We start from the raw sequence: 57,671 nt of genomic DNA, 5'->3' as shown, positions 1-57,671 counted from the left end.
TATTTCGCCGCAATCTCGGGTGCTCTCACCTTTGTCGTGTGGACGTTGCTCGGCAATCTCGACGAAGCCGTGGTGCGTACCGTGACCGTCCTGGTCATCGCCTGTCCCCATGCGCTGGGTCTGGCGATTCCGCTGGTGATCGCGATCTCGACCGAACGCGCGGCTCGCGCGGGTGTGCTCGTCAAGGATCGGCTGGCACTCGAACGCATGCGCACCGTCGACGCAGTGCTGTTCGACAAGACCGGCACCCTCACGCAGGGCAAGCATCAGGTCACCGGTGTCGTCGCGACGGCGGGAACCGACGAGGAACATCTGCTCGCCCTGGCAGCTGCGGTCGAAGCCGACAGTGAGCACCCGGTCGCGCGAGCCATCGTCGCCGCCGCCGATGCCCGCGTCCCGTCGGCCGAGCGGATGGCGGTGACGGACTTCCGCTCGTTGCCCGGCCGCGGCGTGCGCGGACTGGTCGACGGTGTGGAGGTGACGATCGGCGGACCGTCCATGCTGTCGTCCCTGCAACTATCGGTGCCCGACGACGTCGCCGCGGTCACTGACGGATGGGTGCGCCGTGGTGCATCGGTGCTGCACGTTGCCTCCGACGGTCGGGTGCTCGGCGCGGTGGCGCTCGAGGACACCGTGCGCGACGAATCGCGGCAGGCCGTCGACGCCCTGCATGCGCGGGGCGTGAAGGTCGCGATGATCACCGGTGATGCCCAGCAGGTGGCCGACGCCGTGGCCGCCGATCTCGGCATCGACGAAGTGTTCGCGGAAGTGCTCCCGGAACACAAGGACGCGAAGGTCGCCGAATTGCAGAAGCGCGGGCACACCGTCGCAATGGTCGGCGACGGGGTCAACGACGCGCCTGCCCTCGCGCGAGCCGACGTCGGTATCGCGATCGGAGCGGGCACGGACGTCGCGATCGAGTCGGCCGGTGTCGTCCTCGCCGCGAACGATCCGCGAGCAGTGCTGTCGATCATCAAGCTCTCGCACGCGAGTTACCGCAAGATGTGGCAGAACCTGCTGTGGGCAACCGGATACAACGTCGTCGCCGTTCCGTTGGCGGCCGGTGTGCTGGCCTTCGCCGGTATCGCGATCTCGCCGGCCGTGGCCGCGGTGCTCATGTCGGCGTCGACGATCGTCGTCGCGCTCAACGCGCAGACGCTCAGGCGCCTCGATCTCGACCCCGGGCACGCTACCGACGGACGAGTTTCCCGATAACTTCTCTTTTGTTGACGCGCGCGAGCGACACTTCTGTGAGACGATCTCAATCGCATAACGTATCGGAGTCGCTACGGAGGACGCGGCATCGATATACGGGGTTGTCGACGTCCGAGTGCAGGGAGGTGCTCGAGCGTCGAAGCGTCTCGGGGAGGAGACACACTATGAGGGTTCTTCCGTCATGACCACAGTTCGTCACACGAACGACGATGCTGCACATGACCTTTCGCTTATCGACACCAGTACCGGCGCTCCGGCCGGTACTCGGATGTCCACCAGATGGGGATGGCAGAAGTCCTACGTCAACACTTTGTTCGTCACCGACGCTCTGGTCGTCGTGCTGGCCATTGCGCTCGCGCATGTGATGCGGTTCGGGCAGGATTCGCTCGTCACCATGGACGGCGTCGGAACGCTGAGTTACACGCTGATCTCCGTTGCGTTCGGCGCGGCGTGGATCGCATTTCTTTCCCTGTTCCGTACCCGCTCCAGGCGGGTCATCGGCGCCGGCTTCGAGGAGTATCAGCGCGTCGTTTCGGCGACGCTCAATCTTTTCGGTCTCGTTGCCATCGTGGCGCTCATCTTCCGGATGGAGCTTGCGCGCGGCTATCTCGCCATCGCTCTGCCCGTGGGTCTCGCGGGACTGCTCTTCTTCCGGTGGGTCTGGCGACGAGCTGTCGCACGTCGGCGCCGGAAGGGTGAGTTCACGACGTCGGTGCTGGTGGTGGGTGGCGCCCGCGCAGTTCGCCACATGGCCGGCACGTTCCAGCGCCGCAGTGGTGAGGGTTATCGCGTGGTGGGCGTGTGCGTGCCGCGGTATTCCGGTGTGCCGGGCGAGAGTATCGATGTGGACGGACGGAAGATCCCGATCCACGGCGACGAGAGCACCGTCGTCGAAGCGTTGCGTGCTTCGGGTGCCGACACCGTCGCGGTGACCGCCACCGAGACCCTCGGCCACGAAGGCATCCGCGACCTGCTGTGGCAGCTCGAACCCGAGCGCGCCGATCTGGTGGTGGCGACGGGCGTCGTCGATGTCGCCGGCCCGCGCATCGAGATGCGCCCGGTTGCCGGGTTGCCGCTGATCCATGTGGAGAAGCCGAGCTATCACGGTGCGAAGCGCAGCGGGAAACGTCTGTTCGACCTCGCTTTCTCGCTCGCCGCGCTGCTGTGTCTGGCTCCGGTCTTCGCTATCGTTGCGCTGCTGATCAAGCTCGAGGACGGCGGTCCGATCTTCTACAAGTCCGAGCGCATCGGTATCGACGGCACCCCGTTCGGAATGATCAAGTTCCGCTCGATGGTGCAGAACGCCGACAAGTTGGTCGACAAGCTGCTCGATCAGAACGAGGGCGCCGGCCTGCTCTTCAAGATGAGAGAGGATCCGCGCGTCACTCGTGTCGGCCGGGTCCTGCGCCGGTTCAGCATCGACGAGCTGCCGCAGTTCATCAACGTCGTGCGCGGCGAGATGAGCGTGGTGGGTCCGCGCCCGCCGTTGCGTCGCGAGGTGGAGAGCTATGACGGCCGGGTCAAGCGTCGCCTGCTGGTGCGTCCCGGTGTCACGGGCCTGTGGCAGGTCAGCGGCCGCTCGGACCTGTCGTGGGACGAGTCGGTGCGTCTGGACCTGTCGTATGTGGAGAACTGGTCCATGGTCTCCGACGTCCTGATCATCATGAAGACCGTGAAGGCGGTCGTCGCCAGCGAAGGCGCGTACTGATCTTCGATCGAGCGATTCTCGCCCCAAGATCAACTTCACGGTAGTGTCTCAGGCTGTCGCCGTCCCCTGCACGGTGACGTCGAGCCCCGCCGGAAGGTTACTGGCATGCCCTTCCGGCGGGGGCTCTGCGTCTCCGGACTTTCCAGTGGGCGGGGCGCATCTGATTGCCGAGGCGGGGTGAATTCACGGGTGAGTTCTTACTCACGGGTAACATTCTGGTCCGGCGAACCGTTGTTCGACATGTGAACTGGGTTTTTGTGCTGCTCGTCTCGTGGCTGGTGCTATCCGTCGCCGTCGCTGTGGTCTTCGGTCTGGTCGTTCGTGCCCGCGACGAACGTGAGCTCCCGCCGCCGCTCGACGAGGACGGTGAGGACGATATCCGTGACGTCGGATAGCCGCTCACCTCGCAGATGACCGAGTTTGCGACGGGTCCGTGACGGGAAGCCGATTTGCGACGAGCTTTCACGCAACTCGGAAACCATCGATTCGCAGGACGGTACTCATGGCTGAGCAAGACGTGCACACCAATAAGACCGATCAACTGAAGTTCCAGGATCCGACTACTCGCTATCCGTCCATCTCGCCGCCGAAGCAGGACCAGCCCGAGCCTGGTCTCGACGCCGACATGGTGCCCAAGGCCGACATCGGCGAGTTCTCGTATCGAGGCACTGGCCGGCTCGAAGGACGTAAGGCACTGATCACCGGTGGGGACTCGGGCATCGGCGCTGCTACTGCCATCGCCTTCGCGCGGGAGGGTGCCGACGTCGCGATCTCGTACCTGCCGGATGAGGAACCTGACGCAAAGAACGTCGCTCGCATCATCAGCGAGAGTGGTCGTAAGGCGATCACGCTTCCCGGTGATCTGACGGACGCCTCGTTCTGCTCCGACGTCGTGAATCAGGCGGTCGAGCAACTCGGCGGCCTCGACATCCTGGTCAACAATGCCGGAAAGCAGATTGCGGTCGAAGGGCTGGATGATCTGCCCGACGATCAGCTCGAGCAGACTTTCCAGGTGAACATCCTCGCGATGTTCCGCACCACGCGCGCGGCGTTGAAGCACCTGCAGCCGGGTTCGACAATCATCAACACCACGTCGATTGTGGCGTACCAGCCGTCGCCGGCGTTGATCGACTACTCGTCGACGAAGGCTGCGATCAACAACTTCACGAAGAACATGGCGACCCAGCTGGCGGAGAAGGGCATCCGCGTGAATGCGGTTGCGCCCGGACCGATCTGGACGCCCCTCCAACCGTCGGACGGTCAGCCGAATGAAGAGTTGCCCGAGTTCGGGCAGAACACCCCGCTCGGACGTGCGGGGCAGCCGACCGAGTTGGCGCCGGCCTACGTGTTCTTGGCGTCGCCTGAGTCCAGTTATGTAGTGGGCGCGACGATCCACGTCAACGGCGGGATGCCGTCGCCGTAGAACGAGCCGTAATCAACGAGTCGTGCGCGCCAGTGAATCTCCACTGGCGCGCACGACTCGTTCTGGAGTTTCAGACTGCGCTGGATGCAGCGTGCCGGTAAGTGCTTCCCCGGGCTGTCGAGATCGGCACGACAGAAGCAACGTCGGCCGACGTTTCCGCCAGCGCTGCGAGGATCTGCTCGGGGCCGGCGCATGTGCTTGCGCATGTGATCCCACGAGCACGGAGCTTCTGAAGAATGAGAGCTTCGACGGCGGTGCAGTAGCCGTCGAGGATGTCCTCGGTGAGGATCGCGTAGTCCACTTCGCCTTCGAAAGCGGTGGTGGTCTCGATGCCTGCGAGGTCGAGGCGCTCCTGCAACTCTGTCCACCGGTCGAGTGCGACAGCGTTTGAGGGAGTGCCGAGGAAAAGTACCCGTGCCGGTCGGTCCGAAAGCGATGATGTCGTCACAGGCTGCTCCAGGGTGCGAGTAGGTCAGGTGAAACCGAATTGCCACTCCCGGTAGGGAGTTACACCTTCACCTGCGAAATGTGGTGTTTCACACTGTGTACAGCACCCGTTCACGCGCCGCTACCCAGGCAACCATCAGGAAACCCGAATGTGACAGAAGTGGTTAAGATTCCGCCCGGGCGCTTGGGACTTTCGTCCCGAAATTCTGCTCCAAACACGCGAAAGCGACAATCGCCCTCGTTGGGTGTTCGGATCCTCTTGGGTCGGCTACGACCTACGGGAAGGCCCGATCACGACCGCGCCCGGACCGATCCCGAGCGGTAGCGCAGCGAGAACCTCGATCACCGACCAAGCAGTGATCGCAGACGTGCGTCCACTCGACGCCGGGTCGATCGCGTTCTCGAACGTCAGCTCGTACCGGCCGAGCGGCGACTCCCACTCGACGACGTGGCGCGTGTTTGCAGCGGCGGGGTCGGCAACGACCACCACCTCTACCCGATCGAGCCCGAGCGTCGCGAGGGCGAGAGCCACCGACGAGTTCGAGGTTCGCGGAAAGGCCAGGGCGGCTTCTCGCGCCGATCCTCGGAAAACGGTGCGTTCTGCGTCCAGACGTTCTTCGATGCCGAGCGCACTCGGTCGTTTGATCGTGGTGTGGGTGAGGCGTGCATCGCGGCTTCCTGCACGTGTCGCTGCGGCCAGAACATCGAAGCCGCCGATAGCGCCCGTCGGGAGCAATACACGTCCTGGTCCGGAGCCGAACGGTTCCACATCGAAACCGCGCTCGGCGAAGACGCCGCATGAGCAGACGATGATGTCCTTACCGCGTTTCACCACCTCGGGTATCAGGGCCCGAGCGGCGTCGACCGTGGCAGCTTCCACCACGATGTCGGCGACGTCGAATGCGGCGGAAGTCTTCTCCGGGCTGCTTCGCGAGTTCAACACAGCCGCGAGGCTCACATGCGGCACCACGTCGTCGCGCAGAGCGTCGATCACCGTCTGCCCGATCGCGCCGGTCCCGACAACGCACACTGCTATCGGACGATGTTCGACTTCTTCGGGTGCCAGTTGCCTCACATCCTCCGCGGCATGCCGCCGCTCGTTTCCACGAAATACGGGCTCATGGTACCGAGAGAAGGAATCGGCGATGTCTGATTCGCGACGTCGTCGTATCGCTCGTATTACCTTTCACGGATCGGAATGTGTTGCTATGAGGGCAACTACGGCGTCAGCGCACTACCGACAGCGGCAAGTCTGCTCATGCTGCCAAGAGCATCGTCTCCCGGGGCGGAGTGGCAATCCTGTGCGACGTCACTTGGCGGCATGGGCATCGCACTGCACGTCCGAATTCGTCGTCGGGCAACCAGCCGTACTCGTCGCACCGACCGCATCGTGGCGGGAGTTTCGGGCGGGACGGTTGCAGCGACTGCCAGATCGGGATCCATGCAGCTGCGGAGCGAGCCGGGTCCCACGGTCGATGACGTTCGAGCGCGGCGCGGACAAGAGCATCTACGCCGTGAGTGTCGATCGATTGCTCGACGAGGGTGCACTTCGCCGGCGTCAGGGTGTCGAACTGTGCAGACAGGCCGGCCCGGCGGCACGCTGTGGCCAATCGGTCGATGGGAGAGGGCTGCTGCTCGCGTGTTGCATCGCGGGTCCGATTTGTCGGATGGGGGAGTGCAGCAGGTTCATTTGTTGGTTCAAGGACGGTTCGGGTGACCGGGGTGTCACCCCGCTCGGTCGTGCCTGTCACCCCGTGGCGCTTCGTCTTGTCACCTCGTTCAGAGCTGCGGAGTGACGACGTGTCACCCCGCTTCATGGACAGGTTGTACAGGACGGGACGGCGGTCTTCGCGAGGGATCGTCGCCGCGATCCGCTCTTGATCGCCTTTGGAAATGAGGCCGAGAGCGGCGAGCGCTTTCAGGCAACGCTGCACCTGGCGTTCGCTGATGCGGGCGTACCCGGCGAGCTTCCGCACGGATGGATACGCATCCGCACCATGTCGGGACGCATGATTGGACAGGCCGAGTAGCACCACTGTCAGCGCTGGCGCTGAGGGCATCCCGGGTGGCGTGGGGGACGGAATCTCGGCGCGTTCGAGTGCCCAGGTGATCGCTTCGATGCTCACGACGTCACCTGCCCGTGGGTATGCTGACGCATGTTCGACTCCTTATCAGTCGGACATCCGGCCCGTCGCGATGCCAGTCGCGGCGGGCCATCTGTTTTGAATTGTTCGCACGCGCGTTCGAGCGCGTGGTTGATCATCTTGGCATCGAGTCCGGGAGGCGTCAACGCTTGCGAACTGGATCGTGCGGTCTCGGACCGCTCTTGATAGCTCGCGGGTGAGCTGTCCCGAAGTCGAGCGAGCCCCGCTGGCAGGGGGAGGAGCCAGCGGGGCCCGGTGCCACCAACTCCCGGGGAGGGGAAGGGGCATGTTGCGGGGAGGCAACACACTTGAGGATTAAACCAGAAGCAGGGCCATGCGGCACATCGAGAAAGGGACCTAAGTCCCATCGAGGTAGTTCGAGCGCACCCTGATCAGTCGACGTCCAACTCCAGCCGGCGGTGGAGCCACTTAAGGAGCCCGTCCCCGTATTCCTCGCTATCGAGAGCGGCGTCGATTGCTGCCCGAAGATATCCACCCGGGTTGCCCAAGTCGTGGCGGGGCCCGCGATGCACGACGACATGCACTGGGTGACCTTCCTCGATCAATAGCGCGATCGCGTCGGTCAGTTGGAGTTCCCCGCCCGCGCCCGGTTTGATCCGACGGAGGGCGTCGAAGATCTCGCGGTCGAGCAGATAGCGGCCGGCGGCGGCAAGTGTGGACGGAGCGTCTGCAAGAGTGGGCTTCTCCACCATGCCGCGAACTCGCAGAACATCCGGATTCGCAACGTTGGGTACTTCCTCGACCTCGAATACGCCGTATGAGCTCACCTGGCTCTTCGGAACGTCGATGGCGCACAGCACACTTCCTCCGCGCTTGGCGCGGACACGAGCCATCGTTTCCAGGATGCCGCTCGGTTGCACGAGATCGTCCGGGAGAAGAACAGCGATCGCGTCCTCATCCGGCTCCAGAGCGGCTTCCGCGCAACCGACAGCATGACCCAGGCCGAGTGGCTTCTCCTGGACAACGGATTCGACCGTGAGCAGATTGGGCGCACGCCGCACCTTTTCGAGCAACTTGAGCTTGCCCTTCGCTTCGAGGTGCTCCTCGAGGTCGAAGTCATCGACGAAATGCGCTACAACTCCGTCCTTTCCGGGGGCTGTCACAATAAGAAGCCGTTGAGCTCCCGAATGGGCAGCTTCCGTCGCGACCAGTTCGATGCCCGGCGTGTCGACCACGGGCAATAGTTCCTTCGGCACTGTCTTTGTGGCCGGCAGGAACCGAGTTCCCATCCCCGCCGCCGGCACCACGGCAGTTCGAAATGCTTTACGCACTCCTGCTTCTTCTTTCATAGTTCTACCCTCGCCTCCCCTGTCGAGCGCATGACCGCGCGGTAGTACCCGCGAATGCACGGTCAAAACGTTGAGCAATGGTGAGATACATCTCACCTTCAAGATTCCGACCGTCAATCCCGCATCACGTGGGGGGTCGGTAAGCGCAGTCTAGGGGCCGCCCTGCGGGTTCGCGAATCGGAGAGTGCACCGAAAGTGCAAGATAGCAGGGAGGATTGCCTTCGCCGGGACCTGTAAACGCGGATCGCGTCGCCAAATGTAACCGCGCGGCACATTCAAAGAGAAGGTTCCATCTGGACGACTGTTCAAGCTGCCAGATCTCGTAAGTAACGTTACAGTCTCAACGAGCGTTTTCGCATAGGAGCGACACGCATACAACTGGAAGAACTGCGCCCGGCTGGGCACGCAACGGGCAGGTCACGCGACCGGGGAGGGTACGCGGATCGGGTCCGGCGTTGCTTGTTCGTGCGAGCAGTAGGTGTCTCGGGGAGGAGACAACGATGAGGGTGGTTGGGTTATGACTGCCGTCGGGGAGGCGAGTCGCGGCGTACCTGATGCACTCGTGGGGGAGAACGCCAATTCTGTTCGCGGACAGCACCAACCGTCGCGTTCGATAAGCCGCCAGAACTGGGCGCAGTCCTATATCAGCCGGTTGATCTGGTCCGACGCGATTGTGGTTGTGCTGGCCGTCGTTTTGGCACACAGCGTCCGTTTTGGACAGAGCGATCTACTAACGACTGAGCCGGTCTCCGAGCTCAGTTACGCGCTGATCTCGGCGGGGCTCGTCGGTCTCTGGCTGATCACCCTCGCCTTGTTCCGTACTCGGTCGCGGCGTGTAATCGGCGCAGGTCATAGCGAATATCAACGTGTCGTTTCGAGTACTGCTCGGTTGTTCGGCTTCATCGCGATTATCGCACTCGTATTCCGCCTGGAACTGGCACGTGGATATTTAGCGATCGCGTTGCCGGTCGGTCTCGCCGGTTTGCTGCTCACTCGGTGGTTGTGGCGGAAGATGATCGCGCGCAAGCGTGCTCGCGGGGAATCTCAGACGTCGGTACTCGTGGTGGGTGGTGCGCGGGCGGTGCGGCACATGGCGCGCACGTTCTCCCGCAAGGACGGGGAGGGCTACCGCGTCGTGGGCGTGTGCGTGCCCCGCTATTCGGGTGCACCGGGTGATGTGATCGACGTCGACGGCCGGGAGATCACCATCTACGGCGACGAACACTCCGTCGTCGAAGCACTGAAGTTGTCGGGGGCGGACACGGTGGTGGTCACCGCCACTGAAACCCTGGGCAGCGACGGGTTGCACGATCTGGTCTGGCAGCTCGAGCCGCTCGACACCGACCTCGTGGTCGCGACGGGTGTGGTCGATGTGGCCGGCCCGCGGATCGAGATGCGCCCGGTGGCCGGTCTGCCGCTGATCCACGTGGAGAAGCCCAGTTATCACGGGGCGAAGCGGTCGGGGAAGCGGATCTTCGATCTCGTCTTCGCGAGCGCGGTACTGGTGGCGTTGGCGCCGGTGTTCGCGGTCGTCGCGCTGCTGATCAAGCTCGAGGATCGGGGTCCGGTCTTCTACAAGGCCGAACGGATCGGTCTCGACGGCACGCCGTTCGGGATGATCAAGTTCCGGTCGATGGTGACCAATGCCGACACGATGGTCGACACCTTGCTGGCGCAGAACGAGGGCGCCGGCCCGCTGTTCAAGATGAAGGACGACCCGCGGGTCACCGCTATCGGGAAGGTGATGCGGCGGTTCAGCATCGACGAGTTGCCGCAGTTCCTCAATGTCATTCGCGGGGAGATGAGTGTGGTGGGTCCGCGTCCGCCGTTGCGGCGTGAGGTGGAGGCCTATGACGGTCGGGTCAAGCGCCGGTTGTTGGTGCGCCCAGGGGTGACCGGGCTGTGGCAGGTGTCGGGTCGGTCGGATCTGTCGTGGGATGAGTCGGTGCGACTGGATCTGTCGTATGTGGAGAATTGGTCGATGGTCTCCGATGTGCTGATCATCGGTAAGACCGTCAAGGCCGTGCTCGCCAGCGACGGCGCCTACTGACAACCACGTATTAGTTGCCGGGATGGCGTTCGGCGACTCCTTAATGAAGCGTCCGCGGATAGCAAGCGGCGCACTAGTCAACTCGATACAGAACACAAGCTGGACTCAGAGTCCGAGCGCCATCGATTCAAGGCTTAAATCGTGAAAGGTCAGGAAATGCTGCGGGGTGCAACCGATTCAGTCTCCATACGCATTCGAGGCGAGCAGATGCCATTTGCACGCAAGACATTGCAGGAAGTAGGCGATGAGATTACTCAAAGCGACTCCGATGGGTGGCGAATTGTCATCACTCCGAACCTGCATCACATCTACTTGATGCGACAGGACAAGTCCCTCGTCGATCTCTACACATCGGCGGACCTGCTACTGCCTGACGGGTGGCCGGTGGCCTGGATGCTCTCCCGTGCATCTGGAATGGATGTCGACCGCATCGCAGGATCGGATCTATTGGAGCTCCTGCTCAAGACAGACGGGCAGGGCAGGCCACTAGTCCTCGTCGGAGGAGAGGATCACGATGCCCTGGCAGCCGTAGCGGAGAGGGCGCGCCGCTCGTCGTGGAAGGTCTACGAGGAGCCGGCACCGCGGTCCGAAGTCGATGACCCTGAACTGAGACAAGCCTTGATTGCGCGAGTGGCTTCGAGCGGCACAGGTGGACTTGTCGTCCTCGGCTTGGGTGCGCCGAAGCAGGAGCGAATCGCGCACGAGATTCGCGCAGAAGGTGGTTCTGGACAGATTCTCTGTCTAGGAATGGCAATTAACTTCAGCGCAGGCCGATACCGGAGGTCTCCGTTATGGATGCAGCGAGCAGGTCTGGAATGGGTCCATCGAATCGCCACTGAACCGCGTCGGCTGCTGCCGCGGTATGCCCGGGACGCTATGGCGTTCGTTCCAACCTTGGTTGAGAACGGAGGATTGAAGAAGTGAAGTGCGCTGCTTCAAGTCCTCTCTCTAACCAGCCCGCCCTGGTTTTGCCACCTTTACCGAATAACGTCGACGTCGCAGGACGTGCAGATTGTCGGACGTCCGATCGCATCGTCAATGACAAAGTGCTGCGTCATGTCTGATCGCGAAAATCATCCCACTGCAATGACGTCATCGGCTTCGACGAAGGAGGGACGTAATCCGAAGATCGTCCTGCAGATCGGTCCTGCGCCTGGGACATCCGGGGGTATCGCAGCGGTAATCGAGGAAACGCTGAAGTTCGAGTCCACGCTTTTCGAACAACATGCCTGCCCATCGTGGGAGCCCAACCGAAGGTTCGCGTCACTGCCGACTGCGATCCTAGCTGCCGTTAAGATGTGCGGCAGCGCAAGGAAATGGACAATCGCCCACGTTCATCTCAGCGAGTACGGCAGTTTCATACGAGAGGGATTTCTGCTCTTCGTTGCAAAGATCCTGCAGAAGCCCACGGTTGTGACGCTCCACGGCGCTGATCTCACAAAGCACGTCGCAAAGTATCCATTGCTCACAAAATATGTGTTAAACCGGGCGGATCTTGTCCTGTGCCTGGGTGGGAACCATGCGGACGTAGTGAGCGCGGTGGCAGAAACGCCGACACAAGTCGTTGCTAACCCGCTTGGTTCTGAAGCGTTCATCTGTCGTGCTGAGACGCCGTCTCAAGGAGAGGTGCCACCGACGTTCTTGTTCGCCGGGGAGGTCGGGACGAGAAAAGGACACGATCGACTGATCAACGCCTGGCCTGCTGTCCACAAGCGATTCCCCGATGCGGGCCTTCTTATTGCCGGCCCACTAGCAACCAACTATTCGGTGACTCCCCAACCGGGTGTTTCTTATCTTGGAAATCTGACTAGGGAAAGTTTGCGAGAAAGAATTGCGACGGCTACAGCCGTTGTACTCCCGAGTCGAGCAGAGGTCCTGCCCATGGCGTTGATCGAATCGCATGCTCAAGGGACTCCTACTGTCTACACCAAGGTCGGTGAATGGCAGGTATTCCAAGACGCGCCGGGGATGCGGCTCGTCGATACCGACGCAAAGTCGGAAGAGGAAATCGCCACATCTTTGGCTGACGCAATGATCGACTGTGCATCCGACGAGCGCGATTACAGCACTGATTTGACTGCGTGGGCGAAAAGAACGTTTTCCACTGAAGTAGTCGCAGCACAGTTGGACGAAGCTTACACCCGCGTCGTAAACAAGCGAGTCGGTGGAGTCCGTGGCCCGACTCACTGCCAAAAAACCAAAACGCCAGACGTTCCGGTAACTCCTGTGCGGGACGGGAACACCCAGGCAATGGAGGGCCAGTGAAAAAAGTCGGTATCCTGACGCGCCACGTCTACCCCAACTACGGATCGTTGCTGCAGTCTTGCGCGCTCGAAAGTGCACTGGCTTCGCTGGGCGCGACAGCCCGTGTCATCGACTATTTTCCTATAACCGATCGTCCGTTCAGGCTGGCAGGATCACGCCTCAAAGAATCGCGAGTCAGGGACTCCGTCGTAAAAAGCGCTGCTTACTTGGTGGTCCAGACCCCAAACATGGCAACTATGAGCCTGCGATTCCGTAAGTTTCAGCGCCAGTACTTGACGCTCACGCCGACCTGTGCAGATGACAAGAGCGTTCTGGACGTCGCCGACGACCTAGATCTGGTGATTACCGGGAGTGATCAAGTCTGGAACTCGATCCATGGGCAACTGGATCCTGTTTATTTCTTGGATGGGCAGAAGTCTGACAAGAAGCACAGTTATGCAGCGAGTTTCGGATCAAGTGCGCCGTCTGCAGCAGACGTTGAGCGCGTGGCTGCCTGGCTTGAGGAATTCGAGTCTGTATCCGTTCGCGAACCCTCCGCGCAAAGCGCCCTTGAAGAGATAGGAATCTCTTCCCGCGTTGATGTAGATCCGGTGCTTCTACATGGGAAAGATTATTGGACTGAATTCTCGCGTTCGTACCCTCCGGCAGACGATGCGTACATCCTTGTATATCAACTCCACAATACTCCGGGATTTACAGACAGGCTGGCCGCCATTCAACGCCGCCACAATCTCCCAGTGCGTCGGGTTACGCCCGACGCCAAGATGCTGGTAGAGCATCGCGCATCAGACTACCTCGTGGATCCGACTAAATTCGTCGCTCTTTTTCGAGACGCTTCGTATGTCGTAACAGACTCTTTTCACGGAACGGCATTTTCACTAGCCTTTGGAAGGCCGATCTATGCACTTCTCCCGCAGAGTAACTCGACGCGAAATGAAGATCTTCTCGCCTCCGTTGGCTTAACTCGGTTGGCGTCGTCGCTGGACGAACCGCCGGTGGGAGACCCGCACTATAACGCCGATGACGTGGCGGATAAGTTGTACGCGCGAGCCGTCGCCTCGTGGTCACATCTTCGAACGCTGCTGGGAACGGAGGAGCGTCCGTGAGTCAGGTACTCAAGGTGCACAACAGGGTCCAGCCTCAGCAATTCAGCTCCATGCTGTTCGTCGACTATGTTCAGTTGGCGCTCTTTATCGCATACGCGTTTAGCTATACCTTTTATATGGCGGATATTATTCCGAGAGCCCCGTATTATGTGTGTCTCGCGGCGCTCGTTGCATTTGCGACATTGAGGTTCATTGGGCTGATCCTGAAGTCGCGACCGGGCGCCGCCCTCATCTTTGGCAAATCGACTGCTGCGCTCGCCATCGCGTCTGTTGTTCTTGTCCTGCTGTCGATTATTAACGAGCTAGTCGTACGTGGCGACTTCACATACACTAGTTTCGGGGCCGTAGGATTCATTCTGGTGCCAGCGGTAATTGCACTGTGCATTGCTAATACAGTTTCGCTCCGTATGGCAGACGTATACATGACGATTCTCCTCGCACGGTATGTAATCTATATTCTTATCTCGGGCGATTTCAGTCTGGCTGCGCTGAGCGCAATTAGTTGGTCGAGTTCTACGTCTCCGTTTGAATCGTCATTCTCGCACGATATGCTGGTACTTGTAATGTACTTCGTTGTCAGACAACAGTCTGTGCGTAGCGGAATTGCTGCGTTCTTCACTATGATTTCGTTGAAGCGTGCCGCCTTTTTGTCCGCCCCGCTATTCCTCATATTTCGCCGATGGATTCGAAAGCCTGTAATCCCGAAGCATAGCTCCCTCATCATGCTTCTGCTCGCCGGCATTATAAGTCCCTTCGTCGTGCAGGCCACTTATTCCTCCGGGTTCTCGCGGCTTTTCTACGATTACTTCGGTGTAAGCTTCGATGACTTCGCCAGCGGGCGCGTCTCCATTTATCGGCTGGCCGTTCACTGTGCTGATACGTCCCAAGCCTTTGGATCTCTGAACGAGTGTTTGGGCAACGTCGCCTATCGAGTCGGCGGGACAACCTGGAATTCGCTCCTCCATAATGACACTTTACGCGTGTACATGGAGGTTGGGATTATCGGGGTCGCGGTTTATCTTGGCGCTCTCGTCTTTGTCGGAAGGACGAGTCGACCTGCGTTTATTCTAATGACCTACACATTCTTCGTGCTGATCACGTCGAGGCTGATCACGCATATGAGCTACTGGATTGTGCTTTTCATCGTAATCGCTTTACTGGATCTGTATTACTCCACCACACGTTCACATGGTTCGGATGAGGGTGAACCGATAACTGATGCCGTGCGGAACCGAACAATTGATGAGGGCTCGAAGTGAGTATTAATGCTCAGAGAATCGGAATTCTAACTCTTACGCAATCGGAGAACTACGGCACTGTCCTGCAGGCCTATGCGACTCATCAACTATTCGATACGGCAGCTGGAGAGGGCAAGTACTCTCTAGTGCCGACAGATGTCGCGCATGTCAGGAGACGACGCTTCGCTTCGGTGCTTAATCCCAAGAACCCCAGCTTTGGCCTCGCCCGAGTTCGGAATTTCGCGGCCATGCGCCGATTTGTGGCACCCTACACCTATAGTACTGCTGGCAAGCGGTGGGTTGACATAAACGACCGGAATGGTGCTATCGATTATCTCGACGCCCATTTCGATGGATTTGTAACAGGATCGGATGAGGTCTGGAATCTCGCATTCGTTGGCGACAGGAGTATCTATTATGCGCCTGAATCCCTCGGTCGTGTTCGGGCAAGTTTCGCGACGTCGGCCAATCGCCTCGACATCTCAAAACTATCGAGGGATAGTCGCGAGATCCTTCGACGTTCACTTTCCTCGTACGCCTACATCTCCGTGCGTGACGCAAACACGTCTTCCTTCGTCCGTGAGTTGCTTGAGGATTCTGTGGATATCGACGAGATCGTGGATCCGACGCTGATCCACGGTTTGCCGGAGTTCGTTGTGCCCTACTCCCCAAGCGCTCGATTCGGGCGAAAGAAGGTCTTGCTGATGGTTCGTGATCGCAAGATCGGTGAAGCCTTGATTTCGCATCTTCGCGATTCGGTGGATATCAACACAGTGTTTATCCGGTATCCCGGAGCTCGATTCCTGCAGCTCGATCCCATTCAGTTTGCGGGCGTCTTCGGCCAGTACGATTGCGTTGTCACAGACTTCTTCCATGGAACCTGTATGAGCACACTGAGCCAGGTACCATTCGTCAGTTTTGACAGCGAGCCTCTCTACTCTAAGTACGAGAGCAAGATTAAGAATCTCCTAAGCAAGCTTGGTATGGAGGAGCGCTATGTCAACTTGACAGAGCCGGGCGATCCCGGTAACTACCGCACGGTGCTCGCTAAAGTAGAAGAGGCGATCGCAGAGCCGCCAGCGTGGACTGCACAGTCTGCTGTAGAACGCGAACGGCGACATGGCCTGACGGTCTTGGCCCGAATCAAGCACGCAGTTGGAGAAGGTCTTGCGGAAGTCGGGTAACTCTGCGGGAGTAGCTGGACGCTCCCTTGTGTATGCCGTCGCTTCCATCCTGCAGAAGCTCTCCTCGCTGATCCTACTTCCGGTTTACACAAGGCTTCTGACACCGGAGGAGTACGGATACTTCAATCTCATCGTCACCCTCCTTCTGCTCGGTGGTGCAATTGCGTCGCTGGGTATGGAATACGCGGTGGTGCGATTCTGCCACCCATCTTTCGACAGCAGAGATGGAAAGGCGAATGCGGGTACGGGGGACCCACTAAACCAGGCGAAATTCTATACTGCGGCCCATACGACGGTCTTATCCGCTGCGGTGATCCTTACTGCTGTTCTAGTCCTGACTGGACCGTTGTATGCTCCCTTGATATTCCCCGATTTCGATTTCTATCCGGTTATCTTGGTGGCGTTGGCATCGTTGCTGTTTCAGCCGTTGACTGCGGTTTTTCTAGCGCTGCTCCAAGCACGATCAATGGCCAAGTCCTACGGCGCCTACTCGCTTGCCCTCTTCGTTTGTAACGGTGGGTTGACCGTACTTCTCCTTGGACCGCTGGATCTCGGACTTCTTGGTGTAGCGCTCGCGTTGGTCACGGTCAACGGGGTGTTTGCGTTGATCGGAACCACGCAAGCAATGAAGATGGGGATGCTATGGGTACGGTTTGATCGGGAAGACGCTCGTCGTCTGCTTGCATACGCCGTGCCCATGCTTCCCCACACGCTTACTTTGCAGGCGACTTCGCTGGCGACTCGGGTCATCATTTCGCACATGATTAGCGTCGCGGCGGCCGGCTTGTTCAATATCGCTATGTACGCGGTAAATTTCATCGACGCAATCCAGACGGCTTTCCATCGCGCCTTCTTGTCGTGGTACTTCACGCAAGTTGATGAGCGACCGTCCGGCTGGCGGGATCGCGTGCGCGATGTGATTGCCACGTTCGTGGGCGCCTCGGTCGTAATCTCGTCCTCGGTTGCACTGTTCGCGTCCGAACTTTTGACGTTGATGACGCCGGAGAGTTTCCACGCCGCCGCGGGAATCGTACCTCTCCTTGCGCTCAGCATGATGGTGAAGGCGATCTACTACCCTTCATTGTCGGCTCTCCTCTATCACGAGAAGGGCACCCGCGCGGTGTTGTTGATATCGGGAACGTCGAGCATCATCTCAATACCCTTAGCAGTATTGGGGGCGGCTCAGTTCGGCTTGATGGGTGTGGCCGCCGCTCAATTGGTGCAACGCATCATCATGAGCGGAATGGCAGTCCGCTCGTCCCGGCGCCTGGACACCCCGGGCATCCCCTGGGTACGCGTAGCGAGGCTGCAAGCCGGCGGGCTTGCTGCGGTGTGCTTCGTATTGGTGGGCGACCATCAATCCTGGTGGGGCTTGGAATTCTGGCCCGTACTGTTCGCCAAAGTGTTCGTTTGGATAGTTCTTGTCGCATACCTACTCGTTTGCGATCCCAATCTCGTCAAGGCAGCAAGGAGTGTGATTCGTCGTGAGTCTCAAGAAAAAACTGAAGTCCGTTGACTCGCTACGGCAGTTCGTAAAGCGGGTAAAGATCCACCGGGAATACTTCTACGATGCGCGATTCATGTCGAGTCACCTCCTGGACGGCGGCCGTGAATCAAGCCACGAGCAGTACCGGATCATGCTGCGGGTCCATTCACTCGAGAAGGGGATGGCATACCGCTCGCCTAGGTCGTTTGGTGCCGCGAAGGCAGTTGCGCTGGCCCAGATGCTTGAGAACGCCAGCATTGAGACCCGAACGTCCACTGCTTACCGGATGGGAGAGTCAGTTCTGCGGGCATGGCTAGAGTTTCATGCCGACCGGGATGACAAAAATCAGGATGCATACGAAGCGATAGAGCGGTTCTTGGCCAGGGCGGAGGAACCGGAAGTCGAGGCGTGCGAAGCCGGCGTGAGAACAATTTCGGAACGGGACCCGGATGCGTGGGCGAACCTTCCATTCGATGAGTTCGTTGCGTCGCGTCATTCGACGCGGCGCTACTCCAGCGAGGACGTTGCGGACGAGGTTCTCGACGAGGCGGTGCAACTCGCAATGTTGTCCCCTTCGGCCTGTAACCGACAGATGGTTCGATTGCACGTCATCGACGACCCAGAGGGCAAGCGCTTGCTCTATGACACGCTGCATGGCACCGGCGGGGTGGACTACGACACGTGCCAAATGGGTTTAATTACATATGATTCTCGTAGTCTGGAATTTTATGGTGAAAGAAACCAGGGTTATCTCAACGCTGGCTTGTTTGCAATGACGCTCGTATACGCCCTGCATTGGAAAGGAGTAGGTGCATGCCTATTGCAGTTTGGCAATACGGCAGCGGAAGAGCGTGCCCTAATTCGAGGATTGGGAATACCGGAGTATGAACGAGCGGCCGTAGGAATTTCATTCGGCCATCTTGAGGCGAGCGATGTGGTTCCCGCCAGTGTGCGGAGGGGTGTTGTAGAGGTGCTGCGGCGCAACGCATCTTCTCAGATAGGAAACGTCTTGTGACCCCCAATAGACCTGTTGTAAACACTGTCTTGCCCGCGACCTCGTCAGCAAGTAGGTACGCACATATCGATGCGATGCGAGCGGTCGCGGTCATGCTTGTTGTCGTCGGTCACGCGGGAATCGGTCATATAGTGCCGGGTGGCGCAGGTGTAACAATATTTTTTGCAATATCTGGTTTTATTATCACTACTCTCCTATTAAAGGAATGGGACAGGACGGGTGGGTTTGATGTAGGAGGATTTTATACTCGTCGTCTCGTCAAGTTGGCCCCTCCGCTCGTTGTTGTGTTGGTGATTCCAACAATTGTTTATGCCGCAGTGGGAGGGTTGATCAATTGGAGTGCATTCGTAGGTCAAATCTTATTCTATTTTAATTGGATAAAACTTGACCACCCAGACGTGTTTCCGGGTTCGGCGGTCGTATGGAGCCTGTCCATCGAGGAGCAGTTCTATATAGTCTTCGCCCTATTGTGGTTGTGGCTAGTAAAAAGTCCGCACGCTATCCGGTGGCTAGGAATCGCCTCGATTGTCACTATAATTGTGAGTACAGGTCTGCGCGTATTGCTCGCTACTCCTGGAGATGAGCATATCGCCGATCGAATTTACTATGGCTCGGACACGCGCGCAGACAGCCTCGCTTGGGGGGTTCTCGCTGCCTTGCTTTTGCGTCGGTGGCATAAATCTAAGCCCACTGCCGGGCTGATCGAGCGCTGGAGTGGCAGTGGGTGGGTATTGATTACTGCTGTTTTGGTTTTTCTCGTCAGTCTGTCGATTCGTGATGATTGGTTTCGGCAAACAATACGATACACGCTGCAAAGTATCACTACCTGCGCCGTGATAATTTATGGTTTCAATGCAAGTGGCGGTTTTGCGGCGGCGATTTTTGCTCGGTTATCGAGAATTAAAGCGGTCCAACTTATCGGGCTGGCCAGTTACAGCATCTATTTGGTTCATTTGAGTCTGATCATGCTTTTCAAGGATTATTTGGATACTTGGCCGCTGGCTGCGCGCGTCGTGGCTTTTACGGCTTTGTCGACTGTGGTCGGGATTTTGATTTACAAACTCGTAGAGGTCCCTGCTCGGAAGATGTACGACGAGTTGCGTGAAAGACGTATGGTGCGAGGAAGGCGGAGCAGCGGCCGCAGACTGCGCGGTGGTGCCGAGGTGCGGGAAATGGCGTGACAGGTTCGGTGTCGCGCTGTGTAGCTTGGGCTGTGTATAGCGCGGCGCCGTGGACGGTTCCGGCCTCGGAGCAGTGAGCTAGGTCGTCGAGTGATGCTTCGCAGAGTCGCACTAATTCAATCGGTGCCGGTTTTGTCCCGAAGTTGCGGAACTGTACATTCACTCACTCATATTGAATGGCTTTCGGCCGGATTTTCAAGCGTCACGATCTCCTTTGTCGTTTGGGACTACCTTCCGTCGGTGCTTGCGCAGAATAATGTTTCGTTGAACCGAAAGTAAATGATCACTGTCCGTGCCCGAAGGCTTCGCTCGACTACCTCTGAGTTCACGCGCCCGCGACTGAGGCGGTACCAACCGTACCTCGGGAAGGGGCTGCTAACGGGCGCTTGTGTCCCGCAGCGGGTGGATCCGCTATTTTGAAATGCCGCATCAGGGAATTAAAGGAGAGCGCTGTGTTGAGGCCAACCCGGAGCCGAGCTTCCAGTAACGCCATCCCTGGGACCGCCATCGAGATCCGTCCAGGCAGTTGCGACCATCAAGGACGTTATGGGACCGGACGAGATGTGCGACGGTCCCTGGGTCGAGTTGACAAAATTCGGGCCACTCGGTGAGCACGAGAACGGCATCCGCTCCTCGGCAGGCTTCATGAGCGCTTGTGGCGTAGTTGAGAGTCGGGAAGACCTTCCTCGCGTTGTCCATGGCCTGGGGATCGAAGACGGTGACTTCCGCCCCGCCTAATTGAAGCTGCCCCGCAACATTCAGCGCGGGAGAGTCTCGGACGTCATCCGATTCTGGTTTGAACGCGGCACCTAACACGGTAACGCGAGCTCCAAGAACGGATCCTCCACATGCCTTTCGTGTCATTTCGACCATTCGTGAACGGCAACGCATATTGATACTGTCGACTTCGCGGAGAAAATGTAGCGCCTGGTTCGCCCCGAGTTCGCCTGCCCTGGCCATCAGAGCCCTTATGTCCTTGGGTAGGCAGCCACCGCCAAATCCGAGGCCGCCATTGAGAAAGCGACGACCAATCCTGGGGTCATATCCGAGAATGTCAGCGAGCTCTGAAGAGTCTGCTCCCGCAACCTCACATACCTCTGAGATGGCGTTGATGAAGGAGAGCTTGGTGGCGAGGAAAGCGTTGGCTGCGGACTTCGCGAGTTCAGCTGTTGCAAGGTCAGTCACGACAAGGGGAACGCCAGCACTGATCAGGGATCGGTAGATCTCTCGCAGCATGTTCTCTGCGTTTCGTGCGCGGTCATGTTCGATTCCGAAGACGAGTCTGTCGGGCGCCAGCGTGTCCTGGACGGCAAACCCTTCGCGAAGGAATTCAGGGTTCCATGCTACTTCGACGGCGTCACCGGCCGGAGCGAGCGAACGCACTCGTTCGCTCAACGCCGTTGCAGTTCCTACAGGAACGGTCGACTTGCCGACGACGACCGCCGCTTGGGTTAAGTTGGGCGTTAGTCGGTCAATTACCGAGTGGAGTTGGGTAAGGTCAGCTGCGTAGTCACCGTGCCGCTGGGGGGTGCCTACCGCAATAAAGTGCAGGTTGGCAAACGATGCTGCCTCTTCGTACGACGTAGTGAACGACAAGCGTCCTGATTCGATATTCCGACGAAGAACGTCGAGCAGCCCAGGTTCGAAGAATGGAGCCTCTCCCGCTTCGAGTTTAGCGATTTTATCTGCATCGATATCGACGCCGAGAACTTGGTGTCCAAGTTCGGCCATGCAAGCCGCGTGGGTAGCGCCAAGGTATCCGGTTCCGAAAACAGTACAACGCATGGGCATTTCATACTGTTCCCGAGTGAGCATTCCGCGTACCTGTCCATCGTCGAAGAAGAACTTTCGGTGTACATCTCCAGCTACCCGGGACCGGCACAGCTCAAACACGCATGAGGAGTCTTATACCGAACCAGGGATCGAACGCTGGTGGCGTCGACCCCTGGTCTCGTCAGAGTCTCTATCTCGAGGGCGAGTAGGTGAACCGGCTCATCCACATACCGGTACGTCCGCCTTCAATGTCGGCTCATCGATGAGCGGTTGAACCGGTACGCGTGCTATTCCGCCGACGGTAGGTTCTTCAAGTTCGTAGACGATTTCAACCGTTTCATCCTGCGGCACCGGAGCCTGGATGTTGAACAGAGGATGACCACGCTCCACTCCTGTGTAGCCGAATGCGGTGGTGCCGTTGACGGTCACCTTCTTCAACTTGGCGCCCTGTGTCGCAAGGAGTCCGACGTCAGTGAGGTTCGTGCCTACAGGAGCGCCGACAGGATTGTCGTACATTCCTGCAACGTAATCCGTGTAGTTTCCTGCAGGAAGGCCGTTGGTCAGCCGTATCGTCACCTTCGATTCACGGGTGTCTCCGTCACACGACCCCGCTGTGTACTCGATCTCGCGTTCCAAGTAGTAGTCCAACTTGTTCCCGCCGAGGTTGTTGATCACCACGTGCGCATATGGAGCGGGGTCATCGGGAACCACGTGGCCGAGCGGTGTCGTGGCCAGAACGTCCTGCTCTTCAGGGACGGAGCTCCATACGGCAAGTCGGCCCTCACTCGCGGCGCGCCCCAGCGCCTCGAGCAATGCCCGAGGCTTGGAAATGCTGCCGGTCAGCTTCTTCACCACGGTCTGCGCAACCGTTTCCAGATATGCCTTACGCGCCGTCTGGTCGTCGCCGAAACGCGAGTAAGCGGTGGACTCGGTCAACTCCACCACGTTCTCCGCGGTGATCTTCTCTCCGCCCGGGAGCGTGACGTCACCGACCACCTCCAGGACATAGCTCAATGCGACGGGGTCAGTCGCGATCGCTCCGTCCACGCGCTGGCCTGTTTCCTGCTGCCACATCGACTGCCAGATCTGGCCTGCGTACGGGAAGTGCGGACTCACATTGCTGTTGCGGAAGTCCTGCGTGGGGCGGCTGTGCCCGTAGGCACGCTGGAAATCGGGGCCGAGGTCGATCGGGTCGTAGTCGAACCGGAATTCCCGGTTGCTCGTGACGTCGTCGACGGAGACCGCTCCGTCATTTGCTCGGATCACAGTGAAGCCGCCGAGCAGTCCGCCTGTGCCGCGCGCTTCGGCATTCGTCTGGAAACCGACGAAGTAACTGCGCGGACCGTCTGCACCCAGCATGGCCGGCGCGATCTGTGCCGCGAGCGAGGTGTTGTTCAGCAGGCCGGACAACTCGGACACCTGCTCCTGCAGATCGACCCGCGCGTCGTCGATCAGTCCCAACCACGTGCTGTCGACGTTCTGGGCCTGCTCATCCAGGTCGCTGATCGCTGCAGAGGTCGTCTCGAGGACGGGCGCGGCGTCTCGGAGAGCCGCAAGATTGATTCGTGCGCCGTCCAATATCAACTGATCGGGAGACACGGCACTACCTGCGTCGACCGCGGGGAGGAGAACCCGCTCTGTGAGACCGCTCACAATGGTTGTCATCTGACGAGTGGAATCGAACGGGCTTCCCAAGAATGGAACGGCGCCGGCAATACGCCACGGCACCGAGTCGACCGAACTCTGGGCGTCCTGGGCGTAACGATCGGCATCGCCCGCGGCGACGCGGGCCTTGTCGGTATCGCCTGCGAGCAGAGCGTCTTTCGCCTGCGTCGCGAAGTCCTGCGCCTTCTCCAGATTCGACTTCGCCTGCAGGCCTTCGTACCCCAGCCAGCCGATGAATCCGACGACAACGAGTGCGCCTACGCCGCAGCCGATCTGCACGCGACGGCGCTTCGTGCGCTGAGCTGCGATCTCCTCATCGGACAGACGTCTCCGCACCTTGCGTCGACGCCGTTCGGGCGAATCTGACTCACCGGTAACATCGTTCACGCCGCTTGTGCCCCCTTCGTGGTTTCCGCTCGAGACGATAACCCGATTCTGATCTGGCCGACCGTTCAAGTGGTGGGTAACCGTGACTGTAAGTAAACTTCTGCACGGTGATCGTGACAGTGGAGTTGGGAGGCTCCGTCCACGATCGCACGATAGGGGAGGATTCTGCACGTCCCCTGTCCTGAATTGTGTCGGGCGAGGGCGAGGGGAGCGTGGTGCATCTACTTCCGCTGTCCCCTAGTCAGCGGGGTCTCTGGTACGCGCAAGCACTCCATCCTGATGTGCCCTTCACGATCGCCCAGTACGTAGAACTTCGAGGCGAGCTCGATCACGACCTCGTTCGTAAGGCATGTGTGCAGGGTGCACGCGACGTGGAGTCCGGCTTCCTTTTCCTCGTCGAAAAGGAAGGGCTTCCAGAGCAGGTCGTCGATGTCGAGTTCGACGACGACGTCCCGTACATGGATTTCCGTTCGTGCGACGACCCCGAGACTGCGGCCCACCGGTGGATGAGCGAGCGGTTCTCGCGCCCCATCGATCCGCTGCGCGACCGATTGATCGCGACGGCGCTGCTCCATGTCGCCGACGGCCGGTATTTCCTGTCCAGCTACGTCCACCACATAGCTCTGGACGGGCACGGCGCGATGATCATGCTCAACCGCTCGGCCGAGCTCTACTCGGCGTGGATTGCGGGGGAGGAGACACCGCCCGTCACCTCTATGCCCGTCGAAAAGATCGTCGAGTTCGAGGCTGCATATACGGGGTCGAAACGTCAGACCGCCGATCGTGCCCACTGGCTCGAGCGGCTTTCCGACCTGCCCGAACCGATTTCGCTCGTCGAGGGCGTCGCTCCGCCGAAGGTGCCGGCGCGCCAGGCCGGTACCGAGTTGTTGTCCGAGGTTGCCGACGCCGTGACGGCTCTGGCCCACGACGCGAATTCGACCGACGTCCCGGTCGTCGTCGCAGCCTTCGCCGCATTTCTGTCCCGCGCGTGCGGTACCGACGACGTCGTGCTCACGCTTCCGGTCTCGGCCCGCACCACCGCGCCGTTGCGTCGCTCCGCCGGAGCCATCTCCAATGTTGTTCCGCTGCGGGTCCGCGTCGATCAGGCGGCGCCGGCCACCGATCTGATCCGCGACGTGCAGGTCGAACTCACCGGAGCCCTGCGTCATCAGCGCTATCGCTACGAGGACATGCTGGCCGACCTGCGCGAGATGGGCCGCGAGCACAGCGAGACCCGCAATGCGTTCGGTCCCGTCGTCAACCTGATGATGTTCCACCCGCAGATCGCGTTCGGCGACGTGATCGGCGACTACCACGTGCAGTCCACCGGACCGGTCGACGACCTGTCGGTCAACGTCTACCCGGGCGTCGCCGGCCGCACGATGCGCGTCGACTTCGAGGCCAACCCCAATCTCTACAGCGGCGAACACCTCTCGTCGCTGCACAACCGTTTCCTCGGATTCCTGAAGCAGTTCGTGCAGAACGCGGGCGTCGCGGTGGGCGATCTCGCCCTCGCCGAGCCAGCCGAACTCGACGGCCTGGCTCCCGCCCGCGGACGCACCGCGCCCGAACCGGAACTGCTGCCCGACGTCCTCCCCCGCCATGCCGCGAGCGACACGGTCGCCGTCGTGGACGGAAACGACAGCATCACCTACCGCGAACTCGACGCCCGTTCCGACGCGCTTGCTCATGCGCTGGTCGCCGCGGGTGCCGGCCCCGAAGAGCGCATCGCGGTGCTGCTGCCTCGTTCGATCGACTCGGTGGTCGCACTGTGGGCCGTCGCCAAGACCGGTGCCGCCTACACCCCGCTCGACCCCGAACTTCCCGCCCGCCGCCTCGAGCAGGTGCTGCGCGACGTGCGGATCGCCGTCGCCCACGACCACCCGGCGCTGCCCGAGCACGTCACCCGCATCGCGCCGCCCACCGGCGGAACCGGCGAGACCTTCGCTGCCGAGCATCGCCTGCGGCCGCTGCACGTCGACAACACGGTGTGGATCATCCACACCTCCGGTTCCACCGGCACCCCGAAGGCCGTCGCGGTGGGCCACCGCGGAGTGTCGGCGCTCGTATCGACACTGCGCGATCGCTACCGCGCCGACGAGACGTCGCGGGTACTGCACCTCGCGTCGCCGTCCTTCGACGCATCGCTGCAGGAACTGCTCCTCGCCTTCGACGCCGGCGCCACCCTGGTGATCTGCCCGCCCGACGCCGTCGGCGGACCGGCGCTGGCAACCCTGCTGCGCAGCGAATCCGTCACCCACGCGATCACCGCACCGGCGATCCTCGCCGTCACCCCCGACGACGACCTGCCCGACCTGCAGGTTCTCGACGCCGGTGGCGAAGCACTGCCGCAGGCCGTGGCCGACCGTTGGTCCACCGGCCGTACGATGCTCAACGCCTACGGGCCCACCGAGACCACGATCCTCGCCACGCTCAGCGACCCGCTGCAGCCCGGCGCGGGTGTGCCCATCGGCCGGCCGATCGACGGCACCACCGCCGTCGTCCTCGATGCCCGCCTGCATCCTGTGCCCGCCGGCGTGATCGGCGAGTTGTATCTCGGGGGACCGGGCGTCGCGCGCGGTTATCTCGGCGCCCCGGCCTTCACCGCCGAACGCTTCGTCGCATCGCCGTTCGGTGGACGCATGTACCGCACGGGCGACCGCGCCCGCTGGACCACCGACGGCCACCTCGAATTCCTCGGCCGCGCCGACCAGCAGGTGAAGATCCGCGGCTACCGCATCGAACTCGGCGAGATCGAAGCCGCGCTCGTCTCTTTCGACGAGGTGCAGGCCGCGACCGTCACCGTGCACGGCGAGCACATCGCCGCCTACGTCGTGGGCGACGTCGACCCCGCCGACCTCACCGTCCGCCTCGCCGACGAACTACCCACCTATCTGCGTCCGTCGTCGATCACCGTGCTCGAGGCGCTGCCGCTCACGCCGGGCGGCAAGGTCGACCGGCGCGCGCTCCCCACACCCGAGCGTGCCGTGGCCGTCGGATCGCGGCCGACCAACGGCCCGACCGAGAAGATCGTCGCCGAGCTGTTCGCCGAACTCACCGGCATCGACGACATCGGAGCCGACGACGACTTCTTCGCGCTCGGCGGTCACTCGCTCGGCGCCGCGCAGCTCGCTGCCCGTCTCGGTGCCGCACTGGGCCGCGACGTGCAGTTGCGCGACGTGTTCGCCCACCCGACCGTTGCCCGACTGGCGACCGCCGCGGCGAAGCGACCCGAATCGGAATCGCGACCCGTCGCCACCCCCGACACCGGGCCGTCGCCGCTCGCTCCTGCGCAGCGCCGACTGTTCCTGCTTGCCCGGGCGCACGGCGACCCGGCTGCCTACCACCTGCCGTTCGCACTGCACCTCGACGGTGCCCTCGACCTGCCGGCGCTGCAGGCCGCGGTGGTGGACGTCCTCGACCGGCACGAAACCCTCCGCACGCTGTTCCGCCTCGACGTCGACGGCCCGGTACAGGACGTGCTGCCGCTCGATCGTGCCGTCGCCGGCCTCGCTCTCGAACCTGAAGCGGCCGACGGCGACGTCGAAGCGCTCATCACCGAGTGGGCGGCCGAACCGTTCGACCTCACCGCGCAGATCCCGTTCCGGATCCGCCTGCTGCGACTCGCCGACGACAAGCACGTGCTCGCCGTCGTCGCCCACCACATCGTGCTCGACGGTGCGTCGTTCGTGCCGCTCACCGCCGACGTCGCCACCGCCTACCTCGCCCGTACGGCAGGGGAGGCGCCCGCGTGGACGCCGCTGCCGCTGCACTACCGGCACTACGCGCAGTGGCATCTCGATCGCCTCGGCGATCCGGCGACGCCCGACACCTGCGCGGGCCGCGAGATCGACTACTGGACACGCACACTCGACGGCCTCGCCGACGCGGCGCCGCTACCCACCGACCGTCCCCGCAACGGCGGCTTCGGTCCCGCTGCGGCCGTGGACTTCGCGGTGCCCGCCGACCAGGTCGCGGCCCTGCGGTCCGTCGCTGCCGCGCACGACGCCACCACCTTCATGGCCGTCCACGTCGCTGTCGCCGTGTGGCTCGCCGCCTGGACCTCCGGGCACGACATCGCCATCGGCACCGGAACGGCCGGTCGCGACCACCCCGACCTCGACGCGCTCGTCGGCATGTTCGTCGGCACCGTCACCCTGCGGACGAATGTCGACCCGGCGCAGCCGTTCACGTCGCTGCTCGCGCAGGCCCGCGACACCGACCTCGACGCCTTCGCGCACGCCACCGTGCCGTTCGACTACGTCGTCGACGCCCTCGGTTTCTCGCCCTTCCACGTGATGCTCGCCTACGACAACGTGGACGTGCCCGACCTCGAACTGCGCGGCCTCACCGTGCGACCGCAGGAGATCGCCTCGTCGCAGGCACGATTCGACCTCGAGATCTCGCTGCGAGAACTGCGCGACGGATCGCTCACCGGCCGCCTCGTCTACGACACGAAACTGTTCGACGACGACACCATCGCCCGCTGGGTGACCCGCCTGAGCGGAGTGCTCGAGCAGGTCGCGCAGCATCCGTCGCTGCCCGTCGGCGACCTCGACCTCGGCACCCTCTCCGTCGAACCGGCCGAACCCGGACCGGAGGCGACCTTCGCCGAGATCATCGACCGCTCGCCGACGTGCGTGACCGAACCCGGTGGACAGGCCGTCGAGATCCGCACGGCGGCACGCCCGCTCGCGTGGACGCTGATCGAGCGTGGTATCGGCACGGAAGACCGGGTGGCCGTCGTGCTCTCGCGGTCGACACGTTCGGTGCTCGCCGCCGCGGCCGTCGCCCTGAGCGGTGCAGCTTTCGTCCCCGTCGACCCCAACCACCCCGCCGCACGCATCGCTCAGCTGCTCGGCGCATCCGGAGCGCGGTACGCGATCGTCGACGGCGACGTCGCGCTGCCCGCCGGGGTCGAGCCGATCACCTTCACCGCCGAGGGCGACACCCGCCCGATCACCAACGCCGATCGTGTGCGACCGCTGCACGTCGACAGCACCGCCTACGTCGTCTACACCTCGGGATCCACCGGCCGGCCCAAGGGCGTGGTGGTCGCGCATCGCGGACTCGGCCCGCTCGCGCAGTCGTTCGTCGAGCGCTTCGACCTGCCCACCATCTCGGACACCGCAACCGACGCGCGGGTGCTGCACTTCGCCACCCCCGCCTTCGACGGCGCGGTGCTCGAATACGTCCTGGCGCTCACCTCCGGCGGCACACTGGTGGTCGCGCCCGCCGACTGGTTCGGTGGCGACGAACTCGTGGAACTGCTTCGCGCCGAAGGCATCACCCACTGGTTCTCGACGCCCTCGGTGCCCACACGGCTCGACCCCACCGGACTCGACGCCCTGCGCACCATCGCGATCGGCGGCGAGGCATGGCCGGTCGAGACCGCCGAACGCTGGGCGCCCGGCCGCACCCTGCTCAACGTCTACGGCCCCACCGAGACGACGGTGCTCGCCACGTCGAGCGAACCCTTCGCACCCGGAGACCGGCTCACCATCGGCACCGGCCTCGTCGGCGTCACCGCGGTGGTGCTCAGCGAACGCCTGCGGCCCGTGCCCGCAGGTGTGACCGGCGAGCTGTATCTCGGGGGACGGGGCGTCGCCCGCGGCTACCTCGACGCACCCGCGCTCACCGCCGACCGGTTCGTCGCCAACCCGTTCGGCGCCGGACGCCTCTACCGCACAGGCGATCTCGTCCGCTGGACGGGACACGACGACGACCGCTCCCTCGAATTCGTCGGCCGCAGCGACCACCAGGTCAAGATCCGCGGCTTCCGCATCGAACTCGGCGAGATCGACGCGACCTTACAGACCCACCCGGGCATCGGCACCGCCGTGACCGTGGTGCGCGGCGACACCCTCGCCACCTACGTGCACAGCCGCAACGGCCGCCTCGACCCGCACGAGATCCGCGAGTGGGCCGCCCAGCGGCTGCCCCGGCACATGGTGCCCGCGACCGTCACCGTGCTCGACGCATTCCCGCTCACCAGCACCGGCAAGATCGACCGCGCCGCGCTGCCCGAGCCTGAGGTCACCGCGACCCGCACCGACGGATACCGCAGCGCCACCGAAGAACTCGTCGCCGGTGTCGTCGCCGACCTGCTCGACCTGCCGAGCGTCGCCGGATCCGACGACTTCTTCGCCGTCGGCGGCAACTCGCTGCTCGCGACCCAGCTCGCCGCGCGCCTGCGGGGAGTCGCCGGTCGCCGGGTGGGTGTGCGCGACATCTTCGAGCACCCCACCGTCGCCGAACTCGCGAACCTGCTCGCCGAGGAACCCACCGGCGAGCACCTGCCGCTCGTGCACATCGACGACGACAGCGACGCGCCGCTCGCCCCCGCGCAGCAGCGCATGTGGCTGCTCAACCGGTTCGACGTGGCCGACGGTATCGACGGCGGCGACCACATCGCCTTCGCGCTCGATCTCGACGCCGACACCGATCTCGACGCCGTACGTGCGGCCGCCGCCACCGTGCTGCCCCGCCACGACTCGCTGCGCACGGTCTTCCCCGACAGCCCGTCCGGCCCACGCCAGCACGTGCTGTCGTCGGTGACGCTCGACCTCGAGCCCGTCGACGCCGGCACCGACCTCGATGCGGAGCTGACCGAATTCGCTAGCGCGCGTTTCGATCTCACCGTCGGCCCGCCCATCCGCACCCGGCTGTACCGGACGGACTCCGGCTACGTGCTCGCCGTGGTGATCGACCACATCGCCGCCGACGGCTTGTCGCTGCTGCCGCTCGGCCGCGACGCCGTCGCCGCTTACCGTGCCCACCGCGACGGGGAGACTCCAGAGCTGCCGGCACCGTCGGTCACCTACCGCGACTACGCGCGCTGGCACCGGGCCGTGCTCGGCGACGAGAACGACCCCGACAGCCTCGCGGCCCGGCAGCTCGCCTTCTGGCAGCAGACCCTCGACGATGCGTCGCCGCTGCTCGCGTTGCCCACCGACCGTCCCCGCAGCGCGGCGACCACCGGTACCGCGGGTCGCGCGAGTTTCACGATCCCCGCCGAACTGCACGCCGCGATCGACAAGCTCGCCCGCGCCCACGACGTCACGCCGTTCATGGTGATGCACGCGGCCTTTGCGATCTTGCTGTCGGCGCTCGCCGCCACTGACGACGTCACCATCGGCACGCCCGTCTCCGGACGCAGCGACGCCGCGGTCGACGACGTGGTGGGCATGTTCGTCGGCACCGTGCCGCTGCGGTTGCGGGTGCATCCGCGCCGCACCTTCGCCGACCTGCTCACCGACACCCGTCGCGCCGACCTCGACGCCTTCGCCCACGCCGACGTGCCGTTCGATCGCATCGTCGACGCGGTGGGGGCCGGCACCGACGCGCACCACCCGTTGTTCCAGGTCATCCTGGCGTACGAGTCGTTCTCGCTCGACGAGTTCACGCTGCCCGGCAGCTCCACGACGATCCGCGAGATCCCGGTGGGCACGGCCCGCGTCGACCTCGAACTGACCGTCCGCGAACGCCGTTCCGAGACCGGTGTACCCGCCGGTTTGGAAACGGTCCTCACGTACGCGGACGAACTTTTGGATTCGCACACGATTGCGCAGTGGCAGTCGTGGTTCGTGCGTATCCTCGATGCCGTTACCGCCGACCCGGCTGTGTCGGTCGGCGGTATCGAGTTGGGCGACGCCGACCTCCCCCCCGTCGGCGTCGCGCAACAACTTTCGGCAGAGTCGCTGCCCGAGCTGGTCGCGCAGCGCGTGGCCGACGATCCGGCGGCCGTCGCCGTGGTGGGGGACGGGTACTCCCTCAGTTACGGCGCGCTGTGGTCGCGTTCGGGCGCGCTCGCCAAACTCCTCCGCGAACGCGGCGTCACCGCCGAGGACGTCGTCGCCGTCGCATTGCCGCGCACCCCCGAGCTGGTCGTCGCGATCCTCGCCGTCTCCCGCGCCGGTGGAATCTACCTGCCCGTCGACGTCACGCATCCCGCCACGCGACTGCAGGCCCTGTTCGACGACGCGCAGCCCTCGCTGGTCGTCACCGACAACGACTTCACCGACGTCCGCGTGCCGACGCTGCGACTCGACGACCCGGAGGCCGCCGGCCGCCTCGACGACGGCGCGCTGTTCGACTTCCCGCTCGTCGCGGATCTCGGCGCCTACATCGTCTACACCTCCGGCTCCACCGGAACCCCCAAGGGCGTGCAGGTCACGCACCGCAACGTGCTGTCGCTGCTCGCCGCGACCGTCGACGAATTCGGGCTGCGCGCCGACGACGTGTGGACGATGTTCCACTCGCCGGCCTTCGACTTCTCCGTGTGGGAGATGTGGGCACCGCTCGCCACCGGCGCGTCTGTCGTTGTGGTCGACCACCTCACCGTGCGCGACCCGGCCGCCTTCGTGGACGTGCTCACCAGCAACCGGGTGACGGTGCTCAACCAGACCCCCACGGCCTTCTACCAGCTCGCCGCCACCGATCACGCGCCGCTCGAAGACCTGCGGCTGGTGATCTTCGGCGGCGAAGCCCTCGACCCGGAGCGCGTGCGCCCGTGGGCCGCAAGCCATCCGCATGTGCGGACGATCAACATGTTCGGCATCACCGAGACCACCGTGCACGTGACCTTCGGAGACGCCACCGCGACCGGCATCGGTGCGCCGCTGCCCGGTCTCGCCGTGGATGTGCTCGACTCGTCGCTGCGACCCGCACTGCCCGGTGCGATCGGCGAACTGTACGTGCGCGGAGACCAACTCGCGCGCGGCTACCGCGGACGCCCCGGCCAGACCGCGACCCGCTTCGTCGCCGCTCCCGGTGGCCCCCGCCGCTACCGCACCGGCGACCTCGGCCGCCGCGACACCAGCGGTGCCCTGCACTATCTCGGTCGCGCCGACCAGCAGATCGAACTGCGCGGCTACCGCATCGAACCCGGCGAGATCGAAGCCGCCCTGCTGCGCAGCGAAGGCGTGCGCCAGGCCGTCGTGCTGCTGCGCGACGACCGCCTCGTCGCCTATCTCGTCGGAGGCAACGCCATCGACGCCCTGTGCGACCTGCGACGCAGCCTGCCCGACTACCTCGTCCCGTCGGCCGCCGTGGCTCTCGACGCGCTGCCGCTCACCGCCAACGGCAAGCTCGACCGCGCCGCGCTGCCCACCCCCGACGTCACGGCCGATGGGGGAGCGGCACCGCACGGACCGGTCGAGGAACTCGTCGCGGACGTGTGCGCCGAACTGCTCGGCATCACCTCCGGCACCCTCGGCGCCGACGACGACTTCTTCCACCTCGGCGGCAACTCACTGCTCGCCACGCGCCTCGCCGGTCGCCTGTCGGACGTGCTCGACGCCGACGTCACCGTGAGAGACATCTTCGAGAACCGGACCATTACAGCCCTAACTTCACACATAACCAGTGGAAGCGATAAGTCCTCTCGCCGTGCGCGTCTCGTCGCCGACCCCGACGCACCCGCCCCGTTGTCGGCGGCGCAGCAGCGCCTGTGGTTCATCAACCGCTTCGACCCGGCCTCCCCGAGCTACAACCTGCCCTTCGTGGTGCGGCTCGACGGGAACCTCGACGTCGATGCCCTCACCGCCGCCGTGGCCGACGTGCTCGAACGGCACCGCACGCTGCGCACCGTCTACCCGGCCGCCGGCGAGTACACCGTGCTGCCCCCGGCACGCCCCGATCTCGACCCGGTGGCCGTGCCGGAGGACGCCCTCGACGAATTCGTCCGCGACTACGCCACCACCGGATTCGACCTCACCGTCGAACCCCCGGCCCGCATGCGCCTGTACCGGACGGCACCCGACCGGCACGTGCTGCTCGTCGTCCTGCACCACATCGCGGCCGACGGCTGGTCGCTCACGCCGCTGCTGCGCGACATCGCCGTCGCCTACGACGCCCGCCTCACCGGCGCGAGCCCCGAGCTGCCGGCGCTGCCCGTCCAGTACACCGACTACGCGCGGTGGCAGCGCAGCGTCGCCGACGAACAGATCCCGTACTGGCTGGGCGAACTCGCCGACCTGCCCGATGAGGTGACCCTGCCCGGCGACCGGCCGCGCCCCGCGCAACCCACCGGACACGGTGCCGCCCATACCGTCTCGCTCGACGCCGACCTCGTCCGCGGACTGCACACGCTGGCCCGTGAGGGTCGCGCGACGGTGTTCATGGTGCTGCACGCCGCGCTCGCGGCGCTGCTCGCGCGGCACGGTGCCGGTCGCGACATCCCCATCGGCACCGCCGTCTCCGGTCGCGGCGACCCGCAGCTCGACGACGTCGTCGGCATGTTCGCCGGCACCCTCGTGCTGCGCACCGACGTCGACCCCGACGCCACCTTCACCGACCTGCTCACGCAGGTGCACCGCCGCGACCTCGCCGCCTACAGCAACCCGGACGCACCGTTCGAGACGCTCGTCGAGAAGCTGCAGCCCGCCCGCAGCGAAGCACGGCACCCGCTGTTCCAGGTGGCGCTGTCGCAGGCACGACCCGTCGCGTCGACCTTCGCGCTGCCCGGCCTGAACGTCACCGCCGCGCCTGTCGACACCGAAACGGTCAACGTCGACGTGCAGGTCACCGTCACCGAGCAGCAGGACGGCATCGACCTCGAATTCTTCTACAGCACAGACCTGTACGACGCCGACACCGTCGCCGGCTACGCCGACCGCCTGCGAACGATCCTGAGCGCGGCCGTCGCCGATCCGGACGTGCGGGTCGGGGAGATTGACCTGCACGGCGACGCCGGCCTGCCCACTGTCGGCGCTGTGCCGGGCGCACCCCGGTCGCTGCGCCAGTGGCTCGCGCAGGGCGCGGCTGCGGGCGGCGAGGAACTCGCGATCGTCGACGGCGACCGCGAACTGTCGTATCCCGAACTGCTCTACTATTCCGACGCTCTCGCCGCGCGTCTCCAGCTCGCCGGGGTGCGCCCGGGTGATCCGGTGGCGTGCGCCTACCCGCGCTCGCTCGAATCCGTGCTCGCCGTGTGGGGCATCATCGGCGCCGGCGCCGCACCCATGCTCGTCGACCCCACCGCCCCCACCGCGCGCCTGGCCGAGATGCTCGCCGACGTGCGCGTGGGAGTCGGTGAAGCGCCGACACTTCCGGCGACCGTGCGGTGGCTCGAGGGGACCTCCGACGACGAGGAACCGCTCGCCGACGTCGTCGATCCCGCACCCGACGCCCCCGCCTACTTCGTCTTCACCTCCGGCACCACCGGACACCCCAAGGCCGTCACCGTCACCCAGCGCGCCGCGAGCGCGTTCGCCGAGGACATCGGCGAATACCTCGCCGCCTTCCCGGGCGATCGCGTCCTGCACGTCGCGGCACCGTCGTTCGACGCCGCGATGCTCGAGATGCTCACCGCCGGCATCTCCGGCGCGACGCTCGTGGTGGCCGACGCCGACAGCTACGGTGGCGCTGCCCTCGGCGACCTGCTCGACAGTGCCGCGATCACCCACGCGGTGATGACGCCGTCGACGCTCGCGACCGTGCCGGTGCGCGACCTGCCGGCCCTGCGCACCCTCGTGCTCGGCGGCGACCGGCTCACCCGCGAGATCGTCGACCGCTGGGGAGACGGGCGCACCCTCGTCAACAGCTACGGCCCGGCCGAGGCCACGATGTTCGTCACCAACTCGCAGCCGCTGCGACCCGGCGACGACATCGTCATCGGCACCCCGGTCCGCGGCGTCACCGTCGAGGTCCTCGACGAGCGACTGCGTCCCGTGCCCGCGGGCGTGGTCGGCGAATTGTACGTCTCGGGACCGCGACTCGCGTCCGGCTACCGGGATGCCGCTGGGCGCACCGCCTCGCGGTTCGTCGCCGGACCCGACGGCCGTCGCTACCGCACCGGCGACCTCGTGCGCTGGACCCGCGCCGGTGCCCTCGAATTCGTCGGCCGCAGTGACAACCAGATCAAGCTGCGCGGCGTGCGCATCGAACCCGGCGAGATCGACACCGCTCTCACCGCTCTCGACGGCGTCGACCGGGCCGTGACCCTCGTGCGCAGCGGCCGCCTCATCTCCTACGTCACCGGTGAGAACCTCGACGACTCCGACCTGCGAGCCCAGCTGCGCACCGTCCTGCCCGCGCACCTCGTGCCCACCGCGATCGTGCCGCTCGCCGCGATCCCGCTCACCTCCCACGGCAAGGTCGACGCCGCCGCCCTGCCCGAACCCGCCGCCGGCGAAGGCAGCGAACCGCGCACCGAGACCGAAGCGCTCGTCGCCCGCATCATCGGCGACGTCCTCGGCGACGGCACCGCTGTGGGACGCACCGACGACTTCTTCGCCGTCGGCGGCAACTCGCTGCTCGCCACCGTCCTCGTCGGGCGTCTGCGCGACGAGACCGGCACCGACGTGCCGCTGCGTACCGTCTTCGCGAACCCCACCGTCGACGCACTCGCCGCCGCCCTCGACGCCGGTGGTTTCGATACCGACGCCGGACCCGTCGCCGTGTCGCCGCGACCGGAACGGATCCCGCTCAGCCGCGCCCAGCGTCGCCTGTGGGGACTGAGTTCGCTCGCCCCCGATGCCTACCGGCTGCGCAGCGAGGTCAACCTGAGCGGACCGCTCGACCTCGGTGCCCTGCAGGCCGCCCTCGGCGACGTCGCGCTGCGCCACGAGATCCTGCGCACCGACTACATCGTCGACGGCGACGGCGTGTACCAGCAGGTCCACGAAGCGCCGCGCAGCGACCGGTGGCGCGTGCGACTCGAACGCACCGGCCCCGACCAGCACGTGCTGCACCTCGACGTCGACCATTCGATCGCCGACGGCACGTCGCTGCGGCCGCTGCTGCGCGACCTCACCATCGCCTACCTCGCCCGCGTGAACGGTGCGGCCCCGCAGTGGGAACCGCTGCCGCTGCAGTACGCCGACTACGCCCTGTGGGAAGCCGAACGCGGCATCCCCGAACGCGACCTCGAGCACTGGCGGCGCGCCCTCGACGGACTGACCGTCACCGAACTGCCCGCCGACGCCACCGGAACGGAAACCGGTGCGCGCAGGGTCGACTTCACCGTGCCCACCGACGTACGCGACGCGCTCGCCGACCTCGCCCGCGCCCACGGCGCCACCGAGTTCATGGTGCTGCACGCCGCGCTGTCGGTACTGCTCGCGCGACTCGGCGGCAGTGACGACATCGCCGTCGCCGCTGTGGTGGGCGGACGCCGTTGGGCGCAGCTCGAGGACCTCGTCGGCCCGTTCCTCGACACCCTCGTGCTGCGCGCCCGCGTGGCCCCCGACATGTCGTTCGCCGGGCTGCTCGGCCAGGTCCGCGACTTCGACGTCGCCGCCTTCGACCACGTCGCCGTGCCCTACGAGCAGCTGTTGTCGGAGCGGCAGAGCGGCGCACCGCAGGTCGCGCTGGCGCTGCAGGACTTCGGCATCGATCCGATCAGCCTGGGAGAGCTCACCGTCGAGGCGCGCGAAGTCCTCGACGACACAACGAAGTTCGATCTGCAGTTCACGCTGGCCCCACGTCCCGACGGTTACACCGGCACGCTCGTGTTCGACGCCTCCCGCTTCGCCGGCCGCACCGCCGAACTGCTCGTCAGCCGTTTCGTCGCGCTGCTCGGCAGCCTGGCGAGCGCGCCCGACAGGACCATCGGTGAAGTGGTCGTCGATGCCCCGGCCGCCGCCCTCGACGGCGGCGAACCGGCCCCGTCACACACACTCGCCGAGATGTTGCGCGCCACCGCCGCCGCCCATCCCGACCGGGAAGCCCTGCGCGGCGAGGGCGAATCGCTCACCTACCGCGAACTCGACGAGCAGTCCGACGCCCTCGCCGAGGAGTTGCGGGCCGACGGCGCGCGGGACGGGAAGATCGTGCGCATCGACGCACCGCGCAGCGTCGACTACATCCGCACCCTGTGGGCCATCACCAAGACCGGTGCGGCCTTCACACATTCGCGGCAGGCAGGGGAGACGTGCCTGCCCGGCACCGCCTACGTCGTGTCCACCTCCGGCTCCACCGGCACCCCGAAGCGGGTCGCGGTGACGCACCGCGGACTCGCCCCGCTCGCCGCCGAAGCGGCCGAGCGTTACCGGGTCGAGCCCGGAGACCGCGTGCTGCACGGCTATTCACCCGAGTTCGACGCGGCACTGCTCGAACTGCTGCTCGCCCACACCACCGGTGCGACGCTCGTCGTCGCACCCCCGGACGTCTACGCCGGGCAGGACCTGCACCGCTACCTCGCCGAACAGCGCATCACCCACTACCTGTCGACCCCCACGGTGCTCGGCACCCTCGACCCCGAGGGACTGCCCGACCTGAAGGTCGTCGCGTCCGGTGGCGAATCACTGTCGCCGTCGCTCGCGGCGCGCTGGGCCGACGGCCGCGTGATGCTCGACGCGTACGGACCGACCGAGGCCACGATCGTCGCGACCCTCGTCGACATCGAACCCGGCACCCGCCCGAGCATCGGCAAGCCCGTGCCCGGCACCGTCGCCCACGTGCTCGACGCGCGCTTGCGTCCCGTGCCCGCCGGAGGCGTCGGCGAGTTGTATCTCGCGGGTGAGGGCCTCGCCGCCGGATATCTCGACGACCCGGCCCGCACCGCCGAACGCTTCGTGGCCGCTCCCGGTGGTGCCCGCATGTACCGCACCGGCGACCGCGTCCACCGCCGCGTCGACGACACCCTCGGCTATCTCGGCCGCACCGATCGCCAGCTCAAGGTGCGCGGTGTGCGCATCGAACCCGGCGAACTCGAAGCGACGCTGCTCGCCCAGCCCGGTATCCGGCAGGCCGCTGTGGTCGCGGTGAGCGGCACGCTCGTCGCGTTCGCGGCCGGACCGGACCCGTCGGCCGACGACATCACCGCGCGCGTCGCGCTCGTCGTGCCGCCGCACCGCATGCCGACCCGCGTGCACGCGCTCGACCAGCTGCCCCTCACGTCCAACGGCAAGCTCGACGTCGCTGCGCTCGAACTGCACGACGTCGCCGCGCTCGACGACGACGCTGCCCTCGATCGTCCGCTCACCGATGCCGAGGATCTCGTCGTCACCGTAGCCGAGGACGTGCTCGGCGCTCGTCCGGCCGCGCACCGTGGGTTCTTCACCGCCGGCGGCGACTCGCTGTCGGCCGTCGTCTTCGCCGCGCGGCTGAGCGAGGCGTTCGGTACCGACGTGCCGGTGCGCGAAGTACTCGCCGCCCCGACCCTGGCCGCGCTCGCCGCCCGCATCGAATCCGGCGACGACCAGCGCGTCGCGCTGCGGCACTACGACGATGACACCCCGGCACCGATCGCACCCGCGCAGCGCCGCCTCGGCATCGTCGCGCGGTCCGAGACCGGCACCGCCGGCTATCTCGTGCCGGTCGTGCTCACGCTGAGCGGCGACCTCGACGTCGACGCCCTCACCGCCGCGGTGAGCGATGTCGTCGACCGCCATCGCGTGCTGCGCACGGCCTTCACCGACGACGTGCAGGTGCCCGTCGCCCCGCCGGTGCTCGAACACTCCGCGCCGGAGGACGTCGCCGCGGCCGTGACCGCCACCATCACCACGCCCTTCGACATCACCACGCAGGCCCCGATGCGGATCCGGTTGTTCGACGTCGAACCCGGCCGCTGGGTGCTCGCCGCCGCCGTGCACCACATCGCGTTCGACGGCGCATCCGTCGGTCCGCTGCTCACCGATCTCGCCGTCGCCTACGCCGCGCGTCGCGGGGCAGAAGCGCCGGTCTTCGAGTCGCTGCCCGTCACCTACGGCGACTACGCGCGCTGGCAGCACGAACTGCTCGGCGACCCCACCGATCCGGGCTCGCTCGCCGCCCGCCAACTCGACTACTGGACAACCACACTCGCCGGCCTGCCCGACGGCCCGCTGCCGCTGCCCGCCGATCGGCCGCGCCCCGCGCAGCCGACCCACCGTGGCGCGCAGATCGTCTCGACCCTCGACGCCGAGACCCACCGTCGCCTCCGGGACGTCGCGCGCAGCCACGACGTCACCGTGTTCATGCTCGTCCACGCGGTGCTCGCCGCGATGCTCGCGCGTCGCAGCGGACGCACCGACATCGCCGTGGGCACGGCGATCGCGGGTCGCACGGATGCCCGCCTCGACCGGCTCGTGGGCATGTTCGTCGGCACCGTCGTGCTGCGCACCGCCGTCGACCCGTCGCGTCCGTTCACCGACTTGCTGCGCGACGTGCGGGCCACCGATCTCGGTGCGCTCGCGCACGCCGACGTGCCGTTCGACGAGGTCGTCGCCCGCCTCGCGCCGCGGCGCGACCCGTCGTACAGCCCGCTCTTCCAGGTGTTGCTCACGCACCGCGTCGAGGCCGGCGAGGTGCTGCCGCAACTGCCGGATGTGCAGATCGCCGAGACCGACGCCGGGGGACCGGCCGCGCAGTTCGACGTGGTCGTCGAACTCGTCGAGCGCGAGGCCGGACTCGACCTGCGCCTGGTCTATGCGACGGATCTGTTCGACGACACTACCGGCGACGCGATGCTCACCGACCTCGTGGCGATGCTCGCCGCCGCCCTCGCCGAACCCGACCGCGCCGTCGGCGATCTCGCCGTGCCGGTGCCCGCACCGCTGTCGGCTCCCGCCGTCGCACCGCGCACCCTGCCCGAGATCTTCGCGACCGCCGTCGAGCAGCATCGCGGACGCATCGCGGTGCGCTCCGGCACCGTCGCCTGGACGTACGGCGGACTCGACGCTCGCGCCGACGAGATCGCCTCCGTGCTCGCCTCCCACGGCGTACGACGCGGAGACCTCGTCGCGATCGCCGTGCCGCGCAGCGAGTACTGGCCGCTCGCCGTCTGGGCGATCACGAAACTCGGTGCGGCATGGGTGTCCGTCGACCTCACCCAGCCCGACGCGCGCAGCGCCGCGATCCTTGCCGGCTCCGGTGCTCGCATCGGCCTGACCGTCGGCTACCGCGAACTCGGCCACGTGACGTGGCTCGACCTCACCGCCGACCGCAGCATCGACTTCGACGCCGTCGAACCCCCGCGTCCCGCAGTCACATCCGGCGACCTCGCCTACACGATCTACACGTCCGGCACCACAGGCACGCCGAAGGGCGTCGACGTCACCCACCGTGGGCTCGCGGCGCTGCTCGACGTGCAGACCGCCCTGCTCGACCTCGGGCCGGAATCGCGCGTGCTGCAGGTCGCCTCGCACACCTTCGACGCCGCGGTCTTCGAACTGCTCTCCGCCCACGCGCACGGCGGTGCCCTTGTGATCGCCCCCGACCACACCTTCGCCGGGGAACCCCTGCAGGAGCTGATCGTCGACGAGCGCGTCACGCACCTCAACCTCACGCCCACCGTGCTCGGCACCCTCGACCCCGGGGCATTCGAGCCGACGACGATCGTCGCCGCGGGTGAGACCCTGCCCGGTGCACTGGTGGGCCGCTGGTCGCGGCACCGGATCGTCAACGGCTACGGACCCACCGAATTCACCGTCGCCGTCTCGTATTCCGCGCCGCTCACCGATGACGAGAAGCCGAGCATCGGCACGCCTGTCGCGGGAGCCACTGCCTACGTGCTCGACTCGCGTCTGCACCCCGTGCCGCGCGGCACCGTCGGCGAGCTCTACGTGACCGGTGACAGCACCGCCCGCGGCTACCGCTACGAATCCGGCATCACCGCAACGCGATTCGTCGCGAACCCGTTCGGCGACGACGGGTCGCGGCTGTACCGCACGGGCGACCTGGTTCGGATCCTGCCGAACGGGGTACTGGATCACGTGGCCCGCATCGACGACCAGGTGAAGATCCACGGCATCCGCGTCGACCCCGCCGAGGTCGACGCCGCGCTGCTGAACCGTCCGGGAGTCGCGGCGGCCGTGACCGTTCCGCATCCCGGACGTGACGGCGACACCGTGCTCGTCTCCTATATCCAGCCCGAGACCGGCACCGCACCCGACACGGCAGCATTGCGTCGCGCGCTCGTCGCCGACCTGCCGCGTCACCTGCGGCCGGTGAGCATCACCGTCGTCGACGCACTGCCGCTGATGGCATCCGGCAAGGTCGACCGCGCGGCGCTGCCCCCCCCCGACACCGCCGTCGACGAACCATATGTGGCGCCGCAGGGACACATCGCGCAGACCGTCGCTGCGGTGTTCGCCCGCCACCTCGACCGGCCGATCGACGAGATCTCTGCTGACCGAAGCTTCTTCGACCTCGGTGGCAGTTCCATCGCGGCCGTCACCGTCGCCGGTGAACTGCGCGACGAGCTCGGCGCCGACGTTCCCGTCGAGTGGCTGTTCACCAGCCCGGATCTCGCGTCGCTCGCCGACCGCATCGACCACGGCCGCAGTAATGACGAACGCGACCCGCTCGGCAGCCTCGTCGAGATCGCCGGTCGCGGTGACGAGAAGCCGCCGTTGTTCTGCGTGCACCCCATCAGCGGACTCGCATGGATGTACGCCGGTTTCGCGCAGCATCTCGACGGCCGCACCCTCTACGGTCTCCAGGCAACGGGCTTCGACGACATTCCGGACAGCATCGGCGAACTCGCCGCGCGGTATGTGGCCGAAATCCGTAAGGTGAGGGCCGATGGTCCCTACCACCTGCTGGGCTGGTCGGTGGGCGGCACCATCGCACACGAGATGGCCGTGCAGCTCCGCGAGCACGGAGAGCAGGTCGGTGCGGTAGTGCTGCTCGACACGCTCACGCCCGAGACTGTGCCTGCCGAGCCCCACCCGACGGCAGAGAACGTACCCGACATCGCCGGGCTGCCCGAAGAACTCGTCGCCGAGGTCCGGCGCCGCACCGACGCCGCCGCGCAGGCCGTCGAAGACGCGGTGCGCCGACACACCCTCAGCGAATACGACGGCGACATCGACCTGGTGGTCGCCGAACCCGATCTCGACCGGCACCCAGATATCGCCGCCACCTGGCAGCGATATGTGCGCGGTCTCGTCGTCGAACATCCGGTGCCGTTCACGCACTCGGAACTGGCCGATCCGGACGCGGTGCGTGCGATCGGCCCGGTGCTCGACAGCGTGCTCGAGCGCCACGACGACCCCCACACCGCGCCCGCCGGGTGCGCACGCAGTGTTACCGCAACGAGGGAGACGCCCTGATGGAAGTACATGATTACCTGCGAATTCTGCAGGCGAGGTGGAAGATCGTCGCCGTCACGACGGTGGTGGCGGTTCTTGCCGCCCTCGGCGCCTCCCTGCTGACCACGCCCCAGTACGAAGCCAAGACACGCCTGTTCGTGTCGACCTCGTCGGGCGCATCGGTGCAGGAGATCTATCAGGGCAACCTGTTCTCGCAGCAGCGAGTCACCTCCTACACCGAACTGCTCGAGGGCACCACCCTCGCGCAGCGCACCCTCGACAAGCTCGGTCTCGGCGAGATGTCGGCCGTCGATCTCGCCGGCAAGGTGACCGCCTCGTCGACCCCCGACACGGTGCTCATCGACACCGCCGTCACCGACGAATCGCCCGAGCGTGCCCGCGACCTCGCCAACGCACTGTCGGACGAGTTCGTCGTCATGGCACGCGAACTGGAGACCCCCGAGGACGGCGGCCCGCCGACCGCCCGCGTGGTGGTCGAGCAGTACGCGGCTACGCCGTCGGCGCCGGTGACGCCGAAGACCACACGGAACGTCGCGCTGGGTCTGGCCGTCGGTGTGCTGCTCGGCATCGCCCTCGCGGTGCTGCGCGATCGCCTCGACAACACCATCAAGGACCGCAACGCCGTCGAGGAGCTCGCCGGCACCGGTGTGGTGGGTGTGATCCCGCTCGAGAAGGCCCGGCAGGAGGAGCCGGCGATCGTGTTCGCGGACGCCAACAGCGGCGACGCCGAGGCCTACCGGGAGATGCGGACCAACCTGCAGTTCCTCGAGGTCGACAACCCGCCGCGCGCGATCGTTATCACCAGTTCCCTGCCCGGCGAGGGCAAGACCACCACGGCCGTCAACCTGGCCCTGGTGCTCGCCGAGGCCGGTCACTCCGTCGTGCTCGTCGAAGCCGACCTGCGCCGTCCGCGTGTGACCAAGTACCTCGGCTCGCTCGGCGACGCCGGCCTGTCGAACGTGCTCGCACACACGGCTGCACTCGAGGACGTGCTCCAGCCCACGCGCTTCGACGGCATGTGGGTGCTCGCGGCCGGCGGTCTGCCGCCCAACCCGTCCGAGCTGCTCGGTTCCGCGCATGCGCGGGAGGTGATCGAGGACCTGCGGTCGCGCTTCGACTACGTCATCATCGACGCGCCGCCGCTGCTGCCCGTCACCGACGCGGCGATCCTCGCGAACATCGCCGACGGTGCGCTGCTCATCGCGCGTTACGGCAAGACCACCCGCGAGCAGTTCGCGCGGGCCGTCGGCAACCTGCGGGCGGTCAACGCGCCCGTGCTGGGCACGATCCTGGCGCTGACCCCGACCAAGGGACGCGGCACGGCCTACGAATACCGCTACTACTACAGCTCCGACAAGGACGGTGCTGCTCCGGCAGCCGCCCAGACGAGCACGCCGGCGACGCAGCGTGTCGGAGCGCCGGCACCGACCGCACCGGCCGCCCAGCCGGCTGCGCAGGCTCAGACGACCGCGTCGGCACCCGTCGAGGGACCGGCCCGGCCGCAGAACGGTCAGCATCATGTCGAGCCGCCGGCCACGCAGGCCCACCCGGCGCCGAGCAACGACGCCTACCACTACCGCGCTGCGGAGCAGTTCCCGCCGGCGCCGCAGCCGGCATCGGAGCGATACGGCAGCGAGCCCTACCAGGCGCCGCAGGCGTCCTCCGCCGCCGAGCCGCTGTCGCGACCCGTGGTGCACGCACCGCGACGCCCGGTGAACGACTCAGGCTCGGAGAGCGGCGAGGAGAGGTAGCAACAGATCGGCGATCTCGGATCCGACCGTGACGAACGTCTCCTCGTCTCGGCCGATCGGGTCGACGATGTCCTCCGGCCCGGGTGCAGACATCTGCGCCCGGGCCGTCGTCAGTTCTGCGATGGTCCGCGCACCGGTGACGTTCTGCAGCCGGGCGGCCTCGCGCAGCGTGAACGTCACCCGCATCCTGCGCGGTGCGAGCTGGATGACCTTGGCGCGGTGCCGCTCGCTCATCGTGATGATCATGTCGGAGTCCTCCGCGATCGGCGGGGGGATCCGACGCGCAGCGAATCCGTCCGGATCGCCTCCGAGCTGCTGCAACACGAGTGCCGCGGTGGGTTCCATGCCGTAACCGACCATCGCCCGGGTGCCGGCGCTGTGCGCCGAAAGGTCCTCGCGACCGGCCTCGGCCGCGTATGCGGTGGTCAACCTCTCTGCGGTGGGTGATCGGCAGATGTTTCCGGTACACACATAGAGAATCCGCATTCGGCGATCCTATGGGAGACGCTATCCAGGCGCTCAGGAGCCATCTCCGGGGTGCTCCGTCCCGGCGTACGTCATACGAACGGCCCTCGTGCCCCGCCGGTAACGTTCTGTACCATCGTCGGTGATTTCGGGCGCGGGGGGAAGCTGACGCGGCTGGCGCATCCAACGTCGAAGGCGGCTGATGAGTTCTATTCTCGGTGTGACCGTGGGGGAGAGCGCCGTTCGGGTGGTGCGGCCGGTGGATCGAACGACCCCGACGGCGGGGGTCCAGTTCCAGGTGGTCGAAACCGGTAAGGACGATCCGGCGCGGCTGGCGGCAGGCACCCTCGGGGTGCTCTTCCAGACCGGTGTGGCGGGCGATCCGATCGAGCGGGTGGGACTGGTCTATCGCGACCAGGCCCAGGGCGAGCGCCTGCGCGCGGCAATGGCCGTCGAGCACATCGACCGTTACCTGCTCGTCTCCGAACCCGAAGCCGCCGTCACCTATCTGCAGGCCACCGGCGAGCTCGGCAGCAACACCGCCGTCTTCTACGACCTCGGCGACGCCGGGCTCACCGTCACCGTCGTCGACCTCGTCTCCCGCGAGGTGCTCGCCGAACGCACCGACAGCATCGGCGGCCGCGTCTTCGACAACGTGATCCGCGACCACCAACTCGACACCAACGGTGTGTGGCGCCCCGACGACCCCGCCACCGACGACGAATTGTCGGCCCAGTGCCGCGAGGCCAAGGAGAAGCTCTCGCAGAGCGAGACCGTGGCCGTGCCGGGCGCGGCAGGGGTCGTGCTCATGTCGCGCGAGACCTTCGATCCGCTCATCGCGCAGTGCGTCGAGTCGTCGGCGCAATTCGTGCACCAGGTGATCTCCCGTGCCGGTCGCAACCCCGAGGCCGTGGTCCTGCTCGGCGGCGGCGCGCACATCCCGCTCGTGCAGGAGGTGCTGCGCTCCTGGCTCGGCCTGCCCCTGGTGGTGCCGCACGAGCCCGAACTCGTCCTCGCCAAGGGCGGGGCCCTGGCCGCCGCGCAACCGGCCACCTCGCAACCGGTGAGCACCCTCACGCGCATCGTGCCGGGTCAGCCCCCGTCGACGAGCGCCGACACCGAGCAGATCCCGGTCGTCGCCGCCGCGGCCGCTGCGCCCACGGCTGCCGCCACCGGTGCGGAGTCCGCCGACGCGAAGAAGCCGTGGTGGTCGTCGCTGGCCGGTCGCGGTCCGTCGGTCAGCGGCAGGCAGATCTCCGGCGCCGGGATCGCGGGCACGGCTCTCGCGGTCGTCGCGGTCATCGGCGTGGCGCTGAGCACCGGCTTCACGAGTTCGTCGACCGACGAGACGAGCCCCACCCAGTCGTACATCCCGACGACCACCAACGCGCCGCGGCAGAACCCCGCGCCGGCGGTAGCGCCCACGCAGGTCACCACGACCACCACGGTCGAGCAGGAGCCGGCTCCGACCACCCATTCACCGCGCCCGGTTCCGCCGGCCCCCGAACCTCCGCCCGCTCCGGCTCCGACCATCCCGGGGCTGGGAGTGCCGGTCCCGACGCTGCCGCCGCTGCCGACGATCGAGCTGCCGCCGCTGCCGCAGATCCGGCTTCCCTGAGTCACCCGCTCACGCGCGTCGCGCGTGCCGGCCACCCGTCTGCTGTCCGGGGGCGTCGGTACGCGCGAGCACGGCGGCGATCGCCGTGGTGAGCGGCACCGACAACGTGAGCGCGATGCCGCCGACGCATGCGCGGACCAGCTCGATCGCCACGGCGTCGCTCGTGATCACATCGGTGATCGACCGCCCGGCCACCGAGAACAGCAGCAGGAGAGGCAGCGCGCCGCCCGCGTAGGCGAGGACGAGCGTGTAGACGGTGCTGGCGATGTGGTCGCGGCCCACGCGCATCGCCGCCGAGAAGATCTCACGACGCGACGACTCGGGATCGAGCCCGGCGAGTTCGAAGGCCGACGACGCCTGCGTGATGGTGACGTCGTTGAGCACACCGAGCGAGCCGATGATGAATCCCGCCAGCAGTAGGCCCGAGATCGACACGTGCCCGATGTACAGCTGCACGTCGGTGTTCTGTTCCTCCGACAGACCGGTCAGATGTGTCATGCGGATCGCGACGTAGGACAGCAGGGCCGCGACGACCATCGAGGCGAGCGTGCCGAGCAGCGCCGAACTGGTCCTCAGATTCACACCGTGCGCCAGATACAGCACCGCGTAGAGGATCAGTGCACCGCCGACCAGTGCGACCGGCACGGCGGGGTTGCCGTCCAGGAGCGCCGGGAGCATGAACGCCACCAGCACACCGAACGCGACCACCAGGCCGATCAGGGCCCGCAGACCGCGCCAGCGGGCGATCGCGACCACCACGACAGCGAACACCGCGACCACCAGCGCGAGCGGGAAGCCGCGGGCGTAGTCGTAGAAGGAGTACTGGGTGGCGCCCGCCGGATCGGTCTGGCGGACGAGACGGATCTCGTCGCCGGCCTGTAGATCGGGCTGACCCGGGCCGGGGATCACCTCGAGGAGCGTCCGGGCACCGTCGTCGGGACCGGATTCGATGGCGACGATGCTGCGTTCGCAGTCGAAGGCGTTGCTCGAGGGAGGGGACGGCTCACCGGTGAAGACGCGCCCGAAGGACGCGCTGCCGCACGGGCCGGTGTTCTGCTCGACGACCGTTCCGGCCTCGGTGACGACCGCGCCGCCGCTACTCGTCTGAAAGGGGGCGGGGATGTCCACGGCACGGCTGCTCGGCCATAACAGGGCGGTGCCGAAGAGCACCAGGAGACCGATCGCAGCCAGCAGGCCGACCACGATCTTCGCGGCGATGGGTCCGAGTGGGATGGGACTTTCGTCCTGCCCGTGACCGTGTCCGTGGCCGAAATGGCCGTGTCCGTGATTCACCCGGACAGGCTAGCCAAGAGGCGAGATGGTTGGGGCTGGTGGTGGCGGGGGGCAGGGGGGGTGTCCCCGCCACCGTCACCTGATCTCGCACAGGGGGGATGGCGATCGATCAGGGAGCCCGGCACAGTGCGTAGTGCTTAGTGCCATAAGGCAAATTACTGGTTCCGACCCCGGATTGGGGAGGGGTTGGCATGTGTCGATGGTCACGAAGCCGACAAACTGTCCGTTCGGGTAGGTCGACCGTGCCTCTAAACAGGGACTTTGGTCCCGAAAGGGGCAATGTAACTGTTCGGCAACGATTGCCCGCCTGGGGTCGGAAGCCCTGTTCCTACTGTTTGTAGGAGGACAGGAAGTTGCCGATCCGCTCGATCGCCACCGCCAGGTCGCGTGCCCACGGCAGCGTGACGATGCGCAGATGGTCGTGGTTCGGCCAGTTGAAGCCCGTGCCCTGCGTGACGAGGATGCGCTCCTGCAGCAGCAGATCCTGCACGAGCTTCTCGTCGTCGTGGATGTCGTAGACCTCCGGATCCAGACGCGGGAAGGCGTAGAGCGCACCGCGCGGCTTCACGCAGCTCACGCCCGGGATGGCGTTGAGGCGCTCCCACGCGACGTCGCGCTGCTCGAGCAGGCGCCCACCGGGCCGTACCAGGTCCTCGATGCTCTGATAGCCGCCGAGCGCCACCTGGATGGCGTGCTGGGCCGGCACATTGGGGCACAAGCGGGTCGAGGCGAGCAGGTCGACGCCCTCGAGGAAGCCCTCTGCGTGATCCTTCGGGCCGGTGATGACCATCCAGCCCGACCGGTAGCCGGCGACCCGGTACGCCTTCGACAGGCCGTTGTAGGTCAGGCAGAGCAGGTCGGGGGCCAGCGAGGCGAGGGAGATGTGCTTCGAATCGTCGTACAGGATCTTGTCGTAGATCTCGTCGGCGAGCAGCAGCAACTGGTGCTTGCGGGCAAGGCGCACGATCCCCTCGAGCACCTCGTGCGAGTACACGGCGCCCGTCGGGTTGTTCGGGTTGATCACCACGATCGCCTTGGTGCGGTCGGTGATCCGGGACTCGATGTCGTCGAGGTCCGGGTTCCAGTCGTTGGTCTCGTCGCACAGATAGTGCACGGGGGTGCCACCGGCGAGCGAGGTCATCGCCGTCCACAACGGGTAGTCGGGTGCCGGGATGAGCACCTCGTCGCCGTCGTCGAGCAGGGCCTGCATGGTGATGGTGATGAGCTCGGAGACTCCGTTGCCCAGGTAGACATCGTTGATGTCGAACTTCGGGAAGCGCGGCACGAGCTCGTAGCGCGTGACGATCGCGCGACGGGCGGAGGCGATGCCCTTGGACTCCGAGTAGCCCTGCGCGTGGGGCAGCGCCGCGATCATGTCCTGCACGATCGTGTCGGGCGCCTCGAACCCGAACGGTGCGGGGTTGCCGATGTTGAGCTTGAGGATGCGATGCCCCTCGGCCTCGAGCCGCGCGGCGTGGGCGTGCACCGGCCCGCGGATCTCGTAGAGCACGTTCTGGAGCTTCGACGACTGCTCGAGCCGACGGCTGATGTGATGGTGAAGTTGGCCTTGCTCCTCGATAGTCACGGCTTACATCGTGCCACCGTGCCGCAACAGGATTTCATCCGCGTTTTGCCGGTTGCGGTAACGAGTTGGGAAACAAGGCGCGACGAATGTCCGGATCAATGCGATGATCGAGGTCCATCTAGGCCTCACGTCGGGGTGACGTGGGGGAATGCAAGGAGCAAGTGGTATGGCGCAGGGCACTGTCAAGTGGTTCAACGCGGAAAAGGGCTTCGGCTTCATCGAGCAGGATGGTGGGGGAGCAGACGTTTTCGTCCATTACTCCGAGATCCAGGGTTCGGGCTTCAAGACCCTGGACGAGGGGGCACGAGTCGAGTTCGAGATCGGCCAGGGGCAGAAAGGCCCGCAGGCTCAGGGTGTGCGCGCCATCTAGGTCGCACTCTTTCGAGAATTCCGCGTTCGACGGCGTCGCACTTCCGGTGCGGCGCCGTCGTCGTGTGCTCTCCGTCACAGCCGGGAGGCGTAGGCCTACCCGTCGGTAAGTACTGCTTGTAAGGTATATCCGGTTCGTGGGGTAACAGTTTGTTTTCTCCGGTTCGTGGGGATTCGTACCGGACGGTTTTTCCTTCCTGGGGGATTGGTGTTTGTGGATTCGGCTACTCCTCGCAGTGCGACACACGATCGATGGACCGACCCCAAGAAACGCCTCTGGCTGTACGGACTCGTCGTCCCCCTGAGCCCCTTCATCGCCTACTTCCTCGTCGAATACCTCCACCTCGGCGTCTTCTGGGCCACCGGTGCACTGGTCATCGCCGTCGTCTGCCCGTTGGTCGACGCGTTCGCGAGGCTGGACACGAGCAATCCGCCCGAGAGCGTGATGCGGGCGCTCGAGAACGACCGGTACTACCGCTACTGCACCTATCTCTATCTCCCACTGCAATACGCGGGCCTGACATTCGGGTGCTGGATGTGGGTGTCGCAGCCCATGGGCGGCGCCGAACGATTCGCGATGGCCGCCACACTCGGCATCGTCGGCGGTGTCGGCATCAACGCGGCGCACGAACTCGGACACAAGCGCACCACCATCGAGCGGCGCCTCGCGAAGATCGCGCTCGCCCAGTCGTTCTACGGCCACTTCTACGTCGAACACAATCGGGGGCACCACGCCCGTGTGGCGACCCCGGAGGACCCGGCCACCGCCCGCATGGGAGAGAGCTACTGGCGCTTCCTGCCCCGTTCGGTGTTCGGCAGCCTCCGTTCCGCGATCCGTTACGAGAAGGGCCGGCTCGAACGTCGCGGCACGTCGTTCTGGAATCTGCGGCACAACGACATCCTCAACGCATGGGCGCTGAGCGTCGTCCTCTACGCGGTGCTCATCGCCGTGTTCGGCTGGTCGATCGCCCCGTGGCTCGTCGTCCAGGCCGTCATGGCGATCATGTTCCTCGAAGGCGCCAACTATCTCGAGCACTACGGGCTGCTGCGCGAGAAGCGACCGGACGGCAGCTACGAACGCGTGCAGCCCCAGCACAGCTGGAACAGCAACCACGTGTGCTCCAACCTGTTCCTCTACAACCTGCAACGGCACAGCGACCATCACGCCAATCCGCTGCGCCGCTACCAGACCCTGCGGTCGATGCCGCAGGCGCCGCAGCTACCCGCCGGTTACGCGGTATTGATCATCCTGGCTCTGTTCCCGCCGCTGTGGCGGCGCATCATGGACCCGCGACTGCTCGAGCACTACAGTCACGATTTCTCGCGAATCAATATTGAGCCTGAGAAACGAAATGCGATTCAGGCACGATACGGTGGTCGCAGTTAGGCGCCATGTCGGGGAGACCGGCGACGGTTTCCCGTTCTCGTCGGCCCAACGCGGGATCTGGTTTGCCCAGCATCTGCTCGGCGACATTCCACTGACCATCGCCCAGTACGTCGACGTCCGAGGCGAATTCGATCCCGAGATCTTCGCCGACGCCGGCGCCGCCACCGCCCGCTTCTTCGGCAACCCGCTCAACATGTGGGGTCCGTTCGACGACCCCACCTGGGTCGCCAATGATCCCTACGTCAACGCCGAGAAACTGCGCGGCACCACCTTGTACCTGTCGTCGCGCACCGGCCTGCCCGGCCGCTACGACAATCTCGAATCCGAGTGGATCAAGGACGAGGAAGACCTTACCGACGTGGTCATCAAGGGCGGACTCATCGAAGCCGCAGCGGCCGACTGCACCCGACGCATGGCGACGCGCCTCGACGAACTGGGCATCCCCGCCACCATCGACATCCACGACGACGGCACCCACAACTGGGGCTACTGGCAGGACGACCTGCACAACTCGTGGCCCGTCCTCGGTCCCGCGATCGGCGCGTCCTGACGGTTCATCCACAGGCGGTCGGTTCATCCACAGATCCGGCCGATTCGTCCTCGTAGGCACCTGCGGCCCGGGTCGACGGGCGATGCTAGGCGCCATGGGGGAGTTGATTCTGCGGCGCGAGGCAAATGCGCGCGGCGTCACCGATGCGGAGATCCGACGTCTGGTGCGGAACGGAACGTGGACTCGGCTCGCGTCGGGAGTCTTCGTCCAGTCCGACCAATATGCGGGGGCCGACGATCACGCTCGACATGCTCTTCGGGCACGGGCGTTCATCGCCAATGCAGGACCGACCTCGGCGCTGAGCCACGTATCGGCCGCGGTGCTGCACGGGCTCGACGTCTGGCAGATCCCACTCGATGATGTGCACCTCACCCGCAACGCGCCGAGTGGAGCGCGGAGGACACCCGGCCGCGCCATGCACGCGGCGCTCTTCCGTGAGGCGGACGTCGTGGACCGGAGGGGAGCGCGGGTGCTGTCGGTCGCACGGACGATCACGGATGTGGCCGCAACGGTGCCGGTGGAGCAGGCCGTCGTACTTGCCGACAGTGCGCTGCGAGCGGGGCTGGTTGCCTCCGACGAGCTGACCCGTGCCGTGGAACGGATGGGGAGTCATCCCCGCATCGCGCATGCGCGTCGTGCCGTGCAGCTGTCGAGCGGGTGCAGCGACAGCGCCGGCGAGTCGCGGAGCAGGGTTCTGTTCGTCCGTGAGCAGATCCCGATGCCGCTCACGCAGGTGGACGTCTTCTGCGCCGACGGCAGGTGGCTCGCTCGCGTCGACTTCCTGTGGCCGGAGCACGGTGTGATCGGCGAGTTCGACGGTCGGATCAAGTACCGCCGCGACGGGGTCGCGACCACCGCCGCCGAGGACGTGGTCTACCGCGAGAAGCTGCGGGAGGACGCACTGCGTCACGCGGGGTGGACGGTGGTGCGGTGGACGTGGCAGGACCTCGGGACCCGCGGCGCCGTCGCAACGAAGGTGCGGGAGGCGTTCGCACGGGCGGCGCGGGGGAGCGGGCCGACGGGGAGGTACGCAACAAAGAAGTAAGGCTCGCAACGCCAGCAGTCACTGCCAGCGTTGCGAGCCTCAACCTCGCGTTGCGTACCTACTTGCGGCCGGGTGCCTTCGCGCCGGGCTTGAAGCCGAGCGCGCCCGGCTTCGCCTTCGGTGCCTCGACCTCCGGCTTCGCCGGGGTCGCGGGCGCCTCGGGCTCAGCCGGAGCCTCGGCGACCGGCTCGGGTTCCGGCGTCGGCTCCGCCTTCGCCGGAGCGGCAGGCGCAGCCTTCTTCGCGCCCGGACCCTTCAGACCGCTCTTGAGCTGCAGTCCGCCCGGCTTCGCCTTCGGGATCACCGACTCCTTCGGCTGCTCCGCAGCAGGCGCCTCGGCCGTAGACGACTCCGCCGCGGGAGCCTCGGCAACAGGTGCCTCCTCGGCAGGTGCAGCCGGAGCTGCGGACGCCGCCGGAGCCGCCTTCTTGGCGCCCGGTCCCTTCAGGCCGCTCTTGAGCTGCAGTCCGCCCGGCTTCGCCTTCGGCACCGCGGGTGCTTCGGCAGCGGGAGCGTCCGACGACTCGGCAGGAGCGGCGGGAGCAGCAGGTGCGGCCGGCTTCGCAGCGCCCGGGGCCTTCGCGCCCGGTGCCTTGAGACCGCCCTTCATCTGCAGCCCGCCCGGCTTCGCCTTCGGTGCTGCCGGTGCCTCGGTCTCAGGAGCAGAAGAAGCCTCGGACGACGCGGCCGGTGCGGCCGGAGCCGCAGCCTTCTTCGCGCCCGGACCCTTCAGGCCGCCCTTCATCTGCAGGCCGCCCGGCTTCGCCTTCGGCGCTGCCGGCGCCTCGGCAGCTTCGGCAGCAGGAGCCTTCGCGCCCCCGGGAGCCTTCGGTCCGCCCGGAGCCTTGAGGCCGCCCTTCATCTGCAGGCCGCCGGCCTTCGGGGCGCCGGTGGTCTTCGGAGCAGCCGGCGCTGCCGCTGCCGCCTCGACCTCCTCGACGCGCTCCTTCTCGACCTCTTCCGCGGTCTCCTCGACCTCGACCGGAGTCTTCGGCTGCTGGACCACCTTGAGGTTGTCGCTGAGCTTCGCAGCCTCGACGCGAGAGATCGACTCGAGCATGAGCTGCGCAACGTCGATGACCTCGACGCCCTCGCCCTTGCCCTCTTCCTGACGCGCCGTCACACCGTCGGTGAGCATGACGCGGCAGAACGGGCAGCCCGTCGCGATCTTGGCGGGATTCGTGGTGAGCGCTTCATCGACACGGTCGATGTTGATGCGCTTACCGATCTTCTCCTCCATCCACATGCGGGCACCACCGGCACCACAGCACATGGACCGCTCGCCGTGACGCGGCATCTCGACGAGCTTCGCACCCGACGCCGCCATCAGCTCACGCGGAGCGTTGTAGACCTTGTTGTGCCGTCCGAGGAAGCACGGGTCGTGGTAGGTCACGTCCTGGCCGACGGCCTTGACCTGGACCAGCTTCTTCGCCCGCACCAGACGGTTGAGCAGCTGCGTGTGGTGGACGACCTCGTAGCTGCCACCCACCTGCGGGTACTCGTTGTTCAGCGCGTTGAAGCAGTGCGCACACGTCACGACGATCTTGCGCTTGCTCTGCTCGACGCCCTCGAACACACCGTTGAGGACCTCGATGTTCTGCTGCGCCAACTGCTGGAACAGGAACTCGTTGCCCGCGCGGCGAGCGGAGTCGCCGGTGCAAGTCTCCTCGGCGCCGAGGACCATGAACTTCACGCCGGCGGTCGCGAGGAGCTCGGCGACGGCCTTCGTGGTCTTCTTGGCGCGGTCCTCGTAGGCACCGGCACAGCCGACCCAGAAGAGGTACTCGTAGCCGTCGAAGCTGTCGGCATCCTGGCCGAAGACCGGGATGTCGAACTCCATCTCGTTGATCCAGTTGAGACGGTCCTTGGCGTTCTGGCCCCAGGGGTTGCCCTTGTTCTCGAGGTTCTTGAACAGACCCGCGAGCTCGGACGGGAAGTCCGACTCGATGAGCACCTGGTAGCGACGCATGTCGATGATGTGGTCGACGTGCTCGATGTCCACCGGGCACTGCTCGACGCACGCACCACAGTTGGTGCACGACCACAGGGTCTCGGTGTCGATGACGGGAGCGAGCTCGCCTGCTTCCAGCAGTCCCTCGGTCTCGCCGACGAGCTTGCGACCCGACTCCTCGCGAGCCGACGCCGGGATCTTCGCCAGCTTGGCCTCGTCCGGGTTGCCCTCGGCGTCGACCAGGCCGACCTCGTCGCCACCGAGATCGGTGCGACCACCGGCGAGCAGGTAGGGAGCCTTGGCGTAACCGTGGTCGCGCAGCGACGTGATGAGCAGCTTCGGCGACAGCGGCTTACCGGTGTTCCAGGCGGGGCACTGCGACTGGCAACGACCGCACTCGGTGCAGGTCGTGAAGTCCAGCCAGCCCTTCCACGTGAAGTCCTCGATGCGGCCGGCACCGAAGGTGTCCTTGTCCGGATCGGCGTCTTCCATGTCGACGGGCTTGCCGCCGGACATCATCTGACGTGCGGCACCGAGGGCGGGACCGCCGTCGTCCTCACGCTTGAAGTAGATGTTGAAGAAGGCCGAGAAGCGGTGCCATGCGACACCCCACGTGATGTTGCGGCCGACGATGTAGAGCCACACCATGCCCGACATGAGCTTGATGAACGCGAAGACCGACACGAGTTCAGGGCTCTCCGGAAGGATCCGGGCGACCTGCATGGTGAAGAAGTCGGTCGACAGGTGACCGCCGCCGTAGGTGGCGATCTTGCCGGCCTTCACCAGGATCATGCCCAGGCCCTCGAGCAGCACGACCGCTTCGACGAAGTAGGCGGCCTTGAAGTTCGAGCCGCTGAAGCGCGACATCCGTCCGGGCTGACGTGGATGATTGCGCTGGCGGATGTAGATCAGCGTCAGGATGCCGATCACTGTGCCGAGGCCGAGGATCTCGTCGATGAAGTGATAGACGGCGGTGTTGCCGATGATGGGCCAGTGGAAGCTCGGGTCGAACGTCTGGCCGTAGGCCTCGAACCAGACGATCGCGCCGAGCATGAAGCCGACCATCACCAGCCAGTGCGCCCAGCCGACGGTCCGGAACTTGACCATCTTCGTGTGCGCGAGGAATTCGACGACCATCTGCTTGAAGCGCGGGAAGAACGGCCGCCAGCGGTCCGGGGCCGGCTGGCCGACCCGGATCGTGTTGACCATCTTCAATGCGCCGCTGATGAACGCGAACCAACACACGAGGCTCAGCAGCACGCCGATCGTGCCCAACGTAATCGTCAGGGCATTCATACGTGGCCTTTCGTGTCGGGGGCGGCGTCGTGCCGCCTGGTATGAGTCACCGCATCGTAACGCAAGCTAAGTTACCCACCGGTAACTTGGTCTGAACTGGAGTTCCCCGCCAGTAGTAAAATCTGCGTCGAATCGGAGACCGTGTGCCCGGACACGCTAGAGGTCAAACGCGATACCGCCGTCGCGCAGGATGTCCTAACTCGCCCGAAACGAGGCGTGTGTCACACGGAGGTCACGACACGCTCTACCGGCCACGATGCGGTGTCCATTCGGGCAAAGGGGTATAACGCTCCGGATGTGATGTCGGTTATGATTTGCCCGGTACGTGGGGTTCGCACGTGGGATGTACACGTCGGGGGACGTAGAACTCCAGGTCGATACAGCAGAATGGGGGCGTCTTAACAGGCGTGCGCCATGTCACAGAACGGAAAAAGATGAAGCTGAAGAAGCTTGCCGCTGTGGCGACGATGACGATCGCCGCCATGGGCATCACCGCCGGAACTTCGTACGCCGCTCCGGCCGCAGCCGACGAAGACGCGATCAACTACGAGGTCCGGCCCGAGGGTGAGTCCGTCGTGACCGTCATCGACGCAGGTTCCTTCCAGGTCTCCGGAGACGGAAAGAGCGTCGAACTGCAGGACGACGAGGGTGACACCGTCCTCAGCCTGCCGCTCGCGATCCAGCTCGGCGATCTGCAGCTGCCTTTCGAGCGTGAGGTGAGCGAGGACGGCAAGACTCTCACGCTGACCCCCGTCACCGACCTGTCCAAGGCGACCCCGGTCGCACCTGAGGACAAGGTCGGACCGTCGCTCACCCCGGTGGCGCTGAAGCTCACCGATGTCGCATCGCCCGAAGAGAACCTGAAGTCGCAGCAGAACTTCGTGTCGCAGTTGGGCATGGCCACCGCTATCGGCACTGTCGGGGGCGCGATCATCGGTTGCATCGTCGGAGCGATTCCCGGAACGATCGTGCCGGGCGCAGGGACCATCCTCGGCTGTGGTGCCGGTGCGGGCGTCGGTGGCACCATCGGCGCGTTCACGGCTGGCGGCCCGACGGCTGTCATCGCGGGTATCGCGGTGGTCCAGGATCTGCTGGCGGCTCCGGGAACCACGCAGTGGGCCGAAGGTAAGTAAGCAGTAGTACGAAACGGCCCCGTCGCCCTGCAGGGTGACGGGGCCGTTTCGTATGCAGATCAACCGGCCAGGAAAAGCCTGATCAGATTCCACAGCACCTGCTGATCCGTGAGCAGCACCGCAATGCTGCCCACGATCGATGATCCCAGCACTTCGATCTCCCTCTGTCCCTGCGGTCCACTCGTCCGGTCCGACCGATCGGGCGAGCCTATCCGATTCGATCTTGGTGCCCGAACGACGCTCCGAGAAGGGCGCAATCTGCGGAGATGAGACGAAACGAGGCCCGGCCTCCGCGGTGCGGAAGCCGGGCCTCGTCGTCGTGTGGACTCGCGCTACCAGGTGCGGACCTTCAGGCCCGGGTTCTCGGCCAGGACCGTCTTGATCGGCGTGGCGAACAGCTCGGGGCTCTCACCGAGCAGGCCGCTGACGAACCCGGCGATCTCGCACATGCCGTACTGGCCGACGTTCGAGGCGCTGGAGATGCCGAGGGCGAGAGTGCCGGTGACGAGGGTGCCACCGCTGTCGCCCTGCAGGGCGCACAGGTTGGTGGAGAAGCCGTTCTCGAGCACGCGGTGGCCGATCTCGACGTTCTGGCCGGTGGCGGTCACGACACCGCAGCTGTAGCCGGTGCGCAGGCCCGACTTGCAGACC

32 protein-coding genes (2 of these 32 only partly in view) are annotated in these 57,671 nt (G+C 65.4%); 21 read left to right on the top strand and 11 right to left on the bottom strand.

Annotation, left to right across the window (positions count from 1 at the left end):
* The 4 genes from IM25_RS02715 to IM25_RS02705 form a co-directional block, all read left to right on the top strand.
* Positions 1-1,215 carry the 3' portion of a heavy metal translocating P-type ATPase gene (locus IM25_RS02715; RefSeq protein ID WP_052039936.1) on the top strand. Its footprint begins 852 nt before the window's first position, so the window shows 1,215 of its 2,067 coding nt (coding positions 853-2,067); its start codon lies off the left edge, out of view; it ends in the stop codon at positions 1,213-1,215.
* Positions 1,216-1,483: 268 nt separating this feature from the next.
* A complete protein-coding gene (locus tag IM25_RS02710) occupies positions 1,484-2,923 on the top strand; it encodes a sugar transferase (protein ID WP_033096258.1) in 1,440 nt (479 codons plus the stop codon).
* 242 nt (positions 2,924-3,165) lie between these two features.
* Positions 3,166-3,318: a hypothetical protein gene (locus IM25_RS26345; protein WP_162836411.1), complete on the top strand. Its 153-nt coding sequence runs from the start codon at positions 3,166-3,168 to the stop codon at positions 3,316-3,318.
* Positions 3,319-3,425: 107 nt separating this feature from the next.
* Positions 3,426-4,346: an SDR family oxidoreductase gene (locus tag IM25_RS02705; RefSeq protein ID WP_033096257.1), complete on the top strand. Its 921-nt coding sequence runs from the start codon at positions 3,426-3,428 to the stop codon at positions 4,344-4,346.
* Between the two features lie 70 nt (positions 4,347-4,416).
* Here IM25_RS02705 and IM25_RS02700 read toward each other — a convergent pair whose 3' ends face one another.
* The 4 genes from IM25_RS02700 to IM25_RS02690 form a co-directional block, all read right to left on the bottom strand.
* Positions 4,417-4,794: a hypothetical protein gene (locus tag IM25_RS02700; protein WP_230811545.1), complete on the bottom strand. Its 378-nt coding sequence runs from the start codon at positions 4,792-4,794 to the stop codon at positions 4,417-4,419.
* A 267-nt stretch (positions 4,795-5,061) separates the two neighbouring features.
* Entirely contained in the window at positions 5,062-5,823 is a 762-nt protein-coding gene (locus tag IM25_RS02695; protein WP_033096255.1) for an aspartate dehydrogenase domain-containing protein, read from the bottom strand.
* Between the two features lie 226 nt (positions 5,824-6,049).
* The gene (locus tag IM25_RS25935; protein WP_157126915.1) at positions 6,050-6,919 is read right to left on the bottom strand and encodes a hypothetical protein; all 870 of its coding nucleotides are present in this window, start codon (positions 6,917-6,919) and stop codon (positions 6,050-6,052) included.
* A gap of 410 nt (positions 6,920-7,329) precedes the next feature.
* On the bottom strand, positions 7,330-8,247 hold the full coding sequence (locus IM25_RS02690) for a UTP--glucose-1-phosphate uridylyltransferase (RefSeq protein ID WP_065995724.1): 918 nt from the start codon (positions 8,245-8,247) through the stop codon (positions 7,330-7,332).
* A gap of 517 nt (positions 8,248-8,764) precedes the next feature.
* Between IM25_RS02690 and IM25_RS02685 the strand changes: the two genes are divergently transcribed.
* The 9 genes from IM25_RS02685 to IM25_RS25195 all read left to right on the top strand — a co-directional run bounded on the left by IM25_RS02685 (position 8,765) and on the right by IM25_RS25195 (position 19,772).
* Positions 8,765-10,297: a sugar transferase gene (locus IM25_RS02685; RefSeq protein WP_065995723.1), complete on the top strand. Its 1,533-nt coding sequence runs from the start codon at positions 8,765-8,767 to the stop codon at positions 10,295-10,297.
* Positions 10,298-10,438: 141 nt separating this feature from the next.
* Positions 10,439-11,221 carry a WecB/TagA/CpsF family glycosyltransferase gene (locus IM25_RS25210; RefSeq protein ID WP_157126914.1) on the top strand — a complete coding sequence of 261 codons (783 nt, stop codon included), beginning with the start codon at positions 10,439-10,441 and terminating at the stop codon, positions 11,219-11,221.
* 132 nt (positions 11,222-11,353) lie between these two features.
* On the top strand, positions 11,354-12,562 hold the full coding sequence (locus IM25_RS25205) for a glycosyltransferase family 4 protein (RefSeq protein WP_198162532.1): 1,209 nt from the start codon (positions 11,354-11,356) through the stop codon (positions 12,560-12,562).
* Positions 12,559-13,668 (top strand): polysaccharide pyruvyl transferase family protein, encoded by a 1,110-nt coding sequence (locus IM25_RS25200; RefSeq protein WP_198162531.1) that lies wholly within the window; start codon positions 12,559-12,561, stop codon positions 13,666-13,668. Before IM25_RS25205 ends, IM25_RS25200 begins: the two co-directional genes overlap by 4 nt.
* Complete coding sequence (locus tag IM25_RS02680) at positions 13,665-14,927, top strand: hypothetical protein (RefSeq protein WP_033096252.1); 1,263 nt, start codon at positions 13,665-13,667, stop codon at positions 14,925-14,927. The genes IM25_RS25200 and IM25_RS02680 overlap by 4 nt, the downstream gene beginning before the upstream one ends.
* Positions 14,924-16,090, top strand: a complete 1,167-nt coding sequence (locus IM25_RS02675; RefSeq protein WP_157126912.1) for a polysaccharide pyruvyl transferase family protein — start codon at positions 14,924-14,926, stop codon at positions 16,088-16,090. Before IM25_RS02680 ends, IM25_RS02675 begins: the two co-directional genes overlap by 4 nt.
* 28 nt (positions 16,091-16,118) lie before the next feature.
* Complete coding sequence (locus IM25_RS02670; protein ID WP_033096250.1) at positions 16,119-17,606, top strand: lipopolysaccharide biosynthesis protein; 1,488 nt, start codon at positions 16,119-16,121, stop codon at positions 17,604-17,606.
* Positions 17,575-18,591: a nitroreductase family protein gene (locus IM25_RS02665; protein ID WP_157126911.1), complete on the top strand. Its 1,017-nt coding sequence runs from the start codon at positions 17,575-17,577 to the stop codon at positions 18,589-18,591. The genes IM25_RS02670 and IM25_RS02665 overlap by 32 nt, the downstream gene beginning before the upstream one ends.
* Before the next feature lie 74 nt (positions 18,592-18,665).
* Entirely contained in the window at positions 18,666-19,772 is a 1,107-nt protein-coding gene (locus tag IM25_RS25195; protein ID WP_084294944.1) for an acyltransferase family protein, read from the top strand.
* 429 nt (positions 19,773-20,201) lie between these two features.
* On the opposite strand, the gene IM25_RS25190 is transcribed toward IM25_RS25195, so the two are convergent.
* Both IM25_RS25190 and IM25_RS02645 read right to left on the bottom strand, forming a co-directional pair.
* A complete protein-coding gene (locus tag IM25_RS25190; protein WP_084295064.1) occupies positions 20,202-21,557 on the bottom strand; it encodes a UDP-glucose dehydrogenase family protein in 1,356 nt (451 codons plus the stop codon).
* A gap of 207 nt (positions 21,558-21,764) precedes the next feature.
* Positions 21,765-23,597 (bottom strand): DUF4012 domain-containing protein, encoded by a 1,833-nt coding sequence (locus tag IM25_RS02645; protein WP_442971908.1) that lies wholly within the window; start codon positions 23,595-23,597, stop codon positions 21,765-21,767.
* A gap of 215 nt (positions 23,598-23,812) precedes the next feature.
* On the opposite strand from IM25_RS02645, the gene IM25_RS02640 reads away from it, so the two are divergent.
* The gene (locus IM25_RS02640; RefSeq protein ID WP_084295063.1) at positions 23,813-42,577 is read left to right on the top strand and encodes a non-ribosomal peptide synthetase; all 18,765 of its coding nucleotides are present in this window, start codon (positions 23,813-23,815) and stop codon (positions 42,575-42,577) included.
* Positions 42,577-44,328, top strand: coding sequence for a polysaccharide biosynthesis tyrosine autokinase (locus IM25_RS02635; protein WP_065996456.1), 1,752 nt, complete (start codon positions 42,577-42,579; stop codon positions 44,326-44,328). Before IM25_RS02640 ends, IM25_RS02635 begins: the two co-directional genes overlap by 1 nt.
* Here the strand turns inward: IM25_RS02635 and IM25_RS02630 are convergent.
* Positions 44,299-44,814, bottom strand: coding sequence for an arsenate reductase/protein-tyrosine-phosphatase family protein (locus IM25_RS02630; RefSeq protein ID WP_065995722.1), 516 nt, complete (start codon positions 44,812-44,814; stop codon positions 44,299-44,301). The two genes, IM25_RS02635 and IM25_RS02630, sit on opposite strands and share 30 nt — an antisense overlap.
* A gap of 181 nt (positions 44,815-44,995) precedes the next feature.
* Between IM25_RS02630 and IM25_RS02625 the strand changes: the two genes are divergently transcribed.
* A complete protein-coding gene (locus IM25_RS02625) occupies positions 44,996-46,411 on the top strand; it encodes an Hsp70 family protein (protein ID WP_065995721.1) in 1,416 nt (471 codons plus the stop codon).
* A gap of 9 nt (positions 46,412-46,420) precedes the next feature.
* Here the strand turns inward: IM25_RS02625 and IM25_RS02620 are convergent, their stop codons facing one another.
* Entirely contained in the window at positions 46,421-47,704 is a 1,284-nt protein-coding gene (locus IM25_RS02620) for a YibE/F family protein (RefSeq protein ID WP_065995720.1), read from the bottom strand.
* A 328-nt stretch (positions 47,705-48,032) separates the two neighbouring features.
* A complete protein-coding gene (locus IM25_RS02615; RefSeq protein ID WP_019291004.1) occupies positions 48,033-49,289 on the bottom strand; it encodes a pyridoxal phosphate-dependent aminotransferase in 1,257 nt (418 codons plus the stop codon).
* 166 nt (positions 49,290-49,455) lie between these two features.
* Here IM25_RS02615 and IM25_RS02610 point away from each other — a divergent pair, with 166 nt between their 5' ends.
* The 4 genes from IM25_RS02610 to IM25_RS02595 all read left to right on the top strand — a co-directional run bounded on the left by IM25_RS02610 (position 49,456) and on the right by IM25_RS02595 (position 52,640).
* On the top strand, positions 49,456-49,659 hold the full coding sequence (locus IM25_RS02610; protein ID WP_006553044.1) for a cold-shock protein: 204 nt from the start codon (positions 49,456-49,458) through the stop codon (positions 49,657-49,659).
* 213 nt (positions 49,660-49,872) lie between these two features.
* Positions 49,873-51,045 carry an alkane 1-monooxygenase gene (locus IM25_RS02605; RefSeq protein ID WP_006553043.1) on the top strand — a complete coding sequence of 391 codons (1,173 nt, stop codon included), beginning with the start codon at positions 49,873-49,875 and terminating at the stop codon, positions 51,043-51,045.
* Positions 51,032-51,595 (top strand): alpha/beta hydrolase-fold protein, encoded by a 564-nt coding sequence (locus IM25_RS02600; protein ID WP_198162529.1) that lies wholly within the window; start codon positions 51,032-51,034, stop codon positions 51,593-51,595. The genes IM25_RS02605 and IM25_RS02600 overlap by 14 nt, the downstream gene beginning before the upstream one ends.
* Before the next feature lie 94 nt (positions 51,596-51,689).
* On the top strand, positions 51,690-52,640 hold the full coding sequence (locus IM25_RS02595) for a hypothetical protein (protein WP_006553041.1): 951 nt from the start codon (positions 51,690-51,692) through the stop codon (positions 52,638-52,640).
* Positions 52,641-52,698: 58 nt separating this feature from the next.
* On the opposite strand, the gene IM25_RS02590 is transcribed toward IM25_RS02595, so the two are convergent.
* On the bottom strand, positions 52,699-55,887 hold the full coding sequence (locus IM25_RS02590) for a (Fe-S)-binding protein (RefSeq protein ID WP_033096242.1): 3,189 nt from the start codon (positions 55,885-55,887) through the stop codon (positions 52,699-52,701).
* A gap of 434 nt (positions 55,888-56,321) precedes the next feature.
* Here IM25_RS02590 and IM25_RS02585 point away from each other — a divergent pair, with 434 nt between their 5' ends.
* Positions 56,322-57,020, top strand: a complete 699-nt coding sequence (locus IM25_RS02585) for a hypothetical protein (protein ID WP_065995719.1) — start codon at positions 56,322-56,324, stop codon at positions 57,018-57,020.
* Positions 57,021-57,352: 332 nt separating this feature from the next.
* Here the strand turns inward: IM25_RS02585 and IM25_RS02580 are convergent, their stop codons facing one another.
* A protein-coding gene (locus tag IM25_RS02580; protein WP_033096241.1) for a S1 family peptidase crosses the window boundary here: on the bottom strand, positions 57,353-57,671 show its end. Its footprint extends 989 nt past the window's final position; 319 of the gene's 1,308 nt are visible here — the last part of the coding sequence; its start codon lies beyond the right edge, outside the window; its stop codon occupies positions 57,353-57,355.

This window comes from Rhodococcus sp. p52, from assembly GCF_000763325.2.
Lineage (GTDB): Bacteria > Actinomycetota > Actinomycetes > Mycobacteriales > Mycobacteriaceae > Rhodococcus > Rhodococcus pyridinivorans.
The sequence above is the reverse complement of the archived record's forward strand: the minus strand, read 5'-3'. Positions and strand labels throughout refer to the sequence as shown.

What these genes read in the sequence shown, in the direction of transcription:
- IM25_RS25190 (WP_084295064.1), bottom strand. Translation starts at nt 21,557, where the DNA reads ATGCGTTGTACTGTTTTCGGAACCGGATACCTTGGCGCTACCCACGCG.
- IM25_RS25205 (WP_198162532.1), top strand. Translation starts at nt 11,354, where the DNA reads ATGTCTGATCGCGAAAATCATCCCACTGCAATGACGTCATCGGCTTCG.
- IM25_RS25195 (WP_084294944.1), top strand. Translation starts at nt 18,666, where the DNA reads ATGCGAGCGGTCGCGGTCATGCTTGTTGTCGTCGGTCACGCGGGAATC.
- IM25_RS02610 (WP_006553044.1), top strand. Translation starts at nt 49,456, where the DNA reads ATGGCGCAGGGCACTGTCAAGTGGTTCAACGCGGAAAAGGGCTTCGGC.
- IM25_RS02705 (WP_033096257.1), top strand. Translation starts at nt 3,426, where the DNA reads ATGGCTGAGCAAGACGTGCACACCAATAAGACCGATCAACTGAAGTTC.
- IM25_RS02635 (WP_065996456.1), top strand. Translation starts at nt 42,577, where the DNA reads ATGGAAGTACATGATTACCTGCGAATTCTGCAGGCGAGGTGGAAGATC.
- IM25_RS02590 (WP_033096242.1), bottom strand. Translation starts at nt 55,887, where the DNA reads ATGAATGCCCTGACGATTACGTTGGGCACGATCGGCGTGCTGCTGAGC.
- IM25_RS02625 (WP_065995721.1), top strand. Translation starts at nt 44,996, where the DNA reads ATGAGTTCTATTCTCGGTGTGACCGTGGGGGAGAGCGCCGTTCGGGTG.
- IM25_RS02710 (WP_033096258.1), top strand. Translation starts at nt 1,484, where the DNA reads ATGTCCACCAGATGGGGATGGCAGAAGTCCTACGTCAACACTTTGTTC.
- IM25_RS02685 (WP_065995723.1), top strand. Translation starts at nt 8,765, where the DNA reads ATGACTGCCGTCGGGGAGGCGAGTCGCGGCGTACCTGATGCACTCGTG.
- IM25_RS02630 (WP_065995722.1), bottom strand. Translation starts at nt 44,814, where the DNA reads ATGCGGATTCTCTATGTGTGTACCGGAAACATCTGCCGATCACCCACC.
- IM25_RS02585 (WP_065995719.1), top strand. Translation starts at nt 56,322, where the DNA reads ATGAAGCTGAAGAAGCTTGCCGCTGTGGCGACGATGACGATCGCCGCC.
- IM25_RS02595 (WP_006553041.1), top strand. Translation starts at nt 51,690, where the DNA reads ATGGGGGAGTTGATTCTGCGGCGCGAGGCAAATGCGCGCGGCGTCACC.
- IM25_RS02690 (WP_065995724.1), bottom strand. Translation starts at nt 8,247, where the DNA reads ATGAAAGAAGAAGCAGGAGTGCGTAAAGCATTTCGAACTGCCGTGGTG.